This is a genomic window from Pseudomonas sp. RIT411 (genome assembly GCF_003057735.2).
GTDB lineage: Bacteria > Pseudomonadota > Gammaproteobacteria > Pseudomonadales > Pseudomonadaceae > Chryseomonas > Chryseomonas oryzihabitans.
Window position 1 is genome coordinate 225,180 of sequence record NZ_QBIZ02000003.1, and the last position, 57,671, is coordinate 282,850.

Consider the following 57,671-nt stretch of genomic DNA (forward strand, 5'->3'; position numbering starts at 1 on the left):
TCAGGTCACGATCGACGGCGACCCAAGCAAACACAGTTCTCGAACTCTACGCCATATTTTTCTGGAAAGCGATTACCCTCCGGAGACCGAAATCGTTTTTGACAAGAGGTAATTTGTCGCGCCATGCAAGGTACTGTGGAGCCGGTTTTCGACCACTCGGACAGCGGCGCAAACCCTCGCCAGTCCTGCTTCCGCGCTTCTTTCCCGCCGTTTCGAATGGCCCGGGCCCACGGCCCGACCATGAAATCCCCCTGCAAGGAATACCGATGAACGTCACCCCTGTGGAACTGCTGATCAGCGATTGCGATGGCGTGCTGGTCGACAGCGAAATCCTCGCCGAACGCGTCGTCCTCGACGGCCTGGCCGCCCATGCACCGCGCGCCGAACTCGAAGCCCTGCTGCACGGGACCTTTGGCCTGACCACCCGGGACATCTTCGCCCTGGTCGAGCAGCGCTTCGGCATCACCCTGCCGCCCGCGCTGTTCAGCGACCTGCGCACCCAGGCGGAAACGCTGATCTCCACCAGCGTGGAAGCCATTCCCGGGGTGAAGCGTGCCCTGGAGAGCATCGACCTGCCACTGGCGGTCGCCTCCAACAGCCTCAGGCACAGCGTCGAATCCTCGGTCCGCCGGGCCGATCTGGTCGAGCGGGTGGCGGGCCATATCTTCAGCGCCGACATGGTGGCCCAGCCCAAGCCGGCACCCGATGTCTATCTCCTGGCCGCCAGGACGATGGGTGTCGCGCCGGAGCGCTGCCTGGTGATCGAGGACAGCGCCACCGGCGTGCGCGCGGCGCTGGCGGCCGGCATGCGCGTCATCGGCTTTACCGGCGCCAGCCACATTCCGCCCAGCCATGGCGAGACCCTGAGCGCGCTGGGCGTGACCGCCCTGATCGCGCACATGGACGAACTCCCCGCCACCGTCGCCCGCCTCCGCGCCGCCGCCAGCGGCGGGTAATGAAAAAGGGGCCCTCAGGGCCCCTTCGCGTTCCGCCTCGGCGAAATCAGGACAGGACCGCACCCACCGCCTTGGGCAGCGCGACCGGTGCGAGATCGGCGCTGGCGTTCCAGGCCGACTCGCTCAGCTGGGTTTCCAGCAGCTGGCGATGGATCGCCTCGCGATGCTGTTGCAGGACGATGTCCAGGGCGCGGCTGGGGGTCAGTTCGACGTCGTCGAAGGTGACGATCTGACCCGGCTCCAGGGCGCGCTTGAGCACGCTGTGCTTGAGCAGGCCGATCGGCAGGTGATCCGGGCACTCAGCGATCTTGACCGCCTCGCCGCGCACGCTGTAGCCACCGATGCCGCGCTCGATGACGTCGCCGGCCGCCATGGGCTTCTTCATGATGGCGGCCACGCTCAGGGTCGGCGTGGTGGAGTTGTTGAGCAGGATCTTGCCGCCGGCGATGACGCGTCTCAGGGTCTTGCCGACCTCCAGGGAGCACAGGTGGAAGGGGCGCACCAGCACGTAGTACGGGCCCTTGCCCAGCTTGAAGTACTCGATGGCACCGGCCTGGTCTTCGTCATGGCGACCGACCACGAAGACGCCACCGGCGGAGTAGCCGCTGGGGATCACGTAGTCGACGATGGGCTGGCCCAGTTGCTCGGCCATCTGCGCGAGGATGTTGGCGCTGTCCTGCAGGTTGGTCGAATTCAGGCCTTCCAGCCCCTGGCGGGTGATGGTCGCGCCATAGTTGTTACCGACCACCACCTGCTCGATCTGCACCTTGGTGCCGTCGGTGAAGGAGGTGGTCTGGTCGACGCTGGTGCCCTGGCGCGCGGACCAGTAGGCCATGTCTTCCGGCGTCGGGTTGTGGTTCAGATAGCCCTTCATGTTGCCGTAGACCAGCGGCTTGAAGCCCATCTGCACGGCCTCTTCGTGCAGCGCCGCCAGCGAGCCCGGCTGGTCGCCCTCGGCCTCGGTCAGGAAGCCCTTGCCGGCCAGGTAGGAACCGGTCGTCACCTGCAGTTCGGCATTGATGGTGACCACCTTGATGCCGGCCTCGAAGGCGCGCTCGATGATCTCGGTGCCGTGGTAGGGGTCGCCGCTGCACTCCACCAGCAGGTCGCAATGATCGATGAGATCCGCCACCGACTGGGTGAGCGCCTCGGTCAGCGGATAGTCGGTGACCGTGGCGATGGGCCGGCGGGTCAGGACGCGGGTCACGGTCATGTCGTCATAGTGACGGCTGATGAGCCGGGCCAGGCAGCGCGAGATCATGCCGGTACCGACGATGCCGATACGGGTGACAGGGGATTGGGAGGACATAGGATCGATTCCTTTCAAAGAGAATGTCGGTAGCGAGCAAAGCCACCATGCGAAGTGCCGACCCCAACTACATGTCCGATCTCTTGCAAATGGAAAAAAGCTTCCATCAGAAATTCTTTGACTGGGATCAATCTTTCCGTGCGACTCGAAGCCAAATCAAAAATTCATGACTTCGTAACAGATAGCGACCAATGGCTGCAGATCGCCACCTTTTTCCTTGCCGTCCAGCGACGGCCGTTCAACTCGTCGGTTCAGCGCGCCCCGTGCCCGAGTCACCGCGCGCCCAATAGCCGCGGCGGAACAGGTCACGTTCGCCCAGGACCAGCAACAGCACCAGGAAGCCCAGCATGGCCACGCTGACGCTGACGATCAGCTCCAGCAGGCCGACCGGCTTGGGCAACAGGAAACTCAGCAGGGCCACTGCGCTGCCCGCGCTGAACCAGCGCAGCAGCAGCGACAGGTGCAGGCCGGCCAGGGAGTGGCGATAGAGCGCCAGCGCCATGAATACCGCCTGCAGGAAGGCTCCGGTGGTAAAGGAGTAGGCCAGTCCCTGGGCACCGAATGGCCGATAGACAACAGCGTCCAGGGCCACGGTGATGAAGGAGCTGGCCAGGGTGGCGTAGAGGAAGGTCCGGGCGCGTTGCTGCGACAGCAGGGCACGCCCCCACAGCAGGGCCAGCCCCATCCAGGGCAGACCCAGGGCATAGGCCACCACCAGGGTGGCGGTCGCCGCGCTCTGCTCGGCGCCAAAGGCCCCGCGCTCCAGCAGCACCTTGACCACCGGCTCGGAGTAGCTGAACAGCACCACGGCCGCCGGCACCAGGAACAGCAGGGTCCCGAGCAGCGCCTTGCGCATCAGCGCGCTGTACTTGTCGGCATTGCCCTCGTTCCAGCTGCGGGTCAGCTCGGGAAAGATCATCGCCAGGATGGACAGCGCATAGAGCGTCAGCGGAATGGTCACGATGCGGTAGGAGAAGGACAGCATGGTGATGTTGCCCTCCGCCAGCAGCGAGGCGAAGAAACGCTCCGCCAGCATGCAACCCTGCTGGGCGCCGGCGGCGAGCAGCACGGGAGCGAAGGTCACGGCGAAGGGACTGCCTTCGGGCTTCTCGAAGGCCACCGAGCGCTCGCCGAGATAGCCCAGGCGGCGGTGCTGGATGACGATCAGCAGCACCTGGGGCAGCAGCATGCCGGTGAACAGCGCGATACCGCTCGGCTGCAGGATGACGATGGCCAGGATGGCGCCCAGATTGAGCATCAGGGTGCGGGTCATCGGCAGAATGAAGATGCGATCGAGGTTGAGCAGCGCGCCCTGGCAATAGAGGACGGCCTGCACGCAGATCAGCAGGGTACCGACGGCGAAGACCAGCTTGCCGGTCTCGACCTGCTCGTCGCTCCAGCCCGGCGCCAGGGCATGCATCAGCCAGGGACTGGCGAGGACGCCGATCACCGACAACAGCAGGCCGAACAGGCCGATGCGCCAGTACAGCCAGCGACCGACCTGCTCGTACTGGGCGTTGCAGCGGTCGCGGATGCGTTGCAGATAGGGAATCATGGCATCGCGCAGGGCGAGGCCGAAGAAGCTCTCGAAGAACACCGGCAGGATGAGCGCGACAAAGATCAGGTCGGCTTCCCAGCTCACGCCGAATTGGCGGGCGATCAACAGGTCGCGCAGGAACCCCAGCAGAAAGCTGGCGACCGTGATGGCCAGGATGATGAGGGTCGAACTCACGCCCGCACCTCGATCGACCCAGACGGGCCAAGCGCGGCAATAAGCGGACGGATAAAAATGGCAGGCATTGGCGGTCTCGTTCCGTGAGCCGGAGGTGATCCGGATAAAGGCGGGCAGTGATGCCCGTTTGGTCCAGACTCAGAGACCAGCTTCCGCGCTTAAGTTTCCCGAGGCAAATCTGGAGACACGCAGAAATGTCGAACGATTGGCAAATTGCCATGAGTGACCGAAGGCTGACCGCCGAGCGGTAGTCCTTGCAATCCCGCGACAAGCCAAATACTGTATATATAGCCAGATACAGAATACGAGGTGACGCATGGCCGTCGAAGTGTTGTATCGCAGCAGCCGAGATCCGGAGCGCCTGTTCATGGATAAAGCCGAAGCCGATCGTCACGACAAGATGTTGGAGCTGGCCGAGTCGCTCGCCAGCGTATTGGACAAGGCCGTACCCGGTCTTGCCGAGAAGCAGTACGAAGACCTGGGGCTGTTCATGGCCCGCAATCGCGAGGTCTTCGCCCGGGCGTTTCGCAACCAGCCGGATGCGCTGGGCGAGTTGGACCTGCCCAGCTAGCAAGGGGCGCTGCCCCTCGGGTAGCCTGGGAAGAGATCTGAGCCGGAGAAAGCCTCTTGTCCCTTCCCATCATCTTCGATACCGATCCTGGCGTGGACGACGCCCAGGCCATCGCCCTGCTGTTTGCCGATCCCGCCTTCGAGGTGATCGGGCTGACCACCACCTTCGGCAATGTGCCGGTCACCACGGCGACCCGCAACGCCCTGCTGCTCACCGAGCTGGCCGGCCGGGACACGCCCGTCGCGGCAGGGGTGGCCGAGCCCCTGGTCAAGCCGGCCGGCAACCACGCCCTGCACGTGCATGGCCAGGATGGCCTGGGCAACCAGCAGCTGCCCACACCAAGCCAGACACCCCACGCCCTGGATGCGGCGCGCTTCATCGTCGAGCAGACCCGCCTGCGACCGGGCGAGATCACCCTGGTGGCGGTCGGGCCGCTGGGCAACCTGGCCCTCGCCCTGGCGCTGGATCCCACGGTCGCCGAGCGCGTCCGCGAAGTTGTGGTGATGGGCGGCGCCATCGTCGAGCCGGGCAACGTCACGCCGGTGGCCGAAGCCAACATCTTTTCCGACCCCCATGCCGCGGCGCGGGTCTTCGCCGCTCCCTGGCCACTGACCCTGGTCGGCCTCGATGCCACCCACCGCGCCGTGCTCGATCCGCCCCGCCTGCAGCGCATCGCGGCGCGCCAGGGCGCCCTCGGCGAGGTGCTCGCCCGCAGCTATGACTTCTATGCGGACTTCTACCGCAGCGTGAAGGACATCGACGGCTGCCATCCCCACGACAGCTGCGCCCTCGCCTATCTGCGCCGCCCCGAGCTGTTCCACACCGCTCGCGGTCATCTCAGCGTCGGCACCGAAGGCCTGGCGGAAGGCCAGACCTTTTTCGCCCCCGAGGGGCGCGCCTACCTGGACGGGCGCTGGTCCGGCAATCCGCTGGTCACGGTCTGCCTGGGCATGGATGGCGCCGCCATGGTGGCCTGGATGGAAGAGGTCCTGACCGCAGCGGAGCGGTAATCGGTCACGAATCCGCCAGAAGGGCGTGCCAGAGCGGCCCGGGGCCGCGCAACTGAGAGCCATGCACGCAACGCGATTGCAGCAGTGAGGTAGAAAGCCGCTCTGGATTTCTACCTACCGCCCCGGCGGACGACTGCGCAAAGGATTGCCCATGGCTCGCTACGATCTCCTGCTCAGCGGCAGCTGCCGCGACGATGTTTCCCCCGACACCCTGAGGATCAGCCTGCTCTATCAGCTCAAGCTGGCACCGGAGCAGGTGGAGCGCCTGCTGCCCCCGGCCAGGGGTGTCCTCAAGCGGGATCTGGCCAGCGCGCAAGCCCACGAATGGGTCGAGCGGCTGCGAGATACGGGACTGGATGTCCATCTGGTCGAACGCCAGGAATCCACCCCCGTCGCCCAGGACCTCGATCTGCAGGCGCGTCTGGCCGCGTTGCAGGCAGCGGGCCTGCCGCGCCCGGCCTTCTCCCTGGGTGAGCGCCTGCAACTGCTGGCGGCCGTGCTCCTCGGCCTGACGCTCAGCCTGCTCTATCTGCTGCCGGGCCTGGCCGGATTGCTGCTGGCGATCTGTGCCCTGGCGGCCTTCATCACTCTGCTGCACCAGGATATCGTCGTCGCCTGTGGCCTGGCCCTGCCGCTGGCCGGCCTGGGCGCCTGGCTGGCCCTGGGCTTTCTGGCGCCGCGCCCGGGCCGAGGAACAGAAGCCGCCGCCGAACGGCCGCTGACGCCAGCCCAGGAGCCGGCGCTGCATTCGCTGATCGCAGCGCTCTGCCAGGCCATGGGGGTCTGCCCGCCTCGGCGCCTGCTGCTGACGGCGGAGGTCGACATCCGCTTCGCGGTCAGGACCCGGACGCTGCGCCTGGGTCTGCCGCTGATGACGGCCCTCACCCGCGATCAGTACCTGGCCAGCCTCGCCCATGTGCTGGGGCACCAGGTGAGCGGTCTGGATCGTCTGGGGGGCGCCCTGCTCAATGCCTGCCTCGCGCAACTGGAACGCCTCGGCCAGGCGGCGTCCCGAGGGCTCCTCGCCCGCGTCGCCCGTGGCTGGGCCCGACTGCTCTTTGCCAGCGGCCAGCGCCTCACCCGCACCGCCAGCCAGCGCCGGGAAGCCCGCGCCGATCATTACCAGGTCCTGCTGGGCGGCAGCGCGGCCTTTCGCGCGACGGCGCGCCAGACGCGCCTGGCCCAGCAGGCCTGGCGTGAAGCCAGACGGCGCAGCCTGACGGCACCCGCGGCCCAGGGCCTGGTCGGCAATCTGCTGGAGTTGCACGCGGCCCTGCTGGCTCGCCAGACGCTCTCCCCCACGCCGACCTCCGCCAGCAGCCGCTACTGGGGTCGTCATCCGGCGGATCGGCAGCGGATCGCCTGGGCCGAGCGGCATCCGCTCCCCGGACTGCTGGACGACCGGCGCCCTGCCAGTGCCCTGCTGGAGCAGCCCGATGCGCATGGCCGCGCCCTGACCCTGCTGGTCCATCGCCTGGCCGGCCGCCAGCCCGAGGCGGAGCCAGCGGCCACGGTGGCCACGCTGGTTCCGGAACCGGTCCAGGACAGTGACACGGACCTGCAGCGCTGGAGTGGCCATGCCTGGCCCGATTGCCCCTGGCTACCCCTGCACCTGCCGCTGGAGCGGACCACCCGCGCCCTTGAGGCAGACACTGTCCGCGAACGCATCCTGCTGCTGGCCGCCGGCACTGCGGACGCCTGGCAGGAAGCGGAAAAGCAAAGCCAGCGGCGCTGCCTGCTGGCCTTCTACGAAGAGCTGCACAGTCATGGACTGGCCCACGTCGTTCACGGCGAAGGGGCGTTCAACCAGGAGCACTTGCAGGAGTATCGGGCCATCGATACCTGGCAGACCGCCGCGCGCCAGCAGTTGCTGGCCGTGGCGCCGCTCTATCGGCAGCGCATCGAACGGGCCCTGGCCCAGCGTCTGCCCGGCCAGGAGCAGGCTGCCGAGCTCTATCGGCTGCTGCTCACCCTGGCCGAGCGCTATCCGGACGTGGAGCGCCTGCGCGAGGCGCGCCTGCTGGTGAAGGAATACCGCACCCTGCAGCGGCGACCGCAGGGCCCCAGTCAGATCAATGCCCTGTGCGAATTCGCCAAGCAGGATTATCGACGCCGGGTCGCGGACTGGCTGGCCTGCGACCTGCCCCTGCCTCCCGCCATCGCCACGGTCAGCCTGGGCGACTACCTGCAGCGTCACTGCCCCCGGCTCGATCTCGCCGAGGATTCCCTCTCCGCGGTCTATCGCCACAGCGCCGAGCTGCTGCCTGCGCTCAACACCCTGCACCAGCGTCTCTGGCTGCTCCTCGCCCGCGCCTGCCTGGCCGCCGAAGCCGATCAGGCGTCGCTGCAACAAAGCGCCTGAGCCTGGCTGCGGGCCATAAAAAAAGGCCCCATACGGGGCCTTTTCCTGCAGCGCGGGATCAGTTGACCTTGGGATCCAGCTCGCCGCGGGCATAGCGCTCGAACATGGCGTCCAGGGAGATCGGCTTGATCTTGGAGGCCTGGCCGGCGGTGCCGAAGGCTTCGTAACGGGCGATGCAGACGTCGCGCATGGCGGTGACGGTCTTGGCCAGGTACTTGCGCGGGTCGAACTCGCTACGATTCTTGGCCATGAACTCGCGGATGGCACCGGTGGAGGCCAGACGCAGGTCGGTGTCGATGTTGACCTTGCGGACCCCGTACTTGATGCCTTCGACGATCTCCTCGACCGGCACGCCGTAGGTTTCCTTGATGTCGCCACCGTACTCGTTGATGATCTTCAGCCACTCCTGGGGCACCGAGCTGGAGCCGTGCATGACCAGGTGGGTGTCCGGGATGCGCGCATGGATTTCCTTGATGCGCTGGATCGACAGGGTGTCCCCGGTCGGCGGCTTGGTGAACTTGTAGGCGCCGTGGCTGGTGCCGATGGCGATGGCCAGGGCGTCGACCTTGGTGGCCTTGACGAACTGGGCGGCTTCTTCCGGATCGGTCAGCAGCTGGCTGTGATCCAGAGTGCCTTCGGCGCCCACGCCGTCTTCTTCACCGGCCATGCCGGTTTCCAGGCTGCCCAGGCAGCCCAGCTCGCCTTCCACGGACACGCCGCAGGCATGGGCGAAGGCCACGGTCTGCTGGGTGACGCGCACGTTGTAGTCGTAGTCGGACGGCGTCTTGCCGTCGGCCATCAGCGAGCCGTCCATCATCACCGAGGAGAAGCCCAGCTGGATGGAACGCTGGCAGACGTCGGGGCTGGTGCCGTGGTCCTGGTGCATGACCACCGGGATGTGCGGGAATTCTTCCACCGCAGCCAGGATCAGGTGACGCAGGAAGGGAGCGCCGGCGTACTTGCGGGCACCGGCGGAGGCCTGAACGATGACCGGCGAATCGGTCTTGTCGGCGGCTTCCATGATGGCGCGCATCTGCTCGAGGTTGTTGACGTTGAAGGCCGGGACGCCGTAGCCGAATTCGGCGGCGTGATCCAGCAGCTGACGCATGCTGACGAGTGCCATTGGTGATTATCTCCCTACAAAGGCGGTGGTGGCGCCAGCCTGCATGAGCGGCTGGCAGGGTTCAAGCGGCCGACCCCTGGCCGCCCTGGATTAATCGGTTCAGCTGACATTCGCCGCTTCAAGGCGTCCGGCAGCCGCGGCCGATGAGGTCGTTGTTGGCGATCCAGTAGACGAGTCCCTGGTCGCCGCGGATATGCAAAGCCACCAGCCCGTCGGTATAGGACTGGCCATCAGTGGCCGGTTCGCGGTTGAGATGGCGGATCAGCCCATCGCCTTCCAGCTTGAGGTCGACGATGGACTGGCTGCGATCCACATAGCGCCAGTCGAAGGCCGCCTTGGAATCGCAGACCCAGTGGGTCCAGCCGCCCGTCTGATGCGCGCCGCGACCGGCACAGCCGGTCAGCACGGCGAGACCCAGCAGACCGAGGGCGAGCGTGCGCCCCTTCACTGGGCGCAACCGCTGGCAGGACGGCTGGCGTTGCCATTGAGCGTATCGACCCGCTCGCCATTCTGCGCCGTGGGCGTGGCGGCTGCCGCCGGTGGCGGCGCGAACACCGCGCAGGCCTTGTCGGCATTGCCACCGGCGCAACCGGCCAGCATCAGGACAGCGGAACAGACGAGCAGCGGCGTACGCATGGCGATTACTCCTGGGCGCGTTGCTGGAGGACTTCGACGGCCGGCAGGACCTTGCCCTCGACGAATTCGAGGAAGGCGCCGCCACCGGTGGAGATATAGGAGACCTTCTCGCCGATGCCGTACTTGTCGATGGCGGCCAGGGTGTCGCCACCACCGGCGATGGAGAAGGCGTCGCTGTCGGCGATGGCCTGAGCCAGGGTGCGGGTGCCTTCGCCGAACTGGTCGAATTCGAAGACGCCCACCGGACCGTTCCAGAGGATGGTCTTGGCCGACTTGAGCAGGTCGGCGAATTGCTGGGCGCTGACCGGGCCGATGTCGAGGATCATGTCGTCGTCGGCCACGTCGTTGATCGACTTGGTAGTGGCCTGGGCGGTCTCGGCGAATTCCTTGGCGACCACCACGTCCACCGGCAGCGGCACGCTGACCTTGGCGGCGATGGCCTTGGCGGTGTCCACCAGATCGGCTTCGTACAGCGACTTGCCGACCTTGTAGCCGGCCGCGGCGAGGAAGGTGTTGGCGATGCCGCCGCCGACGATCAGCTGGTCGCAGATCTGCGCCAGGGAGTTGAGCACGTCCAGCTTGGTGGAGACCTTGGAGCCGGCGACGATGGCGGCCATCGGGCGGGCGGGATTGCCCAGCGCCTTGCCCAGGGCGTCCAGCTCGGCGGCCAGCAGCGGACCGGCCGCGGCGACCTTGGCGAACTTGGCCACGCCATGGGTCGAACCCTCGGCGCGGTGGGCGGTGCCGAAGGCGTCCATGACGAAGATGTCGCACAGGGCGGCGTATTTCTTCGCTAGCTCATCGGCGTTCTTTTTCTCGCCCGCGTTGAAGCGCACGTTCTCCAGCAGCACCAGCTGACCCGGCTCCACCTGGACGCCGTCCAGGTAGTCCTTCACCAGGGGCACCTCGCGGCCCAGGGCCTTGCTCAGGTAGGCCGCGACCGGGGCCAGGCTGTTTTCCTCGCTGAACTCGCCTTCGGTGGGACGACCCAGGTGCGAGCAGACGATCACCGCGGCCCCCTTTTCCAGGGCCAGCTTGAGGGTCGGCAGGGCGGCGACCAGGCGGGCATCGCTCTTGATCTGGCCTTCCTTCACCGGAACGTTGAGGTCTTCGCGAATCAGGACGCGCTTACCCTTCAGATCGAGGTCGCTCATTTTCAACACGGACATACAGGCAATCCCTTAGTTGTGCTTGTTTCAGGTGGGCTTGGCGATGCGCAGCCAATGGCCGGCGACGTCGAGCATGCGGTTGGCGAAGCCCCATTCGTTGTCGAACCACACCAGCAGATTGACCAGCCGGGGGCCGGAAACGCGGGTCTGGCTGCCATCGACGATGGCGGAATGGGGATCGTGGTTGAAATCGCAGGAGGCGTGGGGCAACTCGGTGTAGTCGATCAGCCCGGCCAGGGGACCGCTCTGGGCGGCGTCACGCAACAGGGTGTTGAGCGCCGGCGCCGTGGTGTCGCGGCCGACGATGCAGGTGATGTCCAGGCAGGAGACGTTGACCGTGGGTACGCGCACGGCGCGGGCCTGGATGCGCCCGCCGAGCTCGGGCAGCAGGCGTTCGATGCCGCGCGCCAGGCCGGTCGCCACCGGGATGATCGACTGGAACGCCGACCGCGTCCGCCGCAGATCTTCGGCATGGTAGGCGTCGATCACGGGCTGGTCGTTCATGGCCGAGTGGATCGTGGTGATGGAGACGTACTCCAGACCCAGGGTCTCGTGCAAAAGTTTCAGCACCGGGACGCTGCAATTGGTGGTGCAGGACGCATTCGAGACCAGCGTCTCGTCACCGCGCAGGGCCTGCTGGTTGACGCCATAGACCACGGTGGCGTCGACGTCGGTCTCGCTGACCATGGGCTGGGAGAACAGCACCCGCGGCGCGCCGGCGGCGAGAAAGCGTCCGGCCTCGGCACGGGTGCTGAAGGCGCCGGAGCATTCCAGCACCAGATCGACGTCCAGTGCGCGCCAGTCCACCCGCTCGGGCTCCGCCTCGCGGCGGATCTCCAGGGCCTGGTCGCCGATGCGCAGGCGTTCGCCGTCCAGCGCCACCCGCCCGGGAAAGCGGCCATGGGTGGAGTCGAAGCGGGTCAGGTATTCGAGACTGGGCCGGTCGGCCAGATCGTTGAGGGCGACGATGGCGAGCTCGCTCGCCGCACCGCGCTCGTGCAGGGCACGCAACACGCAACGACCGATGCGACCGTAGCCGTTGAGAGCGAGGCGATAGCGAGCGGAACTCATGCGTGAACGGACTCGGGCGCAAGCGAAAGGCCGATTATGCGGCGGTTCGACGACGAATGGGAGTCGCGAGCGTAGTCAGGGCGACTTTCGCACTACAAAAAGGCGCTCTCCTTGGCAGACAGGAAAGAAATCCACCCTCTGGCCAGACGCCCCTGCCGCAGCCACGGCGTCTTGCGGTCTGCAGGGGGAAGTCCGCAGGTAGCCCTAGGGGCGGAGGGACTACCTGGTTCAGCGGCCATGGCCTGACAAAAATCGTCATCCAGGCGTGATAGAGCAGAGCCATGACCCAGATCAAAATCCCCACTTGTTGTGGTGTAGAAATTCAAAAACACCATATGTAGTATCTGGACCGAACTTGAGACCCAAGTCGAACTCAAAGGAAAGGACCCGCGCCGCCCCGGCAGAGCCCGGCTGGCGACAGGCTTTTTCCTTTGAGTTCGCCCCACTACGGACAGGAGTCAGCCATGACCATCACCATCTACAGCAAGCCCGCCTGCGTGCAGTGCAACGCCACCTATCGCGCCCTGGATCGCCAGGGCATCGCCTACCAGGTGGTGGACATCGAGCAGGACGCCAAGGCGCGCCAGACCGTGGAATCCCTGGGCTATCGCCAGGTACCGGTAGTGGTGGCCGGTGACGACCACTGGGCCGGCTTCCGCCCGGACAAGCTCGGCCAGCTGGTGGCCTGAGGCCAGGACCATGGGCGAGCTGCTGTATTTCTCCAGCACCTCGGAGAACACCCACAGATTCGTCGAGAAACTCGGACTGCCGGCGCGGCGTATCCCCCAGGATCCCGCCGCCGAACCGCTCAAGGCCCGCGAGCCCTACATCCTGGTCTTGCCGACCTATGGCGGCGGCGGCAGCAAGGGCGCGGTGCCCAAGCCGGTCATCCACTTTCTCAACGATCCGCACAATCGTGCCCTGATCCGCGGCGTCATCGCCGCCGGCAACACCAACTTCGGCGAGGGCTACTGCCTGGGCGGACGCATCGTCGCCCAGAAATGCGCGGTACCCCTGCTCTACCAATTCGAATTGCTCGGCACGACGGAAGACGTCGACCGGGTGCGCACGGGAGTGAACGACTTTTGGCAACGTCAGGCCTGACCCCGACCGGCAGCGAGGCGGACTACCACGCGCTCAACGCCATGCTCAATCTCTACGGCCCCAACGGCGAGTTGCAGCTGGACAAGGACCGCCAGGCGGCGCGCCAGTACTTCCTGCAGCACGTCAACCAGAACACCGTGTTCTTCCATAACCTGGACGAAAAACTCGACTACCTGGTGGACAAGGGCTACTACGAGGCGGCGGTGCTGGAGCAATACGCCCCGGCCTTCGTCAAGGCGCTGTTCGAGCGTGCCTACGCCTACAAATTCCGCTTCCAGAGCTTCCTGGGCGCCTTCAAGTACTACACCAGCTATACCCTCAAGACCTTCGATGGCCAGCGCTACCTGGAGCGCTACGAGGATCGGGTGTGCATGGTCGCCCTGAGTCTGGCCCGTGGTGACGAGCGCCTGGCCGAGTCCCTGGTGGACGAGATGATCAGCGGGCGCTTCCAGCCGGCCACCCCGACCTTCCTCAACGCCGGCAAGCGCCAGCGCGGCGAGTTGGTGTCCTGCTTCCTGCTCCGCATCGAAGACAACATGGAGTCCATCGGCCGCGCGGTGAATTCGGCGCTGCAGCTGTCCAAGCGTGGCGGCGGCGTGGCCTTCCTGCTGAGCAACGTGCGCGAGGTCGGGGCGCCGATCAAGCGCATCGAGAACCAGTCCTCCGGCATCATCCCGATCATGAAACTGCTGGAAGACGCCTTCTCCTACGCCAACCAGCTGGGTTCGCGCCAGGGCGCCGGGGCCGTCTACCTCAATGCCCACCACCCGGACATCCTGAGATTCCTCGACACCAAGCGCGAGAACGCCGACGAGAAGATCCGCATCAAGACCCTGTCCCTCGGCGTGGTCATCCCGGACATCACCTTCGAGCTGGCCAAGCGCAACGCCGACATGTACCTGTTCTCGCCCTACGACGTGGAACGGGTCTATGGCGTACCCTTCGCCGACATCAGCGTCAGCGACAAGTACGCCGAGATGGTGGCCGATGCGCGCATCCGCAAGCGCAAGATCAACGCTCGGGAATTCTTCCAGACCCTGGCAGAGATCCAGTTCGAATCCGGCTACCCGTACCTGATGTTCGAAGACACGGTGAGTCGCGCCAATCCCATCGCCGGGCGCATCAACATGAGCAACCTCTGCTCGGAGATCCTCCAGGTCAACACCCCCAGCCGCTTCGACGAAGACCTGGGCTACGAGCATGTCGGCCAGGACATCTCCTGCAACCTGGGCTCGCTGAACATCGCCCGCACCATGGATTCGCCGGATCTGGGCCGCACCGTGGAAACCGCCATCCGCGGCCTAACCGCGGTCTCGGAAATGAGCGACATTCGCTGCGTACCCTCGGTGGCCGCCGGCAACGCCGCCTCCCACGCCATCGGCCTGGGGCAGATGAACCTGCACGGTTACCTGGCCCGCGAGCACATCCATTACGGCTCGGCCGAAGGCCTGGATTTCACCAATCTGTACTTCTACACCGTCACCTACCATGCGGTGCGCGCCTCCAATCGCCTGGCCATCGAACGCGGCCAGAGCTTCCAGGGCTTCGCCGATTCCAAGTACGCCAGCGGCGAGTATTTCGACCAGTACACCGAGGGCGACTTCACCCCGCGCACCCCGCGGGTGGCCGAGTTGTTCGAGGTGGCCGGCATCCGCCTGCCGACCCGCGCGGACTGGCAGGAACTCAAGGCCTCGGTGATGGCGCACGGGCTGTTCAACCGCAACCTCCAGGCCATCCCGCCGACCGGGTCGATTTCCTACATCAACCACTCCACTTCGAGCATCCACCCCATCGTCGCCAAGGTGGAGATCCGCAAGGAAGGCAAGCTGGGCCGCGTCTACTACCCGGCGCCCTACCTGGCCGACGACAACCAGGAGTTCTACCAGGACGCCTACGAGATCGGCCCGGAAAAGATCATCGACACCTATGCCGAGGCCACCCGCCATGTCGACCAGGGACTGTCGCTGACGCTGTTCTTCCGCGACACCGCTACCACCCGCGACATCAATCGGGCGCAGATCTACGCCTGGAAGAAGGGCATCAAGACGCTCTATTACATCCGCCTGCGCCAGGCCGCCCTGGAAGGCACCGAGGTGCAGGGCTGCGTGTCCTGCAGCCTGTGAGGAAAAGGTCATGAATGTAGCTATGAACGCCCCGCGCCTGAATCGCATCAACGCCATCAACTGGAACCGCATCCAGGACGAAAAAGACTTGGAAGTGTGGAATCGCCTGACCGGCAACTTCTGGCTGCCGGAAAAGATCCCGCTGTCCAACGACATCCCCTCCTGGGCGACCCTGACGCCCAAGGAGCAGCAGCTGACCATCCGCGTCTTCACCGGCCTGACCCTGCTGGACACCATCCAGAACGCAGTGGGCGCCCCGACCCTGCTGGCCGATGCCGTCACCCCCCACGAGGAAGCGGTGATCGCCAACATCGGCTTCATGGAAGCCGTGCATGCGCGCTCCTACAGCTCGATCTTCTCCACTCTCTGCTCGACGCCGGACGTGGACGAGGCCTATCGCTGGAGCGAGGAGAATCCCTATCTGCAGACCAAGGCCGACCTGATCCTGGCGCGCTACCACGCCGAGGACCCGCTGCTGCGCAAGGTGGCCAGCGTCTTCCTGGAATCCTTCCTGTTCTATTCGGGCTTCTACCTGCCGATGTACTGGTCCAGCCGCGCCAAGCTGACCAACACCGCCGATCTGATCCGCCTGATCATTCGCGACGAGGCGGTGCACGGCTACTACATCGGCTACAAATTCCAGCAGGCCCTGGCCAAGGAAAGCCCGGAGCGCCGCCAGCAGGTCAAGGACTTCGCCTACGAGCTGCTGCAAGATCTCTACGACAACGAGGTGGCCTACACCGAGGACCTCTACGACAGCGTCGGCTGGAGCGAGGACGTGAAGAAATTCCTTCACTACAACGCCAACAAGGCGCTGATGAATCTGGGCTTCGAGGCCCTGTTTCCCAGCAGCATGACCGACGTCAGCCCGGCGATCCTCGCCGCCCTGTCGCCCAGCGCCGACGAGAACCACGACTTCTTTTCCGGCTCGGGTTCGTCTTACGTCATCGGCAAGGCGGTGAGTACCGAAGACGAGGATTGGGATTTCTGAGCCTACCTCCTGCTCCGACCAGCCCCCTCTCCCCGTGGGAGAGGGTTGGGGTGAGGGCCCGCCTCGCCACAAGGCCCCCAGCAGAAAAGGCTGCGCCGTTTTCCACGCCACGACGCTAGTAATACGGCTTATCGCGGCCATGGGCCGCTCCTACAGGGCAGTGCTACTTTTGTAGGAGCGGCCCATGGCCGCGATTAAGATGCCTCGCCCACCTCAGCGGTCCCGTCCGAAAACGGCCAGTCACCTCTCCCCGGCGGTGCTAACCTGCCGCCATGAACGCCTTCCCCGATATTCCCGCCTTCGAACGCGCCCGCCTGGCGCGGGATCCGCGCTTCGACGGCCTGTTCTACACCGCGGTGCTCACCACCGGCATCTACTGCCGGCCAGTGTGCCCGGCGCAACCGCCACGCCCGGAAAACGTCAGCTACTACCCCAGCGCCGCAGCCGCCGAGGCCGCGGGCTATCGCCCCTGCCTGAGATGCCGCCCAGAGCTCTCCCCCGCCGGCGGCCACTGGCAACGCGGCGACGCCACCCTGGCCCGCGCCCTGCGACTGATGGACGAAGGCCTGGACGACGGCGGCCTGCCCGCCCTCGCCGCCCGCCTCGACCTCAGCGAACGCCAGTTGCGCCGGCTGTTCGTCGAGCGCCTGGGCGCCGCGCCCCTGGCGGTGCTCACCACCCGCCGACTGCTGTTCGCCAAGCAATTGCTCAGCGAGACCCGGCTGCCCATCATCAAGGTGGCCCTGGCCGCCGGCTTCGGCAGTCTCAGGCGCTTCAACACCGCCTTTCGCGAGGCCTACGACCTGGCCCCCAGTCAGGTGCGCAAGGGTCAGGCCGCGGCTTCGCCGGTGCTGGTCCTGCGCCTGGCCTATCGTCCGCCCTACGACTTCGCCGCCCAGCTGGATTTTCTCCGCGGCCACGCCCTGCCCGGTGTCGAGGTGCTGGACGACACCAGCTACGCCCGGGTGATCGGCACCCCCGAACAGCCCGGCTGGCTGCGCGTCTCGGCCTGGGACGCCGACACGCCGGCGCTGCGCCTGGAATTGCACGGCGCTGCACCTGGGGAGCTGCAAGCGGCGGTGGCGCGTATCCGCCGCATGTTCGATCTGGACGCCGATCCCGAAGCCATCGCCCAAGGTCTGGCGGTCGATCCGACCCTGGCCGAACTGGTGGCGCGCCGGCCGGGCCTGCGCCTGCCCAGTGGCTGGGACGGCTTCGAGATCGCCGTGCGCGCCGTCATCGGCCAGCAGGTCAGCGTGGTGGCGGCCACCACCATGACCGCCCGGGTGGTGCAGCGCTTCGGCCGCCCCTGGGGCGAGCCTGGTCACGAGGCCAGTCGACCGCCAGCCGGTCTGCATCACTTCTTTCCCACGGTGGACGCCCTGGCCGATGCCGCCCAGGAAGACCTCACCGGCCTCGGCCTGATCCGCGCCCGCGCCGGCACCCTCGGCACCGTGGCCCGGGCCTTGCGCGCCGGCGAGGTGGACTTCGACACCGGGCGCACCCTGGACGATTTCGCCCGGCGCTGGATCGCGCTCAAGGGCATAGGGCCCTGGACCGCCCAGTACATCGCCCTGCGCGCCCTGGCCCATCCCGATGCCTGCCCAGTGGAAGACCTGGTGCTGCAGAAGCGGCTGGCGCCGCCCGGCGAGCGCCTGACCGCCAAGGCCCTGTACGCCCGCGCCGAAGCCTGGCGGCCCTGGCGTGCCTACGGGGTGATGCAGGTCTGGCGCGAAGCCACCTGGAAGGCGCCCGCCGACGCCCCCGCCGAACCCGTTGCCACCCGTCTCGCCAAGGAGTCGCCCCGATGATCGCCTACTGCCTGCTGGATAGCCCCATAGGTACGCTCACCCTGGCCGCCGACGACAGTGGCCTGCGCGTGGTGGAGTTTCCCGAGAATCGCTACCTGGCCAAGCGTGACGCCAGCTGGAGCGCCGCCGATCACCCCATCCTCGACCTGGCTTGCGTGCAGCTGGGCGAGTACTTCGCCGGGCAACGCCGGACCTTCGAGCTACCCCTGGCACCGCGCGGCACCCCCTTCCAGCTGGCGGTCTGGCAGGCCCTGGCGGAGATCCCCCACGGCCAGACCTGGAGCTATGGTCAACTCGCCAGCCATCTCGGCCGACCCCAGGCGATGCGCGCGGTGGGCGCCGCCAACGGGCGCAATCCGCTGCCCATCGTGCTGCCCTGCCACCGGGTGATAGGGGCGTCCGGCGCCCTGACCGGCTTTGGCGGCGGCCTGCCGACCAAGCAATTCCTGCTGGAACTGGAAGGCGCACTGCCGCCGCCGCGGGATCTCTTCGCCGCCTCCCAGCCAGGCACTGCGCCAGAATCTGCCTGTTAAAAGGCTCTAGAATGCACCTTTCGGCGCTTGAGCCGGTGCAACCCTGTAGCGCACACTGGAGCTTTCGATTCGCAAGGACGCGATGCGATGTTCAGCTCAGCCAATACCCCGACCTTCACCCTGACGCTGGACGGCGTCGCCCAGGATCTCCAGGTGCTCGCCTTCGACGGCCGCGAGGCCATCGGCCAGCCCTATCGCTTCCAGCTCGAGCTGGTCAGCGAGCGCCCGGACTGGCCGCTGGAAGCGCTGTTGCAGCGGCCCGCCTTTCTCGCGCTGGGTCCGGGTGACCAGGGCATCCACGGCCAGCTCGCCGCCGTGGCCCAGGGCGATACGGGCCGGCGCCTGACCCGCTATCGCGCCGAACTGGTGCCGCGCCTGGCTGCCCTGGCCCACCGCGTCAATTCCCGCATCTTCCAGGGACGCAGCGTGCCCGAGATCCTGGCGCAGCTGCTCGAGGAGCACGGCATCCTCGACGGCGACTATCGCTTCGCCCTGGGGCCAACGCGCTATCCGCCGCGCGACTACTGCGTGCAGTACGGCGAAAGCGATCTGGCCTTTCTCACCCGCCTCTGCGAAGAAGAGGGCCTGTACTTTCACCACCAGCATCGCCGCGACGGTCATGTGCTGGTGTTTGGCGATGACGCCACCGGCTTTGCGCGGCTGGGCGCCACCCGTTATCGACCCGGCAGTGGTCTGGTGACGGACGAACCCGTGATCAGTCGCCTGGCGGTCGGCCTGCAGATCCGCAGCAGCGCCGCGACCCTGCGCGATCACGACCCATTGCAACCTCGGCTGCGCCTGCACAGCAATGCGGAAACCGCGGCCCAGCCCGCGCTGGAAGACTATGGCTTTCCCGGCCGCTTCACCGATCGCGCTACCGGCCAGCGCCTGAGCAGCCGGCGCCTGGAGCGCCTGCGAGGGGACGCCGTTCAGGCCGAGGGTGCGAGCGACCAGCCCAGCCTGGTGAGCGGGCATTTCCTGCCGTTGGAACAGCACCCGCGCGCCGACTGGAATCAGCTCTGGTTGCTGACCGAGATCCAGCACCAGGGTCGCCAGCCCCAGGTCCTGGAGGAAAACGCCACCGACGCCATCCCGGCCGACGGCTGGCGCCAGGGCTATCGCAACAGCTTTGTCGCCCGGCCCTGGACGCAGCCCTTCCGCTTGCCCCTGCGCCATCCCAAGCCCAGGCTGCTGGGCGCCCAGAGCGCCGTGGTCACCGGACCGGCCGGCGAGGACATCCATTGCGATGCCCTGGGCCGGATCAAGGTGCAATTCCACTGGGATCGACAGGGCCGGGCCGATGAGCGCACCAGCTGCTGGCTGCGGGTCGCCAGCGGCTGGGCGGGTGACGGCCACGGCGCCCTGGCGGTGCCGCGGATCGGCATGGAGGTGCTGGTGGGCTTTCTCGAGGGGGATCCCGACCAACCCCTGGTGATCGGCTGCCTGTACCACGCCGAGCATCGCCCACCGCTGGAGCTGCCCCAGGACAAGACCCGCAGCACCTTCAAGAGCCTGAGCAGCCCCGGCAGCGGTGGATACAACGAACTGCGCAGCGAGGATCAAGAGGGCCAGGAAGAGATCCATGTCCATGCCCAGCGCGACTGGGACGAACGCATCGGCCACGATCACCGCAGCGAGATCGGCCACGAGCGCCATGAGCGCATCCGCGGCAACAGCTACAGCGAATTCCACGCCGAGGAACACCGCATCACCCGGGGCGAGCGCCGCAGCGAGGTACGCGCCGACGACCACCTGGACATCGGCGAGAGTCAGCACCTGCGGCTGCAGGCCAGCCTGCTGGTCGAGGCCGGCAGCGAGATCCGGCTCCAGTCCGGCCAGAAGATTGTCCTGGAAGCCGGCGCCCGCCTGACCCTCAAGGCCGGCGGCAGCTTCATGCAGCTGGAGGCTGGCGGGGTCACCCTGGCAGGGCCGAACATCCGGGTGAATCCCTGAGCAGGCGCTGAATCCCGGGCATAAAAAAGCCACGCCTCAGCGTGGCTTTTTCTATTAGCGCGGCAGGACTCAGTCTTCCAGCAACTCGCCAGCCACCGCCAGGACGTTGTCCAGGGTGAAGCCGAAGTGCTCGAACAGCGCGGCCGCCGGGGCGGATTCGCCGTAGGTGTGCATGCCGATGATGCGACCGTCGAGACCGACGTACTTGTACCAGAAGTCGGCGATGCCGGCTTCGATGGCGATGCGGGCACCGACTTCCACCGGCAGGACCTGCTGGCGGTACTCGGGGCTCTGGCGGTCGAAGACGCTGGTGCTGGGCATGGAGACCACGCGCACCTGGCGACCTTCGGCGCTCAGGCGCTCGTAGGCCTGCACCGCCAGGCCGACTTCGGAGCCGGTGGCGATGAGGATCAGCTCGGGCTCGCCGACGCAGTCCTTGAGCACGTAGCCGCCGCGGGCGGCGTTGCCCAGGGTGGCTTCGTCACGCACGCTGTGGGCCAGGTTCTGGCGCGAGAAGATCAGCGCGCTGGGACCGTCGCGACGCTCCAGGGCCGCGGTCCAGGCGATGGCAGATTCCACCGCATCGGCCGGACGCCAGGTGTCCAGGTTGGGGGTGTAGCGCAGGGAGGCCAGTTGCTCCACCGGCTGATGGGTCGGACCGTCTTCGCCGAGACCGATGGAGTCGTGGGTGAAGACATAGAGCACCCGCTGCTTCATCAGCGCCGACATGCGCACCGCGTTGCGGGCGTATTCCATGAACATCAGGAAGGTGGCGCCGTAGGGCACCAGGCCGCCGTGCAGGGCGACGCCGTTCATGATGGCGCTCATGCCGAATTCACGTACGCCGTAGTGGACATAGTTGCCGCTGGCGTCCTCGGCGGTGACGCCCTTGGCGCCCTTCCACAGGGTCAGGTTGGAGCCGGCCAGGTCGGCGGAACCGCCGAGCAGCTCGGGCAGCAGCGGACCAAAGAACTGCAGGGCGTTCTGGCTGGCCTTGCGGCTGGCGATGGTCTCGCCCTTGGTGGCGACGTCCTGGATGAAGGCGGCGGCGCGCTCGGCGAAATCGGCGGGCAGGTCACCGGCCATGCGGCGCTTGAATTCGGCGGCCAGCTGCGGATGGGCCTGGGCGTAGGCGGCGAAGCGCTCGTTCCATTCGGCCTCGGCGGCGGCGCCGCGCTCCTTGGCACTCCAGTCGGCATAGATGTCGGCGGGGATCTCGAAGGGCGCATGGGACCAGCCGAGCAGTTCACGGGCGGCCTGGATCTCGTCGTTGCCCAGGGGTGCGCCGTGGCACTCTTCCTTGCCCTGCTTGTGCGGCGCGCCATAGCCGATCACGGTCTTGCAGCAGATCAGGGTGGGCTTGTCGCTCTTGCGCGCGGTGTCCAGGGCGGTCCTGATCTCGTCGGCGTCGTGGCCGTCGACGTTGCGGATCACCTGCCAGCCGTAGCTCTCGAAGCGCTTGGGGGTGTCGTCGGTGAACCAGCCTTCGACCTCGCCATCGATGGAGATGCCGTTGTCGTCATAGAAGGCGATCAGCTTGGACAGGCCCAGGGTGCCGGCCAGGGAGCAGACCTCATGGGAGATGCCTTCCATCATGCAGCCATCGCCGAGGAAGGCGTAGGTGTGGTGGTCGACGATCTGGTGGCCATCGCGGTTGAACTGGGCGGCCATGACCTTTTCCGCCAGGGCGAAGCCCACGGCGTTGGCGATGCCCTGGCCCAGGGGACCGGTAGTGGTCTCGATGCCCGGGGCGTAGCCGTATTCGGGGTGGCCCGGGGTCTTGCTGTGCAGCTGACGGAAATTCTTCAGGTCGTCGATGGACAGGTCGTAGCCGGACAGGTGCAGCAGCGAATAGATGAGCATGGAGCCGTGGCCGTTGGACAGCACGAAGCGGTCACGGTCGGCCCACTGGGGATTGCCAGGGTTGTGCTTGAGCTGATCGTGCCAGAGCACCTCGGCGATGTCGGCCATGCCCATGGGGGCGCCGGGGTGGCCGCTGTTGGCTTTTTGCACGGCATCCATGCTGAGGGCGCGGATGGCGTTGGCTCGATCACGACGGCTGGGCATTGCGGTGTCTCCTGGCAGAGGCAGAGCGAAAGGGCCATCATTCTGGCCCAGCCAGGGCACTTCCAGCAATCGGCGCGGTCGCCTCAGCCCGCCGGGCAGACCGTCGCGCCGTCGGCCACGAAGGCGCGCGCCACCGGTTCGATGCGCCGGGCCAGGGTCGCCAGGGCCTGGCGGTGCGCCGCCACGACCTCGGCATAGGAGGCGCCGGCGGGCTGGCTGATCCGGCTGCCGCAGGTGAGCACCCGCTCGCCACCCGGTTCGGCCAGGCGCAGGGTCCAGAGCGCGTCCTGCTGGACGCCGCGCCCGGGCCGCGAATCGAAGCGCTGCAGATCCACCTTGATGCGCAGCACCGGGGCGCCGCTGCCGCGCGGGGCATCGCCGAGGTCCAGGGTGCCGAGGTCCCGGGACAGGTCGGCGGACAGGGCGCTGCGCACCTCGTCGGCCAGGGGCGCGATCCAGCGTTCGTTTTCCAGCAGGGCGATGCCCTCGCCCTGGCGTACCACCAGTTGCGGCTGATCCACCTGGGGCGGCACCGAGACGCCCTGCAGGGCGAAGCGGAAGTCCGCCGCGCGCGCCTGGCTGGCGGGCTCCGCGGCGCTGGTCAGGGTGTGGTAGTTGAGCGGCGCCTTGGACGAACAGGCGGCCAGCAGCAGGGGCAGAGCCAGGCAGGTCAGGCGCTTCATTGCAGTTTTCCTTTGGCGGGATCGCGGGAGCCCGGTTCGAACTTGGGCGGCGGATCGGTCACCAGACCGCGGATCAGGGATTCCGGATGGCGACCGAGGTAGTCGCCGAACACGCGCAGGGAACGCGCCATGCGCTGCATCTCTTCCAGGGTCTGGGTCAGATTCTGCTGCACCGGGGAATCCGCGCCGAGGCTCTGGCTGGCGCTGCCGGTGAGTTGCTGCACACCCATCAGGGTGGTGGTCAGCTGCGGCAGGACCCCGGCGTTGAGCTGCTTGAGGGTGCCGCTGAGCTGCGCCAGGCTGGTGTCGAGATTCTTGCCGATGGAATCGAAGGGGATCTTGTCGATCTTGTTGACGATGCCGGCCATCTGCTCCTGCAGGCGATCGAAGCTGCCGGTGACGGTGGGGATCGACAGCGGCTTGGCCTGGGGATCGAAGGCCACCTTGGGTGCATTGGGCACGAAGTCGACGGAGATGTAGAGCTGGCCGGTCAGCAGGTTGCCGGTGCGGGCCTGGGCGCGCAGACCGCGGGCCACCCAGCCGGCGAACAGCTTGCCGTCGCGGTCCTTGGTTTCGATGCGCTTGCCGACGTCGCCCAGCCGCTGGGGATAGATGACCGCGCCGACGATCAGCGAGAAGCGATCCTGGGCATCCTCGTAGTCGGGGGTCAGGGAGACCACCCGGCCGACGTTCATGCCGAGAAATTCCACCGGCGCCCCGGTGGCGAGGCCACGCAGCGACTGCTGGAATCTCATCCGCACATAGAAGGGCTCGCCATCCGGCGGCGCCAGGGCGCTGGCCTGGTCGTCGAACAGGGTGAAACTCTGGTCTTCCTGGGCCTCCTGCGGATCCTTGGGCCATTCGGGGGTGACGAAGGCGATACCGCCTGCCACCACCGTGGCCAGCGACTGGGTATTGAGCTTGAGGCCGGAGGCGCTGAGCGAGACATCGACCCCGCTGGCGTTCCAGAAGCGGCTGTTGGCGGTGACGAAGCGGTCGTAGGGCGAATCCACGAAGATCTGCGCGCTGACGCCCTTGCCGTCCTGGTTGAGGTGGAAGGACACCACCCGGCCGACCTGGATGCGCCGGTAATAGACCGGCGAGCCGACGTCCAACGAGCCGATGTCGTCGGCGGTGACGATGAATCTCTTGCCCGAGGCGCCGTGGATCAGCGCCGGCGGCTGCTCCAGGCCGCGGAAGTCGCGATGGGACTCGGTGGAATCGCCGATGTCGGCGCCGATGAAGGCGCCCGACACCAGGGTGTCGACCCCCGAGACGCCATTGACGCCGAAGCGCGGCCGCACCACCCAGAAGCGCGCGTCCTTGGTGGCGAAGCCCTCGGCGGACTTTTCCAGCTCGATGGTGGTGATCACCCGGTTGCGATCCGGTGCCAGCTGGATGTCGCTGACGGTGCCTATCACCACGTTCTTGTACTTGACCTGGGTCTTGCCGGCTTCCAGGCCCTCGGCGGTGAGAAAGGTCACCGTGATGGTCGGCCCGCGCGAGGCCCAGCTGTGGATCACCATGGACAGCCCGATCAGGGCCGCCACGATGGGCACCAGCCAGATCAGCGATACGCTCCAGCGACTGCGGCGTACCTCGGGGGTAGGCGCCAGGGCGTCGGGTTCATGCCTGTCCGTCATCGTTCACCTCTGCATCCCAGATCAAGCGGGGATCGAAACTCATCGCGGCGAGCATCGTCAGCACCACCACGAAACCAAAGAACACGATACCCAGGCGCGGCGCCGCCGAACTCAGGGCACCGAAGTGCACCAGCGCCGAGACCAGAGCCACCACGATCACGTCGAGCATCGACCAATAGCCGATCAGCTCGACGAAGCGATAGAGCCGGGCACGCTGGGCGGTGGCCCAGTCGCTGCGGCGCTGGCAACTCACCAGCAGGGTGCCGAGCACCAGAAACTTGATGGAGGGCACCGCCACGCTGGCGATGAAGATCACTAGGGCGACGCCCCAGGAGCCGTTCTCCCAGAATTCGATCACCCCCTCGAGGATGGTGCTTTCCGTGCCGCGGCCCAGGGTACCGGTGAACATCACCGGCAGGGTATTGGCGGGGATATAGAGGATCAGCGCGGCGAGCAGATAGGCCCAGGTCTTGGCATAGACGTTGGGCTTGCGCCGGTGCAGCGCCGAGCCGCAGCGCGGGCAGCCGGCCTTGTGCCGGCGCGGCGCGGTACAGACCTTGCCGCAGACGTGGCACAGGCACAGGCCGAGTTCGTCGGCGCGCGGCGGCAGCTGCGGCGCGCTCAAGACTCGCGCTCCCCGACGGCGTCCCATAGCGGGTGCAGGTCGCGCTTGGCGATGATCAAGAGGACCACCATCAGCCCGACCATGCCGAACAGCCCCAGGCCCACCACCACGTGCAGCAGGCCGGCCAGCTTGATCACCGCCACCAGGGCGCCGAGCACGAAGACCTCGATCATGCTCCAGGGCCGCAGGTAGTGCAGGGTGACCATGGCCGTGGCGAAGCCGGGGGCTCGGCGGCCGAGCTGGGCGAAGCCGAGCACCCAGAGCAGCAGCAGGATCTGCAGCAGCGGCACCACGAACAGGGTCATGGCCACCACCAGCGCCATGGGGCCGGCGAAGCCGCGACTCATGGCGACCACCGACTCCAGCAGCGTCGCCTCGCTGTGCAGGCCGCGAAAGCTGAGTTGCAGGATGGGCCCGACATTGGCGATCACGAACAGCACCGCCGCGGCGATCGCCAGCGCCAGCAGACCCTGGATGTCCAGGCGACTAGCACGATAGAGCAAGGCGCCACAGCGCAGACAGTGCGCCCGCTCGCCAGCGGCGAGCGGCTCCAGGCGATGCACCGAATCGCAGTGCTCGCAGATCACCAGGCGCGTGCCGGCGGCAGGCGCGGAAGGGGACGGTGGCTGGACGGACATGGGTTACCCGGTGACGCTCCTGGAAGAGGGCTGCAGGTTGGACGCGCGAGTCTCGCGGTCGTTACCGCAACGTTGCGAAGACCGCTGAGCAAAAGGCCCCGGCATCTTACCTTCCTCGACGAAGGTATGCGCGGCCCACCGCCATGGACAAGTATCAAAACTTTTTGATGCTTTTCTTGCGAGGCCCGGGACGGGTCTCTAGACTAGCGCCCCATGAATCCGCTCCGCGTGCCGGCGCTCGGCCAAGAACCAGGAGATACCCTCGCCGCCCTGTGCAAGGCCGGCGGCGACCCCCTGCGCCTGAACGTCCTGCGCGCCCTGCACAGCGCCTCCTTCGGCGTGCTGGAACTGGCGCAGATCTTCGCCACCGGCCAGTCCGGCATCAGCCACCACCTCAAGGTGCTGGCTCAGGCGCAGCTGGTGGCCACCCGCCGCGAGGGCAACGCCATCTTCTATCGCCGCGCCCTGCCCCGCCCCGGCAGCCTGGGGGGCGCCCTGCACGCCGCCCTGCTCGAAGAGGTGGACGCCCTGGCCCTGCCCAGTGCGGTGCAGACGCGGATCGGCGAGGTGCATGCCCAGCGCGCGGCGGTGAGTCGCGACTTCTTCGCCCGGGTGGCGGAAAAATTCCAGGCCCAGCAGGACCTCATCGCCAGCCTGCCGCAGTATCGCGACGGCCTGCTCAGCCTGCTGGACGCCCTGGCCCTGGATCCGCGCGGCTGCGCCCTGGAAGTGGGTCCGGGCGACGGCGCCTTCCTGCCGGACCTGGCGCGGCGTTTCGCCCGGGTGGTGGCGGTGGACAACAGCCCGGCCATGCTCGAACTGGCGCGCCAGCGCTGCCAGCGCGACGGTCTCGCCCATGTCGAACTGCAACTGGCCGACGCCCTCGCCGAGCCGCTGCCAGCGGCCGACTGCGTGGTCCTCAACATGGTCCTGCACCACCTCGCCGCGCCGGCGGAGGCGCTGCAGCAGCTGGCGCGGCGCGTGGCACCGGGCGGCAGCCTGGTGATCACCGACCTCTGCCCCCACGACCAGACCTGGGCGCGCGCGGCCTGTGGCGACCTCTGGCTCGGTTTCGACCAGGACGAACTGGCGCGCTGGGCCCAGGCCGCCGGCCTGCAGGCGGGCGAAAGCCTCTACCTCGGCCTGCGCAACGGCTTTCAGATCCAGGTGCGCCAGTTCGCGCGCCCGGATCAGGGAAACACCCCGTCATGAGGCCAACCGGCCAGTGGCGGGCGGACCCGACGCTCAAGGGCGTCATGTCCAGCAAGGAAACTGCTGTCTCGACCGGCCTGCGGGCCCCTACCCCTTGGTAATTTAGGAACCATTCGATGAGCGAATATTCCCTGTTCACCTCCGAGTCCGTGTCCGAAGGCCATCCGGACAAGATCGCCGACCAGATCTCCGATGCCGTGCTCGACGCCATCATCACCCAGGACAAGCACGCCCGCGTGGCCTGCGAGACCCTGGTCAAGACCGGTGTGGCCATCGTCGCCGGCGAGGTGACCACCTCCGCCTGGGTCGACCTGGAGCAACTGGTGCGCGACGTCATCGTCGACATCGGCTACGACAGCTCGGACGTGGGCTTCGACGGCGCCACCTGCGGCATCGTCAACATCATCGGCAAGCAGTCGGTGGACATCGCCCAGGGCGTCGATCGCAGCAAGCCGGAAGACCAGGGCGCCGGTGACCAGGGCCTGATGTTCGGCTACGCCTGCAACGAGACCGATGTGCTGATGCCCGCGCCCATCACCTTCTCCCACCGCCTGGTGGAACGTCAGGCCGAGGCGCGCAAGTCGGGCCTGCTGCCCTGGCTGCGTCCGGACGCCAAGTCCCAGGTGACCTGCCGCTACGACGGCGGCAAGGTGGTCGGCATCGACGCCATCGTGCTGTCCACCCAGCACAATCCCGAGGTCAAGTACGCCGACCTGCGCGAAGCCGTGATGGAGCTGATCGTCAAGCACGTCATCCCCGCCGAGCTGCTGCACAAGGACACCCAGTTCCACATCAACCCGACCGGCCAGTTCATCATTGGCGGCCCGGTGGGTGACTGTGGTCTGACCGGCCGCAAGATCATCGTCGACAGCTACGGCGGCATGGCCCGTCACGGCGGTGGCGCCTTCTCCGGCAAGGACCCGTCCAAGGTCGACCGCAGCGCCGCCTACGCCGGTCGCTACGTGGCCAAGAACATCGTCGCCGCCGGCCTGGCCGATCGTTGCGAGATCCAGGTGTCCTACGCCATCGGCGTGGCCCAGCCCACCTCCATCTCGATCAACACCTTCGGCACCGCCAAGATCAGCGACGAGAAGATCGTGCAGCTGGTGCGCGAGCATTTCGACCTGCGCCCCTACGCCATCACCACCATGCTCGACCTGCTGCACCCGATGTACCGGGCCACCGCGGCCTACGGTCACTTCGGTCGCCATCCCCAGGAAATCACCGTGGGCGATGACACCTTCACCACCTTCACCTGGGAACGCACCGATCGCGCCGCCGCCCTGCGCGCCGCTGCCGGTCTGTAAGACGCCTCCCGGCAGACAGCCCCGCCACCTCCGGTGCCGGGGCTTTTTTCTGGGTCTGCAACCGGGGTCCCAGCGCTTTCTTGCGCCAGTCCACAGGCTGGCACGGGCGATGCAACCTCTGGGCGTGCGGTGGTCAGAATGCCTCGTCTTCTCCAGGAGTGTGCTTATCCATGTGGCTGTTCATCACCAACTTCGGCGATTCCTCGGTGATGCTTCCCTGCGCAGTGCTGATTGCGCTCTGGCTGCTGGCCGGTCTGTCGGCGCGGGCGGCACTGCTCTGGCTGCTGCTGTTTGGTGCGGCCAGTCTCAGCGTGGCCCTGTCGAAGATCGCCTTCTTTGGCTGGGGCCTGGGCATTCCGCGCCTGGACTTCACCGGCTTCAGCGGCCATTCCATGCTGGTAGGCAGCGTGCTTCCGGTCCTCGGCTGGCTGCTGGCCAGCCGGGCGCGGCCGTCGCTGCGGCTGACCGCGGCCGCCCTGGGCGCACTGTGCGCCCTGCTCATCGCCGTCTCGCGGGTGGTGCTGGGCTATCACTCGATCTCGGAAGTGGTGACCGGCCTGCCCATCGGCTACGCCGCCAGCGGCAGCCTGCTGTGGCTGCTGCGGGGCCAGGAGGTCAACCTCAAGCCGCGTCAGGCCGCGCTGGGCGCCAGCCTGCTGCTGTTGCCCCTGCTGTTGCTGCATGGCACCAATGCGCCCACGCAACGGGTGCTGGAGCGTCTGGCGGTGAAATTCGCCGACGAGCAGAATCCCTGGACCCGCGCCCATCAGCGCGCCGGGGTGGCGCCGCTGCAGAACTGAAGGTCAGAACTCAGCGCGTGCAATAGACGGCGCCCGCGGCTGGCGAATACGCGGATGACTCCTAGACTGGCAAGAGCCCCGACGTTCGCGGGGTGAACGTCAGGGCCTTGCGGCCCCTCCTAGTTAAGTCAGTCCTTGCCGCCGAGTCGTCCGCATGCGCTACTGCCTCCCCCTTGTCTGCAGCCTGGTGCTCACCGGGCTGCCCGCGTCACCCGTGGCGGCTGCCGAGCCCTTGCGGCTCTATACCTGGGAAGGCTATTTCAGCGACACCCTGTTGCAGCGCTGGGCCAAGGCTCATTCGCCCGTGCAGGAAATCCATTTCGACAGTAGCGACGTGCGCGATGCCACCCTGGCACGCGGCGATGCCGATCTCGACCTGGTGGTGATCAACGAGGTCAGCGCCACCCGCCTCGGCCAGGACGGCCTGCTGATGCGCATCGATCCCCAGCGCCTGCCTCATTTGAGCGAGCTCGATCCGCGCTGGCGCCAGAGTTGCGGCGACTATGCCGTGCCCTACGTCTGGGGCACCCTGGGCCTGCTCTACCGCAGCGATCGCCTGGCCCAGGCGCCCTCGTCCTGGCAGCCGCTGCTGCAGCCGGAGCCGGCCCTGCACGGCCATATCGCCATGCTCGAAGACCATGACGACCTGCTGGTGGCCCCGCTCATCACCCTGGGCGCCGCCATCAACAGCGACGATCCCGAGTTGCTCAGACGCAGCTTCGCCCTGCTCAAGGCCCAGGCCCCGGCGGTGCTGACCTATCAATACGTGGTCAGCGCCCTGCACAATCCGGCCTACAGCGATCGCATCGAGCTGGCCCTGGGCTACAGCGGCGACCAGCACCTGCTCAATGCCGCGACGCCCGGGCAGCCCTGGCGCTTCGTCACGCCGCGCGAGGGCAGCCTGCTGTGGGTGGACTGCGTGGCCCTGCTCAGCAGCTCCCGGCACCAGGCCGCCGCCTGGCGCTTCATCGATTTCCTCAACGAACCGCGCAATGCCGTGCTGGCGACCGAGGACCTGCACCTGGCGACCCCCAATGCCGGCGCCCTGCGGCTGCTGTCGGCAGACCTGCGTCAGGATCCCAGCCTGTTTCCCCCCGATGAGGTGCTCGCCCGCAGCCAGGTCTTTCGCGAAGGTCCGCCCGACACCTTCCAGACCCGGCAACGCATCGGCAGTGCTCTGGTAGGTCGCCATGACGCTCAATAGACGCGCCCTGCTGCTGATCCTGCCGGTCGCCCTGCTCTGCAGCCTGACCCTGGTGGGTCTGGGCTACACGGTCCAGCGCGAAGCGGTGATCGGCCTCGAACGCTCGCGGGTCAACCATGACCTGGCGGCGCTGGAAACCACCTATCGCGAGTACGACCACTTCAGCCGCAACCTGCTCTATGCCCTGTCCAACAGCGCCGCCCTGGGCAACTTCCTGCGGCAGACCGAGGTGCCCTATCGCAACGAAGCCCTGGGTACCCAGCTGCAACTGGCGGTGCGCCAGCTGGCCGGCGACGATGCGCCCAGCCATATCTCCCTGGCCATCGCCCGCCCCGACCTCAGCCTGGCCTACTACTACGAGCGCAGTGGCGACCCCTTCGCCCAACTGAGCGCTGCCCAGCGGCAACTGCTCGAACGCCTGACCCAGGAGCCGAGCGGTCCGCTGGAGCGGCGCGACTATCTGCTCGACGAACAGGGGCGATCACTGCTGGTGGCGACCACTTCACTGCTGCCGAGCACCGCCGGACCGCCCCTGCCGGGTCAGCGCGGGCTGGCGATGACGCTGCAACTGGCGGTCAGCCCGGACCGGATGGAGGCCATGCGCCGTACCCTCGAGCAGAGCTATGGTGCGCCCCTGGAATTCAGCCGGACGCTGCCCGTCCGCACCAGCGATTTCACCGCCGTCGAGCGCCTGTCGCCCGATCTCTATGTACGCCTGACCCCGGATCCGGGGCACCTGGACCGGGAATTGCGCCGTCTGGCGATCGCCTACTTCAGCGGCGGCCTGCTGGTGACCCTGGCCTGCATCCTGGTCCTGATCCTGCTGATCCGCCGCTATATCACCCGGCCCATCGCGCGGCTGGACAGTCAGCTCACCGAGGTGCTGGAAGGCCAGCGCCAGGCCCTCGAAACCGGCGACGAACCCGGCGAGATCGGCCATCTGGGCGCCAACATGAAGCGCCTGCACGACAACAACCTGGCCATCCTGGCGCAGTTGCGCACGGCCCTGCGCACCGACGTCCTCACCCAGATCGGCAATCGTCGCTACTTCCAGCTCATGGGTGAGTCCTGGCTGGCGGGCAAGCCGGACGGCCGCCATATCGCCCTGCTCTATTTCGGCCTCGATCACTTCAAGTCGGTGAACGACAGATTCGGCCACGAGGTGGGCGATGAGCTGCTGCAGGCCGTGGCCCGGCAGACCCAGCAGCAGCTGGAAGCCTATCAGGCGGGCAACGAGCTGGTGTTCACGCGCCTGGCGGGCGATGAATTCGCCATCCTGCTGCGCGGCCCGGCGGCGGCGACCGACGCCCTCGCCCTGGGCCAGCAGCTGCAGCAGAACCACGACAACGGCACCCTGGTTGGCGAGCGGCGCTATGCGGTGACCCTGAGTATCGGCCTGGCGACCCCCGAGGCCCCGCTGGACCTGGCCGACCTGCTGGCCCAAGCCGACCTGGCCCTGGAGCGGGCCAAGAACGAAGGCGGCAACCGCCTGGTGCACTTCACCCCGGAACTGGCCGCGCGCCAGCGCCGCCAGGATCTGCTGGACGAGCACCTGCGGCGCATGAACCCGGACGAGGAATTCCATCTCGTCTACATGCCGGCGGTCGACAGCAACGGCCAGGTGCGTTCCGCCGAAACCCTGCTGCGCTGGAATTCGCCGCGCCTCGGCCCGGTGTCACCGGCGGAATTCATCCCCATCGCCGAACGCCAGGGGCACTTTCGCTGGATCGATCGCTGGGTCGTGGATCAGGCCTGCCGCGAATACCCGGCGCTGCAGGAGGTGCTGGGCAGCGACCTGGTGCTGTCCATCAACCTGTCGTCGGCGCAACTGGATCAGGCCGACATCGTGCCCTATCTGCGCGAGCGGGTCCGCCACCACCGTGTCGATCCGGCCCGCCTGGAACTGGAATTCACCGAGACCTTCGCCGCCGAGCTGAACGAGCGGACCCTGGGGCTGCTGCATGAATTGCGCGCCGAGGGCTTTCGCGTGGCCATCGACGACTTCGGCGTCGGCTACACCTCGATCCAGCAGGTCACCGACTATCCCGCCGACACCATCAAGTTCGACCGGCTCATCGTCGAGCGCCTCAGCCAGCCCGGCAACCAGGCCAGCCTGGATGCGCTCATCGCCTTCTGCCATGCCCGCGACGCCCAGGTGATCGCCGAGGGCGTGGACACCGAACTCAAGCAGCTCTGCCTACAACAGGCCGGTTGCGATCTTCTGCAGGGCTTTCTGGTCTGCCCGCCGCGCCGTCTGGACGAGTTGCGCGACTGGCAGCGCCAGCGCCTGGGCGATCCCAGCCGGGTCTAGCCACGACGCCCGCTGACAGCCTGTCAGCGGGCCTTGCCCGCAGCGCGGCGGTCAGAAGTCCAGCGACAGGCCCAGGCCCACGCCCTGCTGATGGCTATCGCCCGCGCCGGCATAGCTGTAGCCACCGCGCAGGGTCAGTTCCGGGGTCAGCCGCTGGACCACGCCCAGGCTCAGTCGGGTGCGGTCGCTGTCGGGCTGGTAGCCGTCCAGGGTGTAGTCCAGACCCGGCACGCTGTTCAGGCGCATGGTCACGTCGCGGGTGCCATCGGCGAATTCCCGCTCGCGGCCCAGGTCGGCGAACAGCGCCGTGGCCGGGGCGAGTTGCCAGCGCCCCTGCAGACCCAGCCCCAGCCGCCGCGAGGTGCTCGACTGGTCGTCGAACTCCAGCGCCGTGGCGTCGTTGCCGCGCTCGCGATAGCCATCCACCTGGACGCGGGCATAGTCGGCGCTGAGATAGGGACTCAGGTGCCAGGGACTGCCGGCCGCCGCCAGGTCGTAGCCCAGCCGCGCCGAGAGGGCGCGCAGATCGCCGTCGGTGTCGCCCTGCTCGCTGCGGGTGGTCGGGCCGAGGGCGAAACGGCGGCTCAGGTCGTCATAGTCCAGCCGGCCACCGGTGGCGGTGAGATCGCCCCAGAGGCGCTCGCCCTGGTACTGGGCGAAGGCGCTGAGCAGATAGCTGTTGAGGCGATAGCTGGAATCGGCCGCGCCGGGCTCCAGGCGCTGGCGCGCGACACCGGCGGCCACGCCGAGGCGCCATTCCTCGCTGAGCCGATAGCTGCCACCCAGGTCCAGGCTGTAGCCGTTGCCATCGCCGCCGGCGGTGCTGCGCTGGTCGTCGACGTCAAGGCGCCGCGCGCTGGTATCCACATAGCCCTGCCAGCGCCCCACCGGCTGCCAGGCATGCCAGTCGCCCAGCCAGCGCTGGTGCAGGCCGTCCTGGTGCGCCCTGAGGGTGGACTGGGCCATCTCCGGCAGCAGCGTGACCTCCCAGGGCGCCGCCAGCAGCGAATAGGCGTAGTCGGCGATCAGCCGCTGGCCGGTGATGGTCGGGTGGACGCGATCGTTGAACAGCAGCTGGCTGGGATCGGCCGCCGCCGCGCCCAGGCCATAGGTGGGGTTGCGGGTGCAGCTGTCGCCACTGAAGCAGGTGCCGGTCAGATTCTGCCCGCTGGCCAGGCCATAGCGGCCCGGTTCGGCCACCACCTCGGCCAGCAGCTGGGGCACGTTGAGGCCGATGATCTCGGCGTCGATGCCGGCCAGGCGTGCCACCAGCGCCTGGTTGTAGACGCGACTCAGGGCCGAGCTGGCCGCCTGTTGCGGCGAACCGGCCAGGGCCGGGGTCTGACCGATGTCGGGCAGCAGCCAGACCACCATATAGCGGGCGCCGGCCTGCTGCAGCGCAGCCACGCCGTCACCCAGGCGATTGGCCGCGGCCGCTGCGGTGGCCGGCGAGGTGACCAGTCCCTGGAGGAAGTCGTTACCCCCGCCGCTGATATAGAACAGGGTGTTGGGATCCAGGCTCAGCCCCTGGCTGGCGAGGCCGGGTAGGTAGCCGTCACGACTGCGCAGGGTCAGGCCACCCACCGCCACCACCGAACCGTTGCGCGCGGTGATGGAATCGCGGATCTGCGCCGTGGTGTAGCCACCCGTGGCCCAGTTGTCGCCATCGCTCAGGCCGATCCGCTGATTGATCAGCGAGGTCGAGGCGTCCAGGGTACGGACATCGAAGCCCAGTTGCTGGCCGAGCAGGATCGAGGACACCGGTCCGGTCACCGCGCCGCTGGCCGGGCTGTAGCCGGGACCGACGCGGTTGGTGAATCTGAGGCTGGCGCCCGTGACCCCGGTATCGGGAAATTGCCCGGCATCGAGCAGGCTGTCGCCGAACACGGTGAAGCCACTGTAGGGATTGGGAGCCGCCTGGGCGGTTGCCGCGAGCGCCGTGGCCAGGGCGATGGCCAGCGGCAGGCGTTGCCTGAGGAAAGATGTCATGCCTGCATCCTTGATTGTTGTTATCGGGGCACGCGTCAGGGCGTGTCGCCTCACGCTAGACGGTTTTTGTGACGTTGTATCTGGGTGTAAACAAAAACGTGGAAGACATTTGTTCGGCTTGAACGGCAGGCCAGATGGCTGTCGGCAATTCGACCGGAGCGGTCTGCCATGACCGTCGAGTCTGCTGGTCAATCCGTGGGCGCTCATCGGAACGATGAGGCTGATCGCCCGCTCGGATAGCCCCCTCTCCCCCGGGGAGAGGTTGGGGTGAGGGTCCTGGTAGCGAGCCCAGCGGAAAAGGCTGCGCCGTTTTCCAGGCTACGATTTTCTCCGGAGCGATGACGCCGAGTGCCCGCTCGAATAGCACCCTCTCCCCCGGGGAGAGGGTTGGGGTGAGGGCCCCCTGGCAGCGAGCCCAGCGGAAAAGGCTGCGCCGTTTTCCAGGCTACGGTTTTATCCGGGGCGATGACGCCGAGCGCCCGTTCGAATAGCCCCCTCTCCCCAGGGGAGAGTGTTGGGGTGAGGGTCCTGGTAGCGAGCCCAGCGGAAAAGGCTGCGCCGTTTTCCAGGCTACGGTTTTATCCGGGGCGATGACGCCGAGCGCCCGCTCGAATAGCCCCCTCTGCCCCGGGGAGAGGGTTGGGGTGAGGGCCCCCTGGCAGCGAGCCCAGTGGAAAAGGCTGCACCGTTTTCCAGGCTACGATTTTCTCCGGAGCGATGACGCCAAGCGCCCGTTCCGGATAGCCCCCTCTCCCCCCGGGAGAGGGTTGGGGTGAGGGAACGGCGCGCCCCCTATCCCGCCAGCTACCTCACTGCCCCAGCTTGCCCGCCTCGCAACCGGTGCTGGCGCATTCGCGCAGGCGCTCCTTGAGCACCTCCAGACGGCTGTCGGTCAGGCTGACGGCGCAATCCAGGTTGACGAAGTAGCCATCGGCTTCCTCGCGGGCGCACTGGCTGTCGCGCTGCTTGATCCAGGCCAACTGGCTCTGTTTGAGCACGGCCTGCTGATCGGCCGGCAGCTGCTTACGCAACTCGCCATAGGTCTGGTTCAGCGACTTGTCGCTCTGGGCGAACAGGTTGCTGGCGCAGTAGACGGTATCGAAGGCATTGCGCGGCGTGCCGCAACCGGCGGCCTGGGCCGTGGCGAAAACGCTGAGACCGCTCAGGGTCAGGGCGGCGGCGAGGGTAGTCTTGAGCATGGCAGCATCCTGCAGAAGGGGCCGTCCCGAATGGCGCGGCCGTGGGATAAACGCTAGCAGAGCCGCCAGTCGTGCGCGTAGCAGGCTCTGAAAAACCGGCAACAAAAAAGCGCCCGAAGGCGCTTTCCTGCATCACCCGGACGGGATCAGACCTTGGAACGCTCGAAGCGCTTGCGGTCGTTTTCGTTCAGGAACTTCTTGCGCAGACGGATGGACTTGGGCGTCACTTCCACCAGCTCGTCGTCGGCGATGAATTCCAGCGCCTGTTCGAGGGTGAACTTGATCGGCGGCACCAGGGCGATGACTTCGTCCTTGCCCGAGGCGCGCATGTTGTCCAGCTTCTTGCCCTTGGTGGGGTTGAGCACCAGGTCGTTGTCACGGCTGTTGATGCCGCACAGCTGGCCTTCGTAGATCTCGTCGCCCGGAGCCAGGAACAGCTTGCCGCGGCTCTGCAGGGTTTCCAGCGAGTAGGTCAGGGCGGTACCGGTGGCCATGGACACCAGCACGCCGTTCTGACGGTTGCTCACTTCGCCGGCCTTGATCGGGCCGTAGTGGCTGAAGGTCGAGGTCAGGATGCCGCTGCCCGAGGTCAGGGTCAGGAAGTTGTTGCGGAAGCCGATCAGGCCACGCGCCGGGATGGTGTATTCCAGGCGGATACGGCCCTTGCCGTCGGGGATCATGTTGGTCAGATCGCCCTTGCGCAGACCCATCTGCTCCATCACCGAGCCCTGGTGCTGCTCTTCGATGTCGATGGTGACGTTCTCGTAGGGCTCCTGCTTCTCGCCGTCCTTCTCGATGATCACCACTTCCGGACGGCCCACGGCCATCTCGAAGCCTTCGCGGCGCATGTTCTCGATCAGTACCGACAGGTGCAGCTCGCCACGCCCGGAGACCTTGAACTTCTCGGCGGACTCGCCCGGCTCGACGCGCAGGGCCACGTTGTGCAGCAGTTCCTTGTCCAGACGGTCCTTGATGTTGCGGCTGGTGACGAACTTGCCTTCACGACCGGCGAACGGCGAGTCGTTGACCTGGAAGGTCATGCTCACGGTGGGCTGGTCGACGGTCAGCGGCGGGCGGGCTTCGACGTTCTGCGGATCGCACAGGGTGTCGGAGATGAACAGCTCGTCCATGCCCGAGACGCAGACGATGTCGCCGGCTTCGGCTTCGGCCACTTCCACGCGCTGCAGGCCGGAGTGGCCCATGATCTTGAGGATACGACCGTTGCGCTTGCTGCCGTCGTCGCTGATGGCCACGACCGGGGTGTTGGCCTTGATGCGGCCACGGGCGATACGGCCGATGCCGATCACGCCGAGGAAGCTGTTGTAGTCCAGCTGGGAGATCTGCATCTGGAAGGGACCGTCCAGATCGACCTGGGGAGCCGGTACGTGGTCGACGATGGCCTGGAACAGGGCATCCATGTTGTCGTCCATCTTCTCGTGGTCCAGGCCGGCGATGCCGTTCAGGGCGCTGGCGTAGACGATCGGGAAGTCCAGCTGCTCATCGGTGGCGCCGAGGTTGTCGAACAGGTCGAAGATCTGGTCGATGACCCAGTCCGGACGCGCGCCGGGACGGTCGATCTTGTTGACCACCACGATCGGACGCAGGCCGGCCTTGAAGGCCTTCTGGGTCACGAAGCGGGTCTGCGGCATGGGGCCGTCCTGGGCGTCGACCACCAGCAGCACGGAGTCAACCATGGACATCACGCGCTCCACCTCGCCACCGAAGTCGGCGTGGCCGGGGGTGTCGACGATGTTGATGTTGTAGTCCTTCCACTTCAGCGCGGTGTTCTTGGCCAGGATGGTGATGCCGCGTTCCTTTTCCTGGTCGTTGCTGTCCATCACCCGCTCGTTTTCCGCTTCTTTGCGGTCCAGGGTGCCGGACAGGCGCAGCAGCTTGTCGACGAGGGTGGTCTTGCCATGGTCGACGTGCGCGATGATGGCGATGTTGCGTAGATTCTCGATCACAGTGGTGTTCTCGGTATAGAAATGAAGGAGCTTCAGCCAGCAGGCTGACAGCCGGAGATTGCAAAGGCGCGAAACGCGGCCGACCGGTACGTGGCCGGAGGGCTAGAAGAGGTCGGGAGGGCGGTGGCGGATACTGCCACCCAGCAGGCCCGGCTGCTTAGGCCGGACGATAAACGCGCACATTGGCGTGCCCTTCGGTGAGCAGGTGATGGGCGTGCAGCCGGCTCATCACCCCGCGGTCGCAATAGAGTAGGTACTGGCGATTCTCGTCCAGTTCCTTGAAACGGCTGTTCAGCGCGAAGAACGGCATGGCCTGCACCTCGATGCCGGGCAGCTCCAGCGGCTGGTCTTCCTGGGCATCGGGATGGCGGATGTCCACCACGATCTGACCTGGCAAGGGCTGTGCCAGCTCTTCGACCTGCACGTCCTTGCCCAGCTCTTCGATCACCTTGTCGACGGTGATGAAGCGCGCACGTTCCAGGGCGGCGTCGAGCACCGCCAGGTCGAACTTGCCTTCCTCGTGCTCCACCCGCAGGGCCTTGGCCTTGGTGGTGGGATTCACCGAGATGATGCCGCAGTATTCGGGCATGTGCTTGGCGAAGTCGGCGGTGCCGATGCGCTGGGCGGTATCGATGATGTCCTGCTTGTGGCTGGCCAGCAGCGGGCGTAGCACCAGGGTATCGGTGGCCTTGTCGATCACCGCCAGGTTGGTCAGGGTCTGGCTGGAGACCTGGGAGACGGCTTCGCCGGTCACCAGCGCCTCGATCTGCAGCTGTTCGGCGATGCGACTGGCCGCGCGCAGCATCATGCGCTTGAGGATGACCCCCATGTGGCTGTCGTCGCACTGGGTGAGGATCTGCCCCACCACTTCCTCGAAGGGCACGCTGATGAACAGCACGCGCTGGGAACGCCCGTACTTTTCCCAGAGATAGTGGGCCACTTCCATCACGCCCAGCTCGTGGGCGCGTCCGCCGAGATTGAAGAAGCAGAAATGGCTGACCATGCCGCGTCTCATCATCTGGTAGGCGGCCACGGTGGAGTCGAATCCCCCGGACATCAGCACCAGCACCTGTTCCAGCGCGCCGAGCGGATAGCCGCCCAGCCCTTCGTGGTGCTCGTCGATGATGAACAGCTGCTGGTCGCGGATCTCCAGGCGAACGTTCACCTCGGGATTCTTCAGGGCGATGCCGGCGCCGCCGCAGCGTTCGCGCAGACCGCCACCGACATGGCGCTCCACGTCCATCGAGGAGAAGTCATGGCGGCCGGCGCGCTTGCAGCGCACCGAGAACACCTTGCCGCGCACGCGCTCGCCGAAGTGGCGTACGCACAACTCGAGAATCGAGTCGAAATCGCCCAGCGGATACTCGTGCACCTCGAGGAACTGGCCGATGCCCGGGGTGCAGGCCAGGCGCTGCTTCATTTCCGCCAGCAGCCGCGGCTCGTCGAGCGCGGTCTCCAGGGTGATGTTGTCCCACACCCCTTCCACGCGGACATCCGGATCCAGATCGCGCAGCACGACACGAATGTTCTTCACCAGCTGGCGAATGAAATTCTTGCGCACCGGGCGACTCTTGATGGTGATTTCCGGAAAGACCTTGATGATGAGCTTCATGAGCGGGAAACGGGGGCGGGCAACGCGAAAGAAAAGGGCGAATATGATACCTGAAAACCACCCGGCACTCGAATTCGCCCGACAAAATCACCCAGAGCGCCATTAAGGTGCATACGCAGAATTAAGCGCACCAAATTGGTGCCCGAATACGGCCTCCATTGACCTGAAAACGGCACGACAGCCGTCAGGACGGCCCTCCAGCCCATTTAGGGGCACTGGCATACAACTTGCTCTCTTGTGAGGCAGCCGCCCCTGGGCCAGCATAGGGCGCTTTTCGTGGAACGCCGGTCGCTGACCAGGCAGTACGGGAGCGCCCCTCAAGGGCACAGCTGATACCGGGAGTACCGCCAACCGCTCCCGGCCGAAATTCCTCTGGAGGAAACCATGTCGAAGGCTGTTCAACTGATCAAAGAAAACGACGTGAAGTGGGTAGACCTGCGCTTCACCGACACCAAAGGCAAGCAGCAACACGTCACCATGCCGGCGCGTGACGCGCTGGACGAAGACTTCTTCGCCCACGGCAAGATGTTCGACGGCTCCTCCATCGCCGGCTGGAAAGGCATCGAAGCCTCCGACATGATCCTGCTGCCCGACGACAGCACCGCCGTTCTGGATCCCTTCACCGAAGAGCCGACCCTGATCCTGGTCTGCGACATCATCGAACCCTCCACCATGCAGCCCTACGAGCGCGACCCCCGCGGTATCGCCCGTGCTGCCGAGGAATACCTGAAGTCCACCGGCATCGGCGACACCGTGTTCGTCGGCCCGGAGCCCGAGTTCTTCATCTTCGACGAAGTGAAGTTCAAGTCGGACATCTCCGGCTCCATGTTCAAGATCTTCTCCGAGCAGGCTTCCTGGAACACCGATGCCGACTTCGAGTCCGGCAACAAGGGCCACCGTCCGGGCGTCAAGGGCGGCTACTTCCCGGTACCGCCGGTCGATCACGACCACGAAATCCGTACCGCCATGTGCAACGCCCTGGAAGAGATGGGCCTGGTCGTGGAAGTCCACCACCACGAAGTGGCGACCGCTGGCCAGAACGAGATCGGTGTGCAGTTCAACACCCTGGTCAAGAAGGCCGACGAGACCCAGACCCTGAAGTACGTCGTGCACAACGTGGCCGACGCCTACGGCAAGACCGCCACCTTCATGCCCAAGCCCCTGTACGGCGACAACGGCTCCGGCATGCACGTGCACATGTCCATCTCCAAGGATGGCAAGAACACCTTCGCTGGCGAAGGCTATGCCGGTCTGTCCGATACCGCCCTGTACTTCATCGGCGGCATCATCAAGCACGGCAAGGCGCTGAACGGCTTCACCAACCCGTCCACCAACAGCTACAAGCGTCTGGTGCCCGGCTTCGAAGCCCCGGTCATGCTGGCCTACTCGGCCCGTAACCGCTCCGCCTCCATCCGTATCCCCTATGTGTCGAGCCCGAAAGCCCGCCGCATCGAGGCCCGCTTCCCGGATCCGGCTGCCAACCCCTACCTGTGCTTCGCCGCCCTGCTGATGGCCGGCCTGGACGGTATCCAGAACAAGATCCACCCCGGCGATGCCGCCGACAAGAACCTGTACGATCTGCCGCCGGAAGAAGGCAAGAAGATCCCGCAGGTCTGCGGCAGCCTGAAGGAAGCCCTGGAAGCCCTGGACGCCGGTCGCGCGTTCCTGACCAAGGGCGGCGTCTTCACGGACGAGTTCATCGATGCCTACATCGAGCTGAAGTCCGAGGAAGAGATCAAGGTGCGTACCTTCGTGCACCCGCTGGAATACGACCTGTACTACAGCGTCTGATCCCGCTGCATTAAGGTAAAGAGGCCTCCTTCGGGAGGCCTTTTCTTTTGCCCTGGGAAAACCGCCGCGACCGACGCCTGGGCACAGCGGCCAGGTTGCCTACCTGCGCACCGGGCGCGCCTGCTACCCTTGATCTCCACTGCCCGGCCGAGATTCCGCCATGCCTCGCCTGCTTGCCTGCTGTCTGCTCTGCCTCGCCTGCTCCGCCCAGGCCGCGATCTACAAGTCGGTGGATGCCGAAGGCAACACGGTGTTCAGCGACCAGCCCTCGGCCAATGCCAAGCCGGTGCAGGTGGCACCCACCAATACCGTGGACAATCCACGACCGGCGCCGCCCATCCCCAGTGCGCCTGCGGCGGCGGCGACGCCCGCCGGCCCGGCCTTCAGCCGCCTGGAGGTCAATGTGCCCGACGATGAGGCCATCCGCGCCAACAACGGCACCTTCTCGGTGGGCGTATCCCTGGAACCGGCCCTGGGTGCGGGGCAGTCGCTGCAATTGCTGGTGGACGGCGCCCCCTATGGCAGCCCCGGCCAGAGCACCCGCTTCGGCGTGGCCAATCTGGATCGCGGCGAGCACCGTTTCGCGGCCCAGGTGCTGTCCGGCAACGGCGAGGTGGTCCAGACCAGTGCCGAGAAGACCGTGACCGTGCAGCGCATCAGCGTCAACAGCCCGGCCCGTTGATGCGCGCGCTCCTGACCCTGCTGCTGCTCTGCCTGCTGCTCCCCGCCCAGGCGGCGGTCTACAGCTATGTCGACAAGGAAGGCAATCGGGTCTACACCGACCAGCCGCCCAAGGGCGTCAAGGCCACCCAGGTGCCGATCACGGTGCCCAACAACCTCAATCAGCAGGGCCAGCCGACCCGCAAGCTGAGTCCGATCCCCGCCGCGCCGGTGGCCAGGACGCCCAAGGCGGCGCCCTTCCGCTACCAGATGCTGCGCATCCTGGTGCCCGAACCCGATGCCACGGTGATCGATCAGGAAGGGCAGCTCATCGTCAGCCTGGTCAGCGAGCCGGAATTGCAGCCGGGTCACAGCTACCGTCTGCTGCTGGACGACCGGGAAGCCGGCGCCGGACGCAGTCCGGTGTTTGCCCTGGGCGGCCTGGACCGCGGCACCCACAGCCTGGTGGCGGAGATCCTCGCCGCCGATGGCAACGTACTGGAGCGGACGCCGGCGCAGCCCTTCCATCTGCGGCGCCCCTCCCTGGAGCAGAAGCGCCGCGCCCATCCCTGCAGCGACAAGGACTGGGGCAAGCGGCCGGAATGTCCGCTGGACATGAAACCGCCCGAAGCCAGGAAATCCTGGCTACCCTTCCTATAGCGCACCCCTTTGGTGCGCTTTTTGACTGTGCACCATCTTGATACAAATCCTGTGCAGCTGCGTCCGGCGTGCGGCGGCTGTTAGTGCACGTTTCAGCCATCTGCCCTAACTCGGGGCGTCTTGGTTTGCTTCTTGCATTTTCCTATCGTCCCTATAGCGCTGTGGCCCCTCATGCCTACCGACGTCATCCACCGACTCCTGCTCGACAACCTCACCACCGCAGTCATCCTGCTCGATGCGGAGTTGCGTCTGGAGTACATGAATCCGGCGGCCGAGATGCTGCTGGCCATCAGCGGCCAGCGCAGCCATGGCCAGTTCATCAGCGAGCTGTTCACCGAATCGCCCGAGGCCCTGCAGGCGCTGCGCCAGGCGGTGGACCATGCCCACCCCTTCACCAAGCGCGAGGCGCTGCTTATCTCCACCTCGGGCAACAGCCTCACGGTGGACTATGCGGTGACCCCGATCCTGGATCGCCACAACACCCTGCTGCTGCTGGAAGTCCATCCCCGTGACCGGCTGCTGCGCATCACCAAGGAAGAGGCCCAGCTCTCCAAGCAGGAGACCACCAAGCTGCTGGTGCGCGGCCTGGCCCACGAGATCAAGAATCCCCTCGGCGGCATCCGTGGCGCGGCCCAGCTGCTGGCCCGCGAGCTGCCGGAAGAGGCGCTCAAGGACTACACCAACGTCATCATCGAGGAAGCCGACCGACTGCGGAATCTGGTCGATCGCATGCTCGGCTCCAACAAGCTGCCGAAGCTGGCCATCACCAACGTGCACGAGGTGCTCGAACGCGTCTGCAGCCTGGTGGAAGCGGAAAGCCAGGGGCTGATCAACCTGGTGCGCGACTACGACCCGAGCATTCCCGATCTGATGATCGACCGCGAGCAGATGATCCAGGCGGTGCTCAACATCGTGCGCAACGCCATGCAGGCCATCTCCCAGCAGAACGAATTGCGCCTGGGCCGGGTCACCCTGAGAACCCGCACCCTGCGCCAGTTCACCATCGGCCACCACCGCCATCGCCTGGTGTGCAAGGTGGAGATCACCGACAACGGTCCGGGCATCCCCCAGGAGCTGCAGGAAACCATCTTCTATCCCATGGTCAGCGGTCGCCCCGACGGCACCGGCCTCGGGCTCGCCATCACCCAGAACATCATCACCCAGCACCAGGGGCTGATCGAGTGTGAAAGCCATCCTGGCCACACCGCCTTCAGCATCTTCCTGCCGCTGGAATAACGAGGAGTACGCATGAGCCGTCAGGAGACCGTCTGGATCGTCGACGACGACCGTTCCATCCGCTGGGTCCTGGAAAAAGCCCTGCAACAGGAGGGCATGACCACCGTCGCCTTCGACAGCGCCGACAGCGTCATGACCCGCCTCGGCCGTCAGCAGCCGGACGTGGTGATCTCGGACATCCGCATGCCGGGGACCAGTGGCCTGGACCTGCTGTCACGCATCCGCGAGATGCACCCGCGCCTGCCGGTCATCATCATGACCGCCCACTCCGACCTGGACAGCGCCGTGGCCTCCTACCAGGGCGGCGCCTTCGAATACCTGCCCAAGCCCTTCGACGTCGACGAAGCCGTGGCCCTGGTCAAGCGCGCCGGGCAGCACGCCCAGGAGCAGCAGGGCTTCGCCGAACCGGCGCACCTGACCCGCACCCCCGAGATCATCGGCGAGGCGCCGGCGATGCAGGAGGTGTTCCGCGCCATCGGCCGCCTTTCGCACTCCAACATCACCGTGCTGATCAACGGCGAATCCGGTACCGGCAAGGAACTGGTCGCCCACGCCCTGCACCGCCACAGTCCGCGCGCCGCGGCGCCCTTCATCGCACTGAACATGGCCGCCATCCCCAAGGACCTGATGGAGTCCGAGCTGTTCGGCCACGAGAAAGGCGCCTTCACCGGCGCCGCCGCCCAGCGCCGCGGCCGCTTCGAGCAGGCCGACGGTGGCACCCTGTTCCTCGACGAGATCGGCGACATGCCGGCCGATACCCAGACCCGCCTGCTGCGGGTACTGGCCGATGGCGAGTTCTATCGCGTCGGCGGCCACACCCCGGTCAAGGTGGACGTGCGCATCATCGCCGCCACCCACCAGAACCTGGAGGGCCTGGTGCGCGAGGGCAAGTTCCGCGAAGACCTCTTCCATCGCCTCAACGTCATCCGCATCCACATCCCGCGCCTGGCCGATCGCCGCGAGGACATCCCCGCCCTCGCCCGCCACTTCCTGGCGCGCGCTGCCCAGGAACTGGCCGTGGAGCCCAAGACCCTGCGCGGCGAGACCGAGGAATACATGAAGGGCCTGCCCTGGCAGGGCAACGTGCGCCAGCTGGAGAACACCTGCCGCTGGATCACGGTGATGGCCTCCAGCCGCGAGGTGCTGATCGACGACCTGCCGCCGGAGCTGCTCAACCAGCCCCAGGACGCCGCTCCCGCCGCCAACTGGGAACAGGCCCTGCGCCAGTGGGCCGACCAGGCCCTCACCCGCGGCCAGTCCAGCCTGCTGGACAATGCCGTACCGGCCTTCGAACGCATCATGATCGAGACCGCCCTCAAGCACACCGCCGGCCGCCGCCGCGACGCCGCCGTCCTGCTCGGCTGGGGCCGCAACACCCTGACCCGCAAGATCAAGGAGCTGGGCATGAAGGTGGACGGGCCGGATGAAGAGGGGGAGGACTAGCTGTTGTAGGTTGGGCTGAGCGATAGCGAAGCCCAACGTTTCGAGTTTGGACTTATAGCTGCCTAAGCTGATTATCGCGGTTTGCTGATAGGTTTTGTTTCCCCCACCCGGGCGAGTCACTTTTTTCAAACGCGAAAAAAGTAACCAAAAACACTGTCCCCACGTTTCGGCCCTCCGCTGCGCTCCGGGTGATTCGCTTCGCTCACCCTTCGGGCCAGCCTACGGCTGTTACTCCGCTTCGCTACGTTTCCCTCGCTCCGGCGCCGTGGCAGGGGCACGGCACGAAGGGGCTTCCTGCCCCTCGCGCCTTGCTCGGCGTCCTGCCTCGCAACCCCCGCCACGACACCGGAACTCGGCCTCACTGACAGGGACGGGGCGCTAGCCTGAGACTTCGGTGTTCATAGGATTTGCAGCGTGGAAAACCGCGCAGCGTTTTCCACTGGTGCGCGTTGCTAGCTTCGCGGACAAGGCTTCGCCGTTGTCCACGCTACGGGCTCTTCAACCAACACTTTCAGGCTGGCGAATCGCCCCGTTCAGCAGGGCGAACGCCAGTGTCGTGGAGTGGGTCGAGCCGCATGGATGCGGCGAGAGGTCCAATGGGCCATGGACGGCCCATCTGGACCGACCCCGGAACGGCGCTGGCGTGAGCGCACCCGCAGCGCAGCGGAGGGCCGGATGACCGGGGCAAGCGTTTTTGGTTACTTTTGTCCGGGGCGCGCAGCCGCGACTGGCAAAAGTGACTCGCCCGAGGGGGCGAAACAAGAAACATCAGCAGAATTCGATGAGCGACTATGGCACCAAGAAAGCCGAGCCTGCAGGACCGAAACGTTGGGCCTCGCTAGCGCTCAACCCAACCTACAAATCCCCCCAAATCACCCAACCCAAAAACTTGGCACACCTCCTGCTATATCCTAGGTAACTACCCTTTTGGGGACCTCGGTACAGGCAGGCTGGGGAATCCCCTCTTTTCTTCCCGAGGCCATCACCCAGTGTGATGGCCTCTTTTTTTCGTCTGCGAAAAGTGGAAAGCCGCAGGCTAGAGCGCTTTTCCTCCTTAGCAAGGACGTAGGGGTCGACAAAGGAGGACTAAGCTTCAAAACAATCCGGCTCCGCACCCCGTTCCGCTCTGGTGCAAAGCAGCGGCCTTTTGCCTGATAACGGGGCATTTCAGGGTGTCAGCGGGACCTCGACGTGGAGCACCCAATCCTCGCCGGCTTCGACGATGCGGTCGCTGGCCTGCAAGGCACCACCCACACCGACCAGCAGCACCTTCAGGTCCTGGCCATCCTGGCGCACGGTCCAGGAAAAGCTGCCGCCCGGCCGCGCCACCCGCCCCTGGCGTTCGCCGCCGTCCCAGCGGGCGCGGGGCAGGCGCAGGCTGAGGGCGCCATCGGGGCGATAGCGTTCGTAGAACAGCGAGCGGTCGGCGGTGATCAGCAATTCGAAGCGCCCCGCCTCCTGATGAGCCTCCACCCCCAGGATGACCGGGCGGCGGGCCTCGGCCGACCAGGGATCGGGATGGGTGCGCTGGTACACCAGCTGGCCGAGGATCATGCCGAATAGCCCGGCGCCCAGGGCTGCCGAGGCCAGCCAGAGGGTCAGGCGCTGGCGCTGGCCGCGCCATTCGGCCCTGAGCAGATCGGGATCTTCCACCCGCGCCAGTTCGTCCCGGCGGGCGCGCTGTTCGCGCAGCAGCCAGTCGACCAGCCGGCGCCAGAGGTTCATCGCCCCACCCCGCTCGCGACGGCGCGACGGCGGCGCAGTACCATAGGCGCTTTGCCAGGCGCCCTGCCCTTCATGTTCGACATCATCCTCTACCAACCGGAAATTCCGCCCAATACCGGCAACGTCATTCGCCTGTGCGCCATTACCGGCTGCCGCCTGCATCTGATCGAGCCGCTGGGCTTTGCGCTGGACGACAAGAAACTGCGTCGCGCCGGCTTGGACTACCACGAGTGGTCCAGCGTGCGGACCCATGCCAGCCTCGCGGCCTGTATAGCAGATTTGCAGCCGCCCCGACTGCTGGCCTTTACCACCAAGGCCAGCCATCCCTTCACCGAGATCGCCTATGCGCCGGGCGATGCCCTGCTGTTCGGTCCAGAAAGTCGCGGGCTGCCGGCCGAGGTGCTGGAGTCGCTGCCGCCCGAACAGCGGCTGCGCCTGCCGATGCTGCCCAATCGCCGCAGCCTCAATCTGTCCAATACCGTGGCCGTGGCGGTCTACGAAGGCTGGCGCCAGCTGGGCTTCGCCGCACCGCCTGGCTGACCGCCAGAACCTTCCCGCCAGACGCGTCGTCCCATGACCTACAGGCACATCGCCAGACAGTCACGTGAGGCGCACCATGAGCAAGATCGGCAAACCCAAGGTTGAACGCTATGACGCGCCCTCCGGTGGCTGGGGCTCGGCGCGTTCGGTGACCGAGATCGTCCTGCGTGAACGGGTGCCGCTCAAGTCCGGTGCGCTGCTGGCCCGGCAGAACAAGCACGGCGGCTTCGCCTGCGTGAGTTGCGCCTGGGCCAAGCCGGGCAAGCCCCATCCGCTGGAATTCTGCGAGAACGGCGCCAAGGCCACTGCCTGGGAGGTCACCAGCAAGAGATGCGGACCGGAATTCTTCGCCCAGCATTCGCTCAGCGAACTGCGTGGCTGGCGCGACTATGACCTGGAAGAGGTTGGCCGGCTGACCCATCCGCTGCGCTACGACGCCGCCACCGACCGCTATCGTCCGGTGAGCTGGGCCGAGGCCTTCGCCGACATCGGCGCCGAACTCAAGGCACTGGCGCCGGACTCGGTGATCTTCTACGCCTCGGGTCGTGCGGCGCTGGAGACCTCCTACCTTTATCAGCTCTATGCCCGCCTGTACGGCACCAACAACCTGCCGGACAGTTCCAACATGTGCCACGAGAGCACCTCGGTCGCCCTGCCCAAGAGCATCGGCGTGACCGTGGGCACCGTGACCCTGAACGACTTCGATCAGGCCGACTGCCTGCTGTTCTTTGGCCAGAATCCGGGCAGCAACAGTCCGCGGATGCTGCATGACCTGCAGGAGGCGCGCAAACGCGGCGCGCCCATCATCACCTTCAATCCCCTGCGCGAGCGCGGCCTGGAAACCTTCGTCAATCCGCAGTCGCCAGTGGAGATGCTGACCGACCAGCCCACCCAGATCAGCACCCAGTACCACCAGCTCAAGCCCGGTGGCGACACCGCGGCCCTCGCCGGCCTGTGCAAGGCCTTGCTGGCGGCCGATGATCTCGCGCGTGAACAGGGCCAGCCGGCCGTGCTCGACCATGCCTTCATCGCCGAGCATTGCCACGGCTTCGCCGACTTCTGCGAGTGGTTGCAGGGCCAGGAATGGCCGCAGCTGGAGCGCCAGTCGGGGCTGACCCGCAGCGCTCTGGAAGCCGCCGCTGCCGTCTATGGTCGTTGTGAGAAGGTCATCGGCATCTATGGCATGGGGCTGACCCAGCATCGCCATGGCGTGGAAACCATCCAGATGCTGACCAACCTGCTGCTCATGCGCGGCAACATCGGCAAGCCAGGCGCCGGCATCTGCCCGGTGCGCGGGCATTCCAACGTCCAGGGCCAGCGCACCGTGGGCATCACCGAGAAGCCGGAGCTGGCGCCGCTCGAACAGCTGGGCGAGCGCTTCGGCTTCGCCCCGCCACAGGACAAGGGTCGCAATACCGTGGAAGCCTGCGAGGGCATCCTCGACGGCTCGGTGAAGGCCTTCATCAGCCTGGGCGGCAACTTCCTGCGCGCCATTCCCGAGACCAGCCTGATGGAGCCGGCCTGGCGCACCCTGCGCCTGTCGGTGCAGATCGCCACCAAGCTCAATCGCAATCATCTGGTGCCGGCGGACAAGACCTATCTGCTGCCCTGCCTGGGGCGTACCGAAATCGATCGCCAGAATGGGGTGGAACAGGCCCACAGCACCGAGGACAGTACCGGCTGCATCCACGGCTGGCGTGGCGTGGCCGAGCCGCCCGAAGGCGACCTGTTGTCCGAGCCGGCCATCGTCGCCGGCCTGGCCAAGGCCACCCTGCCCGACAACCCGCAGGTCACCTGGGACGCCTGGGTCGCCGACTATGCGCTGATCCGCGACGAGATCGCGCGCTCCTTCCCGGAGATCTTCCACGACTTCAATGCGCGGATGTGGGAGGTGGGCGGTTTCCATCGCCCGCTGCCGGCGGCCAAGCGTGAATGGAAGACCGACACCGGCAAGGCCAATCTAATCGTGCCGCGCAGCTTGGAAGAGGATCCGGACATGCCCGCCCACGGGCGTGACGTCCTGACCCTGATGACGCTGCGCAGCAACGACCAGTTCAACACCACCATCTACGGCTATCACGATCGCTTTCGCGGCGTGAAGGGCACCCGTGCGGTGCTGCTGATGAATCGCAACGACATCGAACGCCTGGGCCTGGCGGAAGGCGACAAGGTGCAGGTGTCGACGGTGGCCGACGATGGCGTGCGCCGTGAGGTGGGTCCGCTGCGAGTCACGCCCTACAACATTCCGGAAGGGGCCTGTGGCGGCTACTACCCCGAATGCAACGCCCTGATCCCGCTCTGGCACCACGCCGAAGGCAGCAAGGTGCCAGCTGCCAAGGCCATCCCGGTACGCCTGAACAAACTGATCGCCACCAACGATGGCAGCTTTCCGGTGGAACCGGAGGGGTATGGGGCGCTGTATTAGGTTCTGCTATCGGAGCCAGACAGCAAGTCTGCCTGCTGGGCTTCGCTGCGCTCAACCCAACCTACGGACGTGCATTCGTAGGTTGGGTCAAGACGGCTCCACCGTCGAAGCCCAACAGCCCGGGCCTATCCCACGCACCTCGCCCTCACCCCAACCCTCTCCCGGAGGGAGAGGGGGAACCGCGACGCGCGTCCGTAGGTTGGGTTGAGACGGCTCCACCGTCGAAGCCAATCAGCCAATCAGCCAATCGTCATCAGACTCGCATTACCCCCCGCCGCCGCGGTATTCACGCTCAGCGCGCGCTCGATGAGCAGGCGCTCCAGCGGAATGGCGGTCTCGCCGCGGGCCAGGCCCTGGACGCCGACGATGGGACCATTGCGCTTGGCCACCTGCTGGCAGACCTGGCGCAGCTGATCGGAATCGCCGTGGTGCAGGACCGCCTCGAAGGCGACCTCGTCCTTGCGCCAGTCGGCCGCCACCTGAACCCGCGCGCGCACGGCGTGCGGCAGGCGCGTCAGCGTCGTCTTGTGGGCGTCCTCGACCAGGGCCGTGCTGCCCACCGCCATGACCGCCGCCAGTTGCAGCAGCAGATCGCTTTCGTCGGCCGCCAGGCACAGCACCCGGCTACGCGGCAGCAGGCTGTAGCTGTTGCGCTCGCCGGTCGGACCCGGTAGCAGGCGGGTCAGGCCGCTCAGGGATTCCTCGGCGAATCTCAGGCAGGCCTGCTCCAGCTCGCCCAGGCCCTGTTGCTTGGCCCAGTCGTGCAGGGCGCCCAGCGGATTGCCGGCCTGCTGGCGCAGGGCATCGCGGACCTGCCATTCGGTCTCGCCGGTGCTGCCCTTGGCCAGGGCCACCGCGGGATCGCCATCGGGACGGGTGCTGAGCAGGCGATAGAGGTACAGCGGGCCACCGGCCTTGGGGCCGGTGCCCGAGAGGCCTTCGCCGCCGAAGGGCTGCACCCCGACCACCGCGCCGACCATGTTGCGGTTGACGTAGAGGTTGCCGGCATGGGCGCGCTCCACCACCTTGGCGATGGTCTCGTCGATGCGGGTGTGCACGCCGAAGGTCAGGCCATAGCCGGTGGCGTTGATCTGGTCGATGACCTTGTCCAGGTCCTTGCGGCCATAGCGCACCACGTGCAGCACCGGGCCGAAGACCTCGCGCCCCAGTTCGGCCAGGCTCTCCAGCTCGATCAGGGTGGGCATGACGAAGGTGCCGCGGTGGATGGCATCGCCTTCCACGCGCCCGCCCTGGTGTACCCGGCGACCCTTACCGCGCAAAGTCTGGATGTGCTTGTCGATGGTGGCCTTGGCCTCGCCGTCGATCACCGGGCCAATGTCGATGGCCAGATTCTCCGGATTGCCCAGGCGGCATTCGGCCATGGCGCCCTTGAGCATTTCCAGCACGCGATCGGCCACGTCGTCCTGCACGCAGAGCACGCGCAGGGCCGAGCAGCGCTGACCGGCGCTGTCGAAGGCGGAGGCGACCACGTCGGCGACCACCTGCTCGGCCAGGGCCGAGGAGTCGACGATCATGGCGTTCTGGCCGCCGGTCTCGGCGATCAGCGGGATCGGCCGGCCTTGGGCGTCCAGGCGTCCGGCGATGTTGCGCGCCAGGATCTGGGCCACCTCGGTGGAGCCGGTGAACATCACGCCCTTGACCCGCACATCGTTGACCAGGGCGGCGCCGATGGTGGAGCCCTCGCCCGGCAGCAGTTGCAGCACGCCTTCGGGGATGCCGGCTTCCAGCAGGATACGCACGGCCTGGGCGGCGATCAGCGGGGTCTGCTCGGCCGGCTTGGCCAGCACGGTGTTGCCAGCGGCCAGGGCCGCGGCGATCTGACCGCTGAAGATGGCCAGGGGGAAGTTCCAGGGGCTGATGCAGACCACCGGACCCAGGGGGCGGTGGCTGTCGTTGGCGAAGTCACGGCGCACCAGGGCGGCGTAGTAGCGCAGGAAGTCCACCGCCTCGCGCACCTCGGCGATGGCATTGGCGTAGGTCTTGCCGGCCTCGCGCACCAGCAGGCCCATCAGCGGCTGGATCTGCGCCTCCATCAATTCGGCGGCGCGATCCAGGGCGGCGGCGCGCTGCTCGGGCGGCGTGGATTGCCAGATGGGTGCGGCGGTCAGGGCTTCTTCCAGGGCGATGTCGACATCGGCGCGGGTGGCGTTGCTGACCTGACCGACGCGATCGCGGCGATCGGCCGGATTGAGCACCGGTTGCGCAATCGACGGCTCGCTGGCGCGACCCAGCAGCGGGCGGGCTTCCCAGGCGGTGTTGCCACTGGCCAGCAGGGCCGCGGACAACGAACCCAGACGGTGTTCGCTGGACAGGTCCAGACCGCTGGAATTGCAGCGCTCGGCGCCGTACAGGGCGCTGGGATGGGGAATGCGCGGATGCGGCAGGCCGATGGCGCCTTCGTTGGTGGACTGCTGCTCGATCTGCACCACCGGATCGGCCACCAGCTCGTCGAGGGAGATGGAATGGTCGGCGATGCGGTTGACGAAGGAGGTGTTGGCGCCGTTTTCCAGGAGGCGGCGGACCAGGTAGGCCAGTAGCGTCTCGTGGGTGCCCACCGGGGCATAGATGCGGCACGGCCGCGCCAGCTTGCCGTCCTTGACGCTGCCCACCACCTGCTCGTACAGCGGCTCGCCCATGCCGTGCAGGCACTGGAATTCGTACTGGCCGGGGTAGTAGTTCTGCCCGCCGAGCTGGTAGATGGCGGCCAGGGTGTGGGCGTTGTGGGTGGCGAATTGCGGATAGATGGATTCCGGTGCCGCCAGGAGCTTGCGGGCGCAGGCCAGGTAGGCCACGTCGGTGTAGACCTTGCGGGTATAGACCGGATAGCCCTCCAGGCCTTCCACCTGGGCGCGCTTGATCTCGCTGTCCCAGTAGGCGCCCTTGACCAGGCGGATCATCAGACGCCGACGGCTGCGCTTGGCCAGGTCGATCAGGTAGTCGATCACCAGCGGGCAGCGCTTCTGGTAGGCCTGGATGACGAAGCCGATGCCGTTCCAACCGGCCAGCTGCGGCTCGAAGGACAGGCGCTCCAAGAGATCCAGGGAGATCTCCAGGCGATCGGCTTCCTCGGCGTCGATGTTCAGGCCGATGTCGTAGCGCTTGGCCAGCAGGGTCAGTTCCAGCAGGCGCGGATAGAGCTCGCTCATTACCCGGTCGTACTGGGCGCGGCTGTAGCGCGGATGCAGTGCCGAGAGCTTGATGGAGATGCCAGGGCCTTCGTAGATGCCACGGCCATGGGAGGCCTTGCCGATGGAGTGAATGGCCTGCTCGTAGGAGGCCAGGTAGCGGCGGGCATCGGCCTCGGTCAGGGCGGCTTCGCCGAGCATGTCGTAGCTGTAGCGGAAGCCTTTCGCCTCGAACTTGCTGGCGTTGGCCAGGGCCTCGGCGATGGTCTCGCCGGTGACGAACTGCTCGCCCATCAGGCGCATGGCCATGTCCACGCCCTTGCGGATCACCGGCTCGCCGCTCTTGCCGATGAGGCGATTGAGCGAACTGGTGAGGCCGGCCTCGTTGTGGGTCGAGACCAGGCGGCCGGTCAGCAGCAGGCCCCAGGTGGCGGCGTTGACGAACAGCGAGGGGCTGTTGCCCAGGTGCGGCTGCCAGTTGCCGGTGCTGATCTTGTCGCGGATCAGCGCATCGCGGGTGCCCTTGTCGGGGATGCGCAGCAGGGCTTCGGCCAGGCACATCAGGGCAACGCCTTCCTGGGACGACAGCGAGAATTCACGGAGCAGACTCTGCACCATTCCAGAGCGTCCGGTTGCACCCTTGGCATTACGCAGCTTCTCGGCGATGCGGTGAGCCAGTTCATGGGTGGCCTTGGCCTGGGCTGCCGGCAGGCGCGCCTGCTCCAGCAGCAGCGGCAGCAGCTCTTCTTCCGGCCGGCGATAGGCCGCGGTGATGGCCGAGCGCAGTACCGATTGCGGCAGGATGCTTTCGGCGAATTCCAGGAAGGGCTGGTAGACCGGATCGGCCAGCGCCTCGACGGCTTCGTTGTCGCCCTCGGCCAGACGCTGGGCGATGCCCTGCAGATCGGCCAGGGTCGCGCCGCTTTCCAGGGTTTCCAGATAGGTATAGATGGCCTGCTTGATCAGCCAGTGGGGCGTCCGATCGATACGGCGCGCCGCTTCCTTGAGGCGATCGCGGGTGGCTTCGTCGAGCTTTACGCCCAGGGTGGTGGTAGTGGCCATGCGCAGGTCCTCAAGCAAGAAGGCGTCGAAATTCGGCGCAGCTTAGCGCCGCTCGAAAGAAAAGTGCAACCAAGTGCAACCCGCAAGGTTCTACCGTCGATCCGGTTGCACCAAAAGCTAGGTAACAGAACGGAAGGTTATGCAGAGATCAGGCCAAGGGGTGCGACCCGGTTGAACCCCTACCACAGGGGAATCGCCTGCCCAGGTGACGACGGCCGGGAATCGTTAGCCAGACAAGTGTTACCTGGCGCCACACCGCGACGATCGCTACGGCTGCAGGGAAGGAAAGTGCGGGAGCACGAATTCGCCCAGTTCCTGGACCACTTCGCTGGCCGGACGCCGTGAGGGGCGCAGGTTGAGGGCCAGGTGATTGACGCCGGCTTCCTGCAACTGACCAAGGTAGTCCACCAACGCCCGCCGCCCGCAGGACAAGCCGGCATGGATGGGCCGAGGCGGCTGAGCCGGATCGCTGGCCAGCTCGAAGAACAGCCCCTGGGCGAAGGGCTTGAACAACTCGCGCCCGCCGATCTCGTCCAGCGCCTCGCGCCAGACCCGCGTCAGCGCCGGAACATGTTCGGCCGGTACGAAGTAATAGAACCAGCCATCGGCCTTGGCGGCGATCCAGTCCACCGTTTGCCGACTGCGCCCGGTGACCAGCGCCGGAATGCGCCCATGCACGGGTTTGGGCACCAGATCGGCCAGCCCCTGCAGATCGCCGAAGCGGCGAAAGGCCCCCAGCGGGAAATTAGTCTCGCCGGCCAGGCGAAACATCTCGAAGGCATCGCGAAAGCGCTCGCCCCGCCGCTCGAATTCACTCTCCAGGCCGAAGGCCGGGTATTCCACCGGGCGATCGCCGGAGGCCACCCCCAGCACCAGCCGGCCATCGCTCAACTGGTCGACCGAAGCCGCCATCTTGGCCAGGTGCAGCGGATGGCGCAGGGTGATGACGGCGCTGCCGGTGGCCAGGGTCAGGTGCTGGGTGATGCCCGCCAGATAGCCGAGATAGGTGAAGGGCTCGAACACCTGGCCGGCATCGTTGAAGCCGGGATCGTAGAAGGGCACGTCGCGCGCCCAGAGCGCCGCGAAGCCCAGTTGGTCGGCCAGCCGCGCCAGGCGGGCGTGGTCGCGCAGGGTCGGCATGGGATCGTCGGGATAGCCCTCCAGTGGCAGCAGAAAGCCCAGGGTCAGGCGCCCGGGTGCGAACAGCCGCGAAAAGCCCGGATGCTGAAGAAAGGCGCGGCGACGCTCCGTGGTGGACATGGGGATTCCTTGCCGGAGAGGGAAAGCGAATGACCTTCTATGGAGTCTAGCGCCCTTCCAGGGTTCGCCGGACAGTCGATGAGAGCGGCGAAGGTGGTCATCGCCGTCTGCGCGAGCGGGAGCCGCTGGCCGCCAGCGAAGAACCGTCCCGCCAAATCCACTTCTCTCCGGATACAGGCCAGCGCCTCTGCTCCTGCCTTTTGGTCATATCTCTAAAGCCAGACTAATAAAAAGCAATCCCTCAACTAACACGGATTGTCCAAGGCCAAATTTCGACAAAAAATTCTATATATATCAATAGCGCTAACAGCGAATGCCTGGAAACGAAATCACTCTTGATATTGATATATAAGAATTAGACTTACCATTATTTAAAGGTTGTAAACACCTAACTTTTTTACATTACCCTCGGCTAGAATCCGACGCCCTCCGCCCCTCTCAAACTCCGGAACTTTCCGCCGAACATTGGAAATAGCCCCATGAAGATGAGCAACATGAGTGTTCGTACGAAGCTGTTTTCCGGCTTTACCATCCTGATCATTCTGTCCCTGGCTATCGCCTATGCCGGCTGGGACGGCATCCAGGCCCTGGGCCGACGCGGCAACCTGATCGAACAGTTCACCCAAATCGGTCTACTCGCCCGCGACATGCGCAATGCCCGCAAGGATTTCGCCCTCATGCCGGAAGCCGACCAGGCCGCTCGCTGGAAAGGCGGCATCGATGCCCTCGAACAGCAACTAGAGAATGTCCGTCCACTGTTCAAACGTCCGGAAAGCACAGCACTACTGGCCCGTACCGAACAGACCCTCAGGGAATACCGCGATATCTATCAGCAGGCGCTGAAGGTGACCCAGGATCGCACCACCGCGATCCAGGACATTCGCGATACGGGCGACATGATGGACCAGCGATTGCAGGAGGCATCCAGCGCCCTGGATCGTGAGCGCGATCAAGCCAGCGCCCAGCTGCCCTCCCTGCTGGCGGCGCTGCAGCAACTGCGGATCCACTTGCACCTCTATGTGCTCAAGTCCGCCGGGCCACAACAGGAAGCCTTGCTGGCGTCCCTGACCAAGACCGGTGACGTGCTCAAGACCTTGCCTCCGACCCCGGAATTGCAGCAGCTGCCAGGACTTCTCGACCAGTACCAGCGTCAGGTCCAGCAGCTGTTCAGCGTCCAGAAGGCGTACCAGGACGTCAATCAGGGGCTCTACCAGCATATCCAGATGTTGCTCAAGACCTCCGACGAGATGAAGCAGCTACAGAGCCAGTTCCGCCTCGACGATATCCGCGAAGCCAAGCTGATGCTCTTTGGCGGGCTGCTGCTGGCGGTACTGCTCAGCCTGGTCGCGGCCTGGGTCATCACCCGCTCCATCGTGACGCCGCTGCGCCAGACCCTGGTGACCGTGGAACAGCTCGCTGCCGGCGACCTGACCGTGCAGATCGAGGCAGCGCGCAAGGACGAGATCGGCCAGTTGCAGGCGGCCATGCAGCGCATGATCGTCAATCTGAGCGACCTGATCCGCGAGCAGAAGGACGGCGTCATCCAGGTCGCCAGTGCCGCCGAAGAACTCTCCGCCGTCACCGAGCAGACGCGCGCTGGCGCCTCGGCGCAGAAGATGGAGACCGAGCAGATCGCCACCGCCATGCAGCAGATGAGCGCCACCATCAACGAGGTGGCGCGCAATGCCGAACAGGCGTCGACCACCGCCCGCGAGGCCACGCTCAAGACCCGGGAGGGTGACGAGATGGTCAACCAGGTCGCCACTCAGATTCAGAGCCTGGCCCAGGAAGTGGACAGCACCCAGGCCACCATGGAGTTGCTCAGGCAGGATGCCGACCGCATCGGCGGCGTGCTGGACGTGATCAAGGCGGTCGCCGAGCAGACCAATCTGCTGGCGCTCAACGCCGCCATCGAGGCCGCTCGCGCCGGTGAAGCCGGACGTGGCTTCGCCGTGGTCGCCGACGAGGTGCGCGGCCTGGCGCAGCGTACGCGCACCTCCACCGACGAGATCGCC

43 protein-coding genes (1 of these 43 only partly in view) are annotated in these 57,671 nt (G+C 66.4%); 24 read left to right on the forward strand and 19 right to left on the reverse strand.

What is annotated here, in order from left to right:
• The first annotated feature begins 266 nt into the window (after positions 1-266).
• Complete coding sequence (locus tag DBY63_RS06425; protein WP_108581508.1) at positions 267-956, forward strand: HAD family hydrolase; 690 nt, start codon at positions 267-269, stop codon at positions 954-956.
• Positions 957-1,002: 46 nt separating this feature from the next.
• Here the strand turns inward: DBY63_RS06425 and DBY63_RS06430 are convergent, their stop codons facing one another.
• Together DBY63_RS06430 and DBY63_RS06435 are read right to left on the reverse strand one after the other, a co-directional pair.
• Positions 1,003-2,265: a saccharopine dehydrogenase NADP-binding domain-containing protein gene (locus tag DBY63_RS06430; RefSeq protein WP_027603074.1), complete on the reverse strand. Its 1,263-nt coding sequence runs from the start codon at positions 2,263-2,265 to the stop codon at positions 1,003-1,005.
• Between the two features lie 238 nt (positions 2,266-2,503).
• Positions 2,504-3,997 (reverse strand): lipid II flippase MurJ, encoded by a 1,494-nt coding sequence (locus tag DBY63_RS06435; RefSeq protein ID WP_027603073.1) that lies wholly within the window; start codon positions 3,995-3,997, stop codon positions 2,504-2,506.
• Positions 3,998-4,313: 316 nt separating this feature from the next.
• On the opposite strand from DBY63_RS06435, the gene DBY63_RS06440 reads away from it, so the two are divergent.
• From DBY63_RS06440 to DBY63_RS06450, 3 genes are all read left to right on the forward strand, one after another.
• Positions 4,314-4,568 (forward strand): YebG family protein, encoded by a 255-nt coding sequence (locus DBY63_RS06440; RefSeq protein WP_108581509.1) that lies wholly within the window; start codon positions 4,314-4,316, stop codon positions 4,566-4,568.
• A gap of 56 nt (positions 4,569-4,624) precedes the next feature.
• Complete coding sequence (locus DBY63_RS06445) at positions 4,625-5,578, forward strand: nucleoside hydrolase (RefSeq protein ID WP_027598236.1); 954 nt, start codon at positions 4,625-4,627, stop codon at positions 5,576-5,578.
• A 151-nt stretch (positions 5,579-5,729) separates the two neighbouring features.
• A complete protein-coding gene (locus tag DBY63_RS06450) occupies positions 5,730-7,940 on the forward strand; it encodes a M48 family metallopeptidase (protein WP_108581510.1) in 2,211 nt (736 codons plus the stop codon).
• 58 nt (positions 7,941-7,998) lie between these two features.
• Here the strand turns inward: DBY63_RS06450 and fba are convergent, their stop codons facing one another.
• The 5 genes from fba to epd form a co-directional block, all read right to left on the reverse strand.
• Positions 7,999-9,063 carry a class II fructose-bisphosphate aldolase gene (gene fba / locus DBY63_RS06455; RefSeq protein ID WP_007161286.1) on the reverse strand — a complete coding sequence of 355 codons (1,065 nt, stop codon included), beginning with the start codon at positions 9,061-9,063 and terminating at the stop codon, positions 7,999-8,001.
• A gap of 118 nt (positions 9,064-9,181) precedes the next feature.
• Positions 9,182-9,511 (reverse strand): MliC family protein, encoded by a 330-nt coding sequence (locus DBY63_RS06460; protein WP_108581511.1) that lies wholly within the window; start codon positions 9,509-9,511, stop codon positions 9,182-9,184.
• Positions 9,508-9,699: a hypothetical protein gene (locus DBY63_RS06465; protein ID WP_007161288.1), complete on the reverse strand. Its 192-nt coding sequence runs from the start codon at positions 9,697-9,699 to the stop codon at positions 9,508-9,510. Before DBY63_RS06465 ends, DBY63_RS06460 begins: the two co-directional genes overlap by 4 nt.
• Positions 9,700-9,704: 5 nt before the next feature.
• Positions 9,705-10,868, reverse strand: coding sequence for a phosphoglycerate kinase (locus DBY63_RS06470; RefSeq protein ID WP_027598233.1), 1,164 nt, complete (start codon positions 10,866-10,868; stop codon positions 9,705-9,707).
• Between the two features lie 27 nt (positions 10,869-10,895).
• Positions 10,896-11,939 (reverse strand): erythrose-4-phosphate dehydrogenase, encoded by a 1,044-nt coding sequence (epd, locus tag DBY63_RS06475; protein WP_042135368.1) that lies wholly within the window; start codon positions 11,937-11,939, stop codon positions 10,896-10,898.
• Positions 11,940-12,403: 464 nt separating this feature from the next.
• Between epd and nrdH the strand changes: the two genes are divergently transcribed.
• From nrdH to tssI, 7 genes are all read left to right on the forward strand, one after another.
• Entirely contained in the window at positions 12,404-12,628 is a 225-nt protein-coding gene (gene nrdH / locus DBY63_RS06480) for a glutaredoxin-like protein NrdH (protein WP_007161291.1), read from the forward strand.
• 10 nt (positions 12,629-12,638) lie between these two features.
• On the forward strand, positions 12,639-13,043 hold the full coding sequence (nrdI, locus tag DBY63_RS06485; RefSeq protein ID WP_027598230.1) for a class Ib ribonucleoside-diphosphate reductase assembly flavoprotein NrdI: 405 nt from the start codon (positions 12,639-12,641) through the stop codon (positions 13,041-13,043).
• Entirely contained in the window at positions 13,025-15,166 is a 2,142-nt protein-coding gene (gene nrdE, locus DBY63_RS06490) for a class 1b ribonucleoside-diphosphate reductase subunit alpha (protein WP_108581512.1), read from the forward strand. The genes nrdI and nrdE overlap by 19 nt, the downstream gene beginning before the upstream one ends.
• Before the next feature lie 10 nt (positions 15,167-15,176).
• Positions 15,177-16,157, forward strand: a complete 981-nt coding sequence (gene nrdF / locus DBY63_RS06495) for a class 1b ribonucleoside-diphosphate reductase subunit beta (RefSeq protein WP_305890889.1) — start codon at positions 15,177-15,179, stop codon at positions 16,155-16,157.
• A gap of 272 nt (positions 16,158-16,429) precedes the next feature.
• A complete protein-coding gene (locus tag DBY63_RS06500; protein ID WP_108581513.1) occupies positions 16,430-17,968 on the forward strand; it encodes a DNA-3-methyladenine glycosylase 2 in 1,539 nt (512 codons plus the stop codon).
• Positions 17,965-18,501, forward strand: coding sequence for a methylated-DNA--[protein]-cysteine S-methyltransferase (locus DBY63_RS06505; protein ID WP_108581514.1), 537 nt, complete (start codon positions 17,965-17,967; stop codon positions 18,499-18,501). The genes DBY63_RS06500 and DBY63_RS06505 overlap by 4 nt, the downstream gene beginning before the upstream one ends.
• Before the next feature lie 87 nt (positions 18,502-18,588).
• The gene (gene tssI, locus DBY63_RS06510; protein WP_108581515.1) at positions 18,589-20,454 is read left to right on the forward strand and encodes a type VI secretion system tip protein TssI/VgrG; all 1,866 of its coding nucleotides are present in this window, start codon (positions 18,589-18,591) and stop codon (positions 20,452-20,454) included.
• Between the two features lie 69 nt (positions 20,455-20,523).
• Here tssI and tkt read toward each other — a convergent pair whose 3' ends face one another.
• From tkt to DBY63_RS06535, 5 genes are all read right to left on the reverse strand, one after another.
• Positions 20,524-22,521 (reverse strand): transketolase, encoded by a 1,998-nt coding sequence (gene tkt / locus DBY63_RS06515; RefSeq protein ID WP_108581516.1) that lies wholly within the window; start codon positions 22,519-22,521, stop codon positions 20,524-20,526.
• An 83-nt stretch (positions 22,522-22,604) separates the two neighbouring features.
• Positions 22,605-23,204 (reverse strand): PqiC family protein, encoded by a 600-nt coding sequence (locus DBY63_RS06520; RefSeq protein WP_108581517.1) that lies wholly within the window; start codon positions 23,202-23,204, stop codon positions 22,605-22,607.
• Positions 23,201-24,847 carry an MlaD family protein gene (locus tag DBY63_RS06525; RefSeq protein ID WP_077171355.1) on the reverse strand — a complete coding sequence of 549 codons (1,647 nt, stop codon included), beginning with the start codon at positions 24,845-24,847 and terminating at the stop codon, positions 23,201-23,203. The genes DBY63_RS06520 and DBY63_RS06525 overlap by 4 nt, the downstream gene beginning before the upstream one ends.
• Positions 24,831-25,430, reverse strand: a complete 600-nt coding sequence (locus DBY63_RS06530) for a paraquat-inducible protein A (RefSeq protein ID WP_223855480.1) — start codon at positions 25,428-25,430, stop codon at positions 24,831-24,833. Before DBY63_RS06530 ends, DBY63_RS06525 begins: the two co-directional genes overlap by 17 nt.
• Positions 25,431-25,468: 38 nt before the next feature.
• Complete coding sequence (locus DBY63_RS06535; protein WP_027603063.1) at positions 25,469-26,110, reverse strand: paraquat-inducible protein A; 642 nt, start codon at positions 26,108-26,110, stop codon at positions 25,469-25,471.
• 213 nt (positions 26,111-26,323) lie between these two features.
• Between DBY63_RS06535 and DBY63_RS06540 the strand changes: the two genes are divergently transcribed.
• The 5 genes from DBY63_RS06540 to DBY63_RS06560 all read left to right on the forward strand — a co-directional run bounded on the left by DBY63_RS06540 (position 26,324) and on the right by DBY63_RS06560 (position 32,944).
• A complete protein-coding gene (locus DBY63_RS06540; RefSeq protein WP_027603062.1) occupies positions 26,324-27,322 on the forward strand; it encodes a metalloregulator ArsR/SmtB family transcription factor in 999 nt (332 codons plus the stop codon).
• 116 nt (positions 27,323-27,438) lie between these two features.
• Positions 27,439-28,629: a methionine adenosyltransferase gene (metK, locus tag DBY63_RS06545; protein WP_027598218.1), complete on the forward strand. Its 1,191-nt coding sequence runs from the start codon at positions 27,439-27,441 to the stop codon at positions 28,627-28,629.
• Positions 28,630-28,799: 170 nt separating this feature from the next.
• A complete protein-coding gene (locus tag DBY63_RS06550) occupies positions 28,800-29,429 on the forward strand; it encodes a phosphatase PAP2 family protein (protein ID WP_027598217.1) in 630 nt (209 codons plus the stop codon).
• Positions 29,430-29,583: 154 nt separating this feature from the next.
• A complete protein-coding gene (locus DBY63_RS06555; RefSeq protein ID WP_027598216.1) occupies positions 29,584-30,633 on the forward strand; it encodes a spermidine/putrescine ABC transporter substrate-binding protein in 1,050 nt (349 codons plus the stop codon).
• Complete coding sequence (locus tag DBY63_RS06560) at positions 30,620-32,944, forward strand: GGDEF domain-containing phosphodiesterase (RefSeq protein WP_108581518.1); 2,325 nt, start codon at positions 30,620-30,622, stop codon at positions 32,942-32,944. The genes DBY63_RS06555 and DBY63_RS06560 overlap by 14 nt, the downstream gene beginning before the upstream one ends.
• Before the next feature lie 51 nt (positions 32,945-32,995).
• Here the strand turns inward: DBY63_RS06560 and DBY63_RS06565 are convergent, their stop codons facing one another.
• The 4 genes from DBY63_RS06565 to thiI all read right to left on the reverse strand — a co-directional run bounded on the left by DBY63_RS06565 (position 32,996) and on the right by thiI (position 39,708).
• Positions 32,996-34,933 (reverse strand): autotransporter domain-containing esterase, encoded by a 1,938-nt coding sequence (locus DBY63_RS06565; RefSeq protein WP_027598214.1) that lies wholly within the window; start codon positions 34,931-34,933, stop codon positions 32,996-32,998.
• Between the two features lie 809 nt (positions 34,934-35,742).
• Positions 35,743-36,132, reverse strand: a complete 390-nt coding sequence (locus DBY63_RS06570; protein WP_027598213.1) for a lysozyme inhibitor LprI family protein — start codon at positions 36,130-36,132, stop codon at positions 35,743-35,745.
• Between the two features lie 146 nt (positions 36,133-36,278).
• Positions 36,279-38,096, reverse strand: a complete 1,818-nt coding sequence (typA, locus tag DBY63_RS06575) for a translational GTPase TypA (RefSeq protein ID WP_027598212.1) — start codon at positions 38,094-38,096, stop codon at positions 36,279-36,281.
• A gap of 157 nt (positions 38,097-38,253) precedes the next feature.
• On the reverse strand, positions 38,254-39,708 hold the full coding sequence (gene thiI, locus DBY63_RS06580; protein ID WP_027598211.1) for a tRNA uracil 4-sulfurtransferase ThiI: 1,455 nt from the start codon (positions 39,706-39,708) through the stop codon (positions 38,254-38,256).
• Between the two features lie 384 nt (positions 39,709-40,092).
• Between thiI and glnA the strand changes: the two genes are divergently transcribed.
• The 5 genes from glnA (at position 40,093) to ntrC (ending at position 45,498) form a co-directional block, all read left to right on the forward strand.
• Entirely contained in the window at positions 40,093-41,499 is a 1,407-nt protein-coding gene (glnA, locus tag DBY63_RS06585) for a glutamate--ammonia ligase (RefSeq protein WP_017639449.1), read from the forward strand.
• 160 nt (positions 41,500-41,659) lie between these two features.
• Positions 41,660-42,181 carry a DUF4124 domain-containing protein gene (locus DBY63_RS06590; protein WP_027600334.1) on the forward strand — a complete coding sequence of 174 codons (522 nt, stop codon included), beginning with the start codon at positions 41,660-41,662 and terminating at the stop codon, positions 42,179-42,181.
• Complete coding sequence (locus tag DBY63_RS06595; protein ID WP_108581519.1) at positions 42,181-42,819, forward strand: DUF4124 domain-containing protein; 639 nt, start codon at positions 42,181-42,183, stop codon at positions 42,817-42,819. The genes DBY63_RS06590 and DBY63_RS06595 overlap by 1 nt, the downstream gene beginning before the upstream one ends.
• Before the next feature lie 171 nt (positions 42,820-42,990).
• Entirely contained in the window at positions 42,991-44,055 is a 1,065-nt protein-coding gene (gene glnL / locus DBY63_RS06600) for a nitrogen regulation protein NR(II) (protein WP_108581520.1), read from the forward strand.
• A 12-nt stretch (positions 44,056-44,067) separates the two neighbouring features.
• A complete protein-coding gene (gene ntrC / locus DBY63_RS06605; RefSeq protein WP_007161316.1) occupies positions 44,068-45,498 on the forward strand; it encodes a nitrogen regulation protein NR(I) in 1,431 nt (476 codons plus the stop codon).
• Positions 45,499-46,665: 1,167 nt separating this feature from the next.
• Here ntrC and DBY63_RS06610 read toward each other — a convergent pair.
• Positions 46,666-47,223 (reverse strand): hypothetical protein, encoded by a 558-nt coding sequence (locus DBY63_RS06610; protein ID WP_042135332.1) that lies wholly within the window; start codon positions 47,221-47,223, stop codon positions 46,666-46,668.
• Between the two features lie 72 nt (positions 47,224-47,295).
• Here DBY63_RS06610 and DBY63_RS06615 point away from each other — a divergent pair, with 72 nt between their 5' ends.
• Together DBY63_RS06615 and DBY63_RS06620 are read left to right on the forward strand one after the other, a co-directional pair.
• Positions 47,296-47,763, forward strand: a complete 468-nt coding sequence (locus DBY63_RS06615; RefSeq protein ID WP_007161318.1) for a tRNA (cytidine(34)-2'-O)-methyltransferase — start codon at positions 47,296-47,298, stop codon at positions 47,761-47,763.
• A 76-nt stretch (positions 47,764-47,839) separates the two neighbouring features.
• Positions 47,840-50,188, forward strand: a complete 2,349-nt coding sequence (locus DBY63_RS06620; RefSeq protein ID WP_256594355.1) for an FdhF/YdeP family oxidoreductase — start codon at positions 47,840-47,842, stop codon at positions 50,186-50,188.
• A 239-nt stretch (positions 50,189-50,427) separates the two neighbouring features.
• Here the strand turns inward: DBY63_RS06620 and putA are convergent, their stop codons facing one another.
• Together putA and DBY63_RS06630 are read right to left on the reverse strand one after the other, a co-directional pair.
• Positions 50,428-54,396, reverse strand: a complete 3,969-nt coding sequence (gene putA / locus DBY63_RS06625; protein WP_108581521.1) for a trifunctional transcriptional regulator/proline dehydrogenase/L-glutamate gamma-semialdehyde dehydrogenase — start codon at positions 54,394-54,396, stop codon at positions 50,428-50,430.
• A gap of 267 nt (positions 54,397-54,663) precedes the next feature.
• Positions 54,664-55,656: an LLM class oxidoreductase gene (locus DBY63_RS06630; protein WP_027600312.1), complete on the reverse strand. Its 993-nt coding sequence runs from the start codon at positions 55,654-55,656 to the stop codon at positions 54,664-54,666.
• Between the two features lie 494 nt (positions 55,657-56,150).
• Between DBY63_RS06630 and DBY63_RS06635 the strand changes: the two genes are divergently transcribed.
• On the forward strand, positions 56,151-57,671 hold the 5' portion of the coding sequence (locus DBY63_RS06635) for a methyl-accepting chemotaxis protein (protein ID WP_081398804.1). It continues 342 nt past the right edge of the window; only the first 1,521 of its 1,863 coding nucleotides appear in the window; its start codon is at positions 56,151-56,153; its stop codon lies beyond the right edge, outside the window.

What these genes read in the sequence shown, in the direction of transcription:
- DBY63_RS06425 (WP_108581508.1), top strand. Translation starts at nt 267, where the DNA reads ATGAACGTCACCCCTGTGGAACTGCTGATCAGCGATTGCGATGGCGTG.
- DBY63_RS06430 (WP_027603074.1), bottom strand. Translation starts at nt 2,265, where the DNA reads ATGTCCTCCCAATCCCCTGTCACCCGTATCGGCATCGTCGGTACCGGC.
- DBY63_RS06440 (WP_108581509.1), top strand. Translation starts at nt 4,314, where the DNA reads ATGGCCGTCGAAGTGTTGTATCGCAGCAGCCGAGATCCGGAGCGCCTG.
- DBY63_RS06450 (WP_108581510.1), top strand. Translation starts at nt 5,730, where the DNA reads ATGGCTCGCTACGATCTCCTGCTCAGCGGCAGCTGCCGCGACGATGTT.
- fba (WP_007161286.1), bottom strand. Translation starts at nt 9,063, where the DNA reads ATGGCACTCGTCAGCATGCGTCAGCTGCTGGATCACGCCGCCGAATTC.
- DBY63_RS06465 (WP_007161288.1), bottom strand. Translation starts at nt 9,699, where the DNA reads ATGCGTACGCCGCTGCTCGTCTGTTCCGCTGTCCTGATGCTGGCCGGT.
- DBY63_RS06470 (WP_027598233.1), bottom strand. Translation starts at nt 10,868, where the DNA reads ATGTCCGTGTTGAAAATGAGCGACCTCGATCTGAAGGGTAAGCGCGTC.
- epd (WP_042135368.1), bottom strand. Translation starts at nt 11,939, where the DNA reads ATGAGTTCCGCTCGCTATCGCCTCGCTCTCAACGGCTACGGTCGCATC.
- nrdH (WP_007161291.1), top strand. Translation starts at nt 12,404, where the DNA reads ATGACCATCACCATCTACAGCAAGCCCGCCTGCGTGCAGTGCAACGCC.
- nrdI (WP_027598230.1), top strand. Translation starts at nt 12,639, where the DNA reads ATGGGCGAGCTGCTGTATTTCTCCAGCACCTCGGAGAACACCCACAGA.
- nrdF (WP_305890889.1), top strand. Translation starts at nt 15,177, where the DNA reads ATGAATGTAGCTATGAACGCCCCGCGCCTGAATCGCATCAACGCCATC.
- DBY63_RS06500 (WP_108581513.1), top strand. Translation starts at nt 16,430, where the DNA reads ATGAACGCCTTCCCCGATATTCCCGCCTTCGAACGCGCCCGCCTGGCG.
- DBY63_RS06505 (WP_108581514.1), top strand. Translation starts at nt 17,965, where the DNA reads ATGATCGCCTACTGCCTGCTGGATAGCCCCATAGGTACGCTCACCCTG.
- tssI (WP_108581515.1), top strand. Translation starts at nt 18,589, where the DNA reads ATGTTCAGCTCAGCCAATACCCCGACCTTCACCCTGACGCTGGACGGC.
- tkt (WP_108581516.1), bottom strand. Translation starts at nt 22,521, where the DNA reads ATGCCCAGCCGTCGTGATCGAGCCAACGCCATCCGCGCCCTCAGCATG.
- DBY63_RS06520 (WP_108581517.1), bottom strand. Translation starts at nt 23,204, where the DNA reads ATGAAGCGCCTGACCTGCCTGGCTCTGCCCCTGCTGCTGGCCGCCTGT.
- DBY63_RS06525 (WP_077171355.1), bottom strand. Translation starts at nt 24,847, where the DNA reads ATGACGGACAGGCATGAACCCGACGCCCTGGCGCCTACCCCCGAGGTA.
- DBY63_RS06535 (WP_027603063.1), bottom strand. Translation starts at nt 26,110, where the DNA reads ATGTCCGTCCAGCCACCGTCCCCTTCCGCGCCTGCCGCCGGCACGCGC.
- DBY63_RS06540 (WP_027603062.1), top strand. Translation starts at nt 26,324, where the DNA reads ATGAATCCGCTCCGCGTGCCGGCGCTCGGCCAAGAACCAGGAGATACC.
- metK (WP_027598218.1), top strand. Translation starts at nt 27,439, where the DNA reads ATGAGCGAATATTCCCTGTTCACCTCCGAGTCCGTGTCCGAAGGCCAT.
- DBY63_RS06550 (WP_027598217.1), top strand. Translation starts at nt 28,800, where the DNA reads ATGTGGCTGTTCATCACCAACTTCGGCGATTCCTCGGTGATGCTTCCC.
- DBY63_RS06555 (WP_027598216.1), top strand. Translation starts at nt 29,584, where the DNA reads ATGCGCTACTGCCTCCCCCTTGTCTGCAGCCTGGTGCTCACCGGGCTG.
- DBY63_RS06560 (WP_108581518.1), top strand. Translation starts at nt 30,620, where the DNA reads ATGACGCTCAATAGACGCGCCCTGCTGCTGATCCTGCCGGTCGCCCTG.
- DBY63_RS06565 (WP_027598214.1), bottom strand. Translation starts at nt 34,933, where the DNA reads ATGACATCTTTCCTCAGGCAACGCCTGCCGCTGGCCATCGCCCTGGCC.
- DBY63_RS06570 (WP_027598213.1), bottom strand. Translation starts at nt 36,132, where the DNA reads ATGCTCAAGACTACCCTCGCCGCCGCCCTGACCCTGAGCGGTCTCAGC.
- thiI (WP_027598211.1), bottom strand. Translation starts at nt 39,708, where the DNA reads ATGAAGCTCATCATCAAGGTCTTTCCGGAAATCACCATCAAGAGTCGC.
- glnA (WP_017639449.1), top strand. Translation starts at nt 40,093, where the DNA reads ATGTCGAAGGCTGTTCAACTGATCAAAGAAAACGACGTGAAGTGGGTA.
- DBY63_RS06590 (WP_027600334.1), top strand. Translation starts at nt 41,660, where the DNA reads ATGCCTCGCCTGCTTGCCTGCTGTCTGCTCTGCCTCGCCTGCTCCGCC.
- DBY63_RS06595 (WP_108581519.1), top strand. Translation starts at nt 42,181, where the DNA reads ATGCGCGCGCTCCTGACCCTGCTGCTGCTCTGCCTGCTGCTCCCCGCC.
- glnL (WP_108581520.1), top strand. Translation starts at nt 42,991, where the DNA reads ATGCCTACCGACGTCATCCACCGACTCCTGCTCGACAACCTCACCACC.
- ntrC (WP_007161316.1), top strand. Translation starts at nt 44,068, where the DNA reads ATGAGCCGTCAGGAGACCGTCTGGATCGTCGACGACGACCGTTCCATC.
- DBY63_RS06610 (WP_042135332.1), bottom strand. Translation starts at nt 47,223, where the DNA reads ATGAACCTCTGGCGCCGGCTGGTCGACTGGCTGCTGCGCGAACAGCGC.
- DBY63_RS06615 (WP_007161318.1), top strand. Translation starts at nt 47,296, where the DNA reads ATGTTCGACATCATCCTCTACCAACCGGAAATTCCGCCCAATACCGGC.
- DBY63_RS06620 (WP_256594355.1), top strand. Translation starts at nt 47,840, where the DNA reads ATGAGCAAGATCGGCAAACCCAAGGTTGAACGCTATGACGCGCCCTCC.
- putA (WP_108581521.1), bottom strand. Translation starts at nt 54,396, where the DNA reads ATGGCCACTACCACCACCCTGGGCGTAAAGCTCGACGAAGCCACCCGC.
- DBY63_RS06630 (WP_027600312.1), bottom strand. Translation starts at nt 55,656, where the DNA reads ATGTCCACCACGGAGCGTCGCCGCGCCTTTCTTCAGCATCCGGGCTTT.